The following is a 57,671-nucleotide window of genomic DNA, read 5'->3' as shown; positions in this document are numbered from 1 at the left end:
TTTTGGCCGGTCGCGTTTGCGTTTTTCGCCCCTTGCCATCTGGTCGCGGGGCGGTAAATTGCGTAAATCCAGAACCAGTGTGTAACTGAAACGTCGTTTCGTAACTGATGGCAGGAGTGCGACGCGGCGGGATAGCGGAGATCCGGGACGATGTCGATCACGAAGGAAGAGAAGTCTGGGCTTATCAGCCAGTTCCGGCGCGGCGACACCGACACCGGTTCGCCCGAAGTGCAGGTCGCGCTGCTCACCAAGCGGATCAACTCCCTGACGGAGCACATGCGGGCGCACAAGAAAGACTTCTCCAGCCGCCGCGGGCTGCTGAAGCTCGTCAGCCAACGCGCTGACCTGCTCAAGTACCTCCGGCAAACCGACCGCGATCGCTACCTCGCGGTCATTGGGAAGCTCGGGCTCCGCAAATAGCCGCTACGCTCGTCTCGAGTTGACGAATCCTGAGTCCCGTGTCGTTCGACCCGGGGCTTGTGGGCTTATTCATCTGAGACTCCGCGAACCGCTCCTGCCGGCAAAACGGAAAGGGTCACCTCCGTGCCGGTCAAGCCAGCTCGTGTCGAATGTGAATTCGGCGGTCGCACGTTAGTCCTCGAAACCGGAAAGTTCGCAAAGCAGGCCCACGGGGCCGTGCTTGTCACCTACGGCGAGACCAGCGTCCTCGTCGCCGCGGTCGAAGGGTCACCCATTCCGGGGCGTGATTTCTTCCCGCTCCAAGTGGAGTACCGCGAACGCACTTACGCCGCGGGCAAGTTCCCCGGCGGGTTCATCAAGCGTGAAACGCGCCCCAGCACCAAGGAAACGCTGACCTCGCGCCTGATCGACCGCCCCTCCCGCCCGCTCTTCCCCGCCAACTACTTCAACGAAGTCCAGATCCACTGCACGGTCATCTCCTCGGACCGGGAGAACGACGCGGACATGCTCGCCCTGATCGGGACGAGCGCGGCCCTCCACGTCTCGCACATCCCGTTCCTCAAGCCCTACGGCGGGTTGCGGTTGGGCCGCGTGAACGGCGAACTCGTCGTGCTGCCGACCGTGACCCAGATGGAAGAGAGCGACCTCGACCTCATCGTCGCGGCCACCCGCGACGCCGTCTGCATGATCGAGGGGTTCGCCCGCGAGATGCCCGAGAACGAGATGGGCGACGCGATCATGGAGGCGCACAAGCAGTGCGCCGTCCTGATCGACCTCATCGAGCGGCTGCGCACCGAAGCGGGGCTCGGAACGAAGGTGCTGCCCCCCGCGACCGCCGACAACCCGCTGCTGGAAGAGCTGCACCAGAAGTACGGCGCCCAGTACCGCGAAAAGTACCTCACGCAGGGCAAGAAGGAGCGCAACGCGGCCCTGGACGCGTTCAAGGACGAGATCAAGAAGGTGTACCTGCCCGAGGGCGAAGCGAACCCGGCGTACACCCCGTCGCAGGTGTCGGGGGCGCTGTCGGCCCTCCGCGAGCGCATCTTCCGCGAGATCACGCTCGGCGGCACCCGCATCGACGGCCGCGCCCCGAAGGAGCTCCGCGCTCTTGGCGCCGAGGTGACCGTGCTGCCGCGGACTCACGGCACGGCGCTGTTCCAGCGCGGCGAGACGCAGGCGCTGGTGGTCGCCACGCTCGGCACCGTCGCCGACGAGCAGAAGGTGGACGGCCTGCAGGACGAGTACAGCAAGAAGTTCTTCCTCGACTACAACTTCCCGCCGTACAGCGTGGGCGAGTGCAAGCCGATCCGGGCACCGGGGCGGCGCGAGATCGGCCACGGGATGCTGGCCGAGCGGTCGCTGAAGGCCGTGATCCCGCCCCCGTCGCGGTTCCCGTACACCATCCGCCTCGTGTCGGAGATCCTGGAGTCGAACGGCTCGTCGAGCATGGCGAGCGTGTGCGGCGGCACCCTGGCGCTGATGGACGCGGGCGTGCCGATCAAGCGCCCGGTCGCGGGCATCTCGGTCGGTCTGGTGATGGAGAAGGACCACTTCTCGCTGCTCACCGACATCCAGGGCGACGAGGACCACTACGGCGACATGGACTTCAAGGTGGCCGGCACGCAGAAGGGCGTCACCGGCGTCCAGCTCGACATCAAGGTGGACGGCATCAACGAGGCGATCGTCCGCGGCGCGCTGGAGCAGGCGAAGGAGGCGCGGCTGCAGATCCTCAAGACGATGCTGTCGGCGCTGTCGGCCCCGCGGAAGGAGATCAGCCGGTGGGCGCCGCGCCTGATCCAACTGAAGATCAACCCGGAGATGATCGGCAAGCTCATCGGCCCGGGCGGCAAGATGATTCGCGCCATTCAGGAAGAGACCGGCGCGAAGATCGACATTGAGGACGACGGCACGGTGTCGATCGCGTCGTCGGACGCCGAGGGCGTCGAAGCCGCGCGGCGTATGGTCGAGGGGCTGACGGCCGAGGTGAAGGTCGGCGCGGTGTACGACGGTAAAGTGGTCTCGATGAAGGACTTCGGTGCGTTCGTGGAGATCGCCCCGGGCCGCGACGGGCTGTGCCACGTGTCGGAGCTGGACAGCGGCTTCGTTCAGCGCCCGGAAGACGTGGTCGAGATCGGCCAGAAGATCCAGGTCAAGGTGATCGGCATCGACGATAACGGCCGGGTACGGCTGTCGCGCAAGGCGCTTCTGGCCCCGAGCGACGAAGCCGGCAACGGCGGGGGCGGCGGTGGCGGTTTCGGCGGCGGGGACCGCGGCGATCGCGGTGACCGTGGCGAACGCAGCGGCGGTGGCGGCGGGCGCCGCAGTGGTGGCGGTGGAGGTGGAGGGCGCGGCGGTGACCGCCGCCGCGACTGAGGCCCGAATCCGGTGATCGCGTTCATTCCTGTAATCGCAGTGCCCGGGCCGCGGCCCGGGCACTTCAGGGTTACGTTTGAACCCATGAAGTCGAGCTGATGACGAAGCCGCGGGCACTTGCTCGCGGCTTCGTCGTTGGTAGACGCCGAAAAGCAATTGGTTCGCGAGCGAACACCATTTCAGACACCCACCAAACCGAGCGTGGAAGTCACCTCGCGACAGGACCGAGCTGGAAATCCTAACCGGCACGGCTTTCGCGCACACTAGCTCGGTCGCACGATAAGGAGAGCTACCATGCACATCGAAATCAGCACCGGCACGCGCGTTTTTGTAGACGTTTCAGGTGTTACAGCGAAGCTCGAGAGCGGTCTGTCACGATACCGCAGCCGGCTCACGCGGGTGGAAGCCCACCTGAGCGATGTGAACGGTCCGAAGGGCGGCCCGGACGCGCGCTGCACGCTTGAGGTCCGGGCCGCCGGGCTCCACCCGGTGGCGGTGATGAGCGACGCCGACACCCCGGACGAAGCGGTCAAAGGGGCCGTCGAGAAGATGAACCGGCTGCTGAAATCCTCCCTCGGCCGGTTGGACGACGCGAACCGACACGCGTCGGCAAGCGGCCTGCCGACCTGACTCCGATCAGCCCAGTCGTCTCGTGCGCATCGTGGACCCTGCGCCCCAGCGCGGCGGTCCGGATCGATCCGAGCCGCCGCGAGTCGGTGCGGCCCGATTCACGGGATCACCGGAGCGATTTGCCCCACCGCTGCGTGCCCCGGAAGCTGCGTGCTCGGCGGCGCGTGAAGCGGCGGCGAATGCGGGTTCTCCAGATCCACGTTCCCGAGCCGGACCACCGCCAGTAGGGACCCGCGATCGGACGCCACGCCGGCGGGGTCACCGGTCGCGCCCGGGCGGAGCGAGGACACTTCCTCGGTCGTCGTGGCCGATTCCGCGCCGGGTGCGCTCGGCAGGTAGACCGCCTTCACCACCAACCGCCCCTCGGCCGCGGTCGCCAGTTCCGCGTCGGTGAACGAGATCGGAATCGCGTTGTGGCCCAGGAACGACTGCACCCGTGCGCTCGGCGCGCACACTTCCATCGTCGGGTAGAACTTGGCTTTCGGGTACTTCGGCAGCCCGGTGAGTCGGAGCCGGTAGACCTCCCCCTGCACGAAGTTGAACGCCGCCGGGGCGGTCAGGTCGCGGTCGTGAAACGTCTCGCCGACCAGCCACGACACCTTCATGCCCGCCGGACCGGCGAACCGCACCGCGGACCGCCCGAGCGGCTGCTTCGCGATCTCGGCCTTTGCCGGCTTCACGTCCGGCATGGTTGGAAATGGAAGCGTTGCGGCTAGACCGGGGGGAAGCGGCTCCGCTTGCGTCTTCTGAAATGCGCCCGGGCCATGCACGGAAGGAGCGGGAGGGTACACGGGTGTTGGCCCCACGGCGGGCAGAGTGTCTGCCCCGGGCAGTGTGGGCAGCGCGGTGGGGGACGCGTTGGACATTGGCACCGACGGAGTCGGGAGCGGCGACGGGCTCGGCAACGGCGCGAGCTGCGCGGCGGACTCGGCCCCGGATTGTGGGGCGACCGACAGCGCGAACATGGCCAGCCCGACGATCGCCGCCCCCGCACCCAACCCCACCACGAAACGCTTCAGCAGTTCCATGCGCCGCACCTCCGGGTGAACGGAAAACCCGCGGCACGGTACGCCGAACGAAAAGGTGGGGTCAAGCCGACCCGCGGACGCCGGTGCGGCCGGTTTCGCGGTAACCTCTCGGCCCAGCGCCCTTGCCGCGGTCCGCGGCGCGCCTTAAGCGTTTAGCTTGCCAGACCGCGCGACGCACTCGGGGAGCGACATGATCGTCGTCGAGCACCTCACCAAATACTACGGCGAGTACCACGCCGTGCGGGACGTGTCCTTCTCGGTCGAGAAGGGCCAGGTGGTCGGGTTCCTCGGCCCGAACGGCGCCGGCAAGTCGACCACCATGCGCATCCTCGCCGGGTTCCTCACGGCCAGCTCCGGCAAGGCCACCGTGGACGGCCGCGACGTGTTCTGGGACCCGATCGAGGCCCGCCGCCGCATCGGGTACATGCCCGAGAGCTGCCCGCTGTACACCGAGATGCGGGTGGACGAGTACCTGCGGTTCCGCGCCGGGCTCAAGGGGCTCGGCCGGTCGGAGCGCCGCTCACGGCTGGGCTACGTGCTGGAGCGGTGCTGGCTCACCGACGTCAGCCGGCAGATCATCGGGACGCTGTCGAAGGGGTACCGGCAGCGGGTCGGGCTGGCCGACGCGCTGATCGCCAACCCGCCGGTGCTGATCCTCGACGAGCCCACCGCCGGGCTCGACCCGACGCAGATCCGCGAGACCCGCAAGCTAATGCGCGAGCTGGGGAAGGAGCACACGATGCTCCTCTCCACGCACATCCTGAGCGAGGTAGAGGCCACCTGCGATTCGGTGATCGTGATTTACCAGGGGCAGGTGGTCGAGGACGGCGCGCTGGCGGCGGTGCGGCAGCGGCACAAGAACAAGCCGCTCGAAGACATCTTCGTGACGCTGACGAAACAGGAAGGCATTTGAGCCGGGTTCGGTGTTTGGTGTTCAGTAAGCGTGCGTTCCGAACGTGCGCGTGGGCAATGACCAAGAGCCAGACACCGAAAACCAAACACTAAACCCGACTCAGAGGGGGGCGACTTCATGCGAGCCACGTTCAGCCTGATCCGCCGCGAGTTCGCCGCGTACTTCACCGGGCCGGTGGGGTACGTGGCGCTGTTCGCGTTCCTTGTGCTGAACGGGCTCCTGTTCTGGCTGGTCGTGGGGTTGCTGACCGAGAAGGGGCCGCGCGGGGTTGAGTACCCGATGCAGGTGATGCTCGGGGGCGCCGAGAGCCCGCCCGGGGCGCTGGTAGCCGGGGTGCTGTTCTGGGGCCTGTTCCCGGCCGTCACCGGGATCATCACCTCGCGCCTGGTCGCCGAGGAGCGCGGGACCGGGACGATCGAAGCGCTGCTCACCGCGCCGATCCGCGACTGGCAGGTGATCCTCGCCAAGTTCGTCGCGTGCTTCGCGTTCTACCTCACGCTCTGGGCCACCACCCTCCTGTACGTCCCGGTCCTGGCGGACTGGACGGTCGAGTGGCAAGGCGCGGTCACCCCCTACGCCGTGGCGACGCTGGTGGGCGTGCTGCTCCTACTGGTCGCGAAGCTCGGGTTCTGGTTTGATCTGAACGGGTGGGCGGTGCTGCTGCTCGGGCTCCTGGGGTTGGTGCTGGCGGTCGGCGGGGGGTACCTGCACGCCACGCAGGACGAGCGGCACCTGGTTCACATCGCCGCGAACATCGACCCGCGGCCGGTCTTCACCTCGTACCTGGGGGTGGTGCTGGCGGGGGCGATGTTCCTGGCGCTCGGGCTGCTGGTGTCGAGCTGGGTGAAGAGCCAGCTCGTGGCGTGGATGCTGTCGCTCCTGCTGGGGCTGCTGTTCGTGCTGCCAGCGCTGGCGCGGTGGCAGTTCGAGCCGGGCACGCTCGGCTACTCGCTCGCGTACTACGTGGCCGTGCCGGAGCACTTCCGCCGCGACTTCACCCGCGGGGTGATCGACACCCGGCCGCTCGTGCTGTACGTCTCTGTGACGCTGGCGTGCCTGTACCTGACCGTGCGGTCGCTGGAAGCGCGGCGGCTGCGCTGAGCCTGGAACCCGGCCGTTGTGACAAGATCAACAGGATGGACAGGATTTAAATCGGAAGAACTCTGCTTCCTGTCGATCCTATCAGAAAATGTTCGGGACCGAGAACTGATCGTAGCTGAGGGCATCGATGGCAACCGATTCGCGTCAGCGCACGACCTGGGGCAGCCGGTTCCGGTTCGCGGTTCGCGCGCTGGGTTTGATGGGCCTGCTCGCGTGTACGGTCGGGGGCGTGCTGCTCGGCGCCGAGCAGCGCGAGCGCCTTAGCGAGTTCGCCGCGCCCGGCCGGCTCGAGGCCGTCGCCCAGGGGGCGGAGGGGGAGTTCCTCCGGGCGGCGACGCTCGCCGTGCTGGTGGGCGCCGGGCTCGCGGCCCTCACCCTAGTCCTGGAACTGCTGAGCGCGCTCCTGTTCGGCGGCTTCCGCCGCACCGCCGCCGGCACTAGCGCCACCCTGGGCACCGTCGCGGCGGTGGCGCTGCTCGCCTTCGTCAACGTCTACTCCTTCACGCACTACCGGCGGATCGACTGCACCCGCGACCAGCGGTTCACCCTGCCGGCCGAACTCCAGACCGAACTGGGCAAGCTCCGGCCGAACGCGCCGACCACGATCGTGGTGCTCCAGATGCACAACTTCGGCACCCTCGCGCCGAAGCGGGACTCGTACACGAAGGCCGCCGAGGAGAAGGTGACCGAGAAGGTGCGCGACCTCGTGGACCAGTTCCGCGAGTTCGGCCCGCAGTTCAACGTGGTGGTGCTCGACTCCGAGGCGTTCGGCTACGAGGACCAGGTCCGGCAGCTCACCAAGGACGCACCGGAGCTGAAGGGCGCCATCGACGACGCCCCCGAGAACAGCATCTTCTTCCACGCGAACGGGCGGGTGCAGCGGCTCTCGTTCAACGAGTTCATGCAGCTCGACAAGACCGCTAGCAAGGAAGCGCCGGGGGCCGAGAACCTGGTGCTGCTCCCGCAGGGTGTGGACACCTTCGCGCGGCGGGTGCTGACGGTGCAGGAGCGGCGCCCGAAGGTCGCGGTGTGCGTGGTCCACGAGTTCCTGTCCACCGCGGTGGCCGAGGGGACCGAGCAGTACACAGTCGCCGGGCTGAAGCGGGCGCTCACCGACAACGGGTTCGACGTGGTCGACGTGGTGCTGAAGAAGAACTGGGAGGACCCGACGAAAGAGATCGAGCCGGCGGCGTACACGCTCGACGAGAGCAAGCTGGAGCGGCTCGAAGCCGAGGCGGACTCGGCGCGCGACGCGGTGCAAGGCGCGAAGGACGACGTGAAGGTGCTGACCCAGCTCCGCGCCGCCCTCGACACCGTGCTCCGGCAGCCGGTCCGCGACCGGGTGGACTTCTACAACCAGCTCGGCCAGGGCGCCCGGGTGCGCGAGTGGACCGAGCTGATCGCCGCGTTCCGCCGGTGGACGGGCGGCCCGCAGATCACCGCCGAGAGCGAGGCCGAGTTGCAGGGCCTGGTGCGGTCCGGGCTGGCCGTGCAGCTCAAGCGGTCCGAGGAGCAGGTGCGCGAGGCCGAGGCCGAGCAGCGCGACGCCGAGGGCAAGGTGAAGGCGGCGCAGGCCGACGAGCGCACCGTCCAGGACCGGCGCATCGCCGACGTGAAGGCCAAGCTGACGCGGCTCGTGTCCGACGTGGACCTGCTCATCGTGCCGCGGCACACGCTGGTCAACGTGTCGATCCGCAACGGCGTGCCGCCGGCCATCCACCAGCTCGACAAGAAACAGGTCGAGGTGGTGAAGGAGTTCATGAAGGCCGGCAAGCCGGTGCTCGCGTGCATGGGGTCCCTGGCGTCCCGCACCGGCCCGCCCGCCGAGGGGGACGGGTTCGACCGGCTGCTCCGCGACCGCGGGGTCGAGCTGAAGCGCGACACGGTCCTCTTCGACGCCGAGCGGAAGGCGCTGGCGTCCGCCCGGGCCGGCGGCCAGATCGGCGGCGGCGGCCCCACCACCATCCCGCCGCTAGTGTTCGCCGAGAGCGCCCCCGCCGGATCGAGCGCCGCGCCGAACCCGATCGCCGCGGCGCTGCGGCACAGCGGGCGGACGGTGGAGCAGAAGCTGGACATCAAGCTGTTCTCCCCGCGCCCGGTGTACCTGGCCGACGGGTGGCAGGACCGGCTGAAGTTCGCCGGCGAGTTCGTGTTCACCGCGCCGGCCGGGTGGAACGAGGAGAAGCCGTTCCCGACCAGCGACCAGGCCGGGCGCGTCACCTACATCCCGCGGTACGACCCGACCCCGGCCGACGACCCGAAGCGCAACACCCGCGCCGAGGAGCGCAAGGGGTCGTTCCCGATCGGCGTAGCGGTCGAGAGCAAGATCCCCGCGGCGTGGGTGAACGAGAGCTACGAGCGCGAGCAGGGGGCCGCGGCGCTACTGACCCCGCTGGACGGCACGTTCGCCGCGGCGCTCTCGGTCGCTGCCGAGACGCTCGACCGGCCCACACAGCGGACGGTGGTGTTCGGCAGCGGGCACCTGTTCAGCGGGCCGCGCCTGGAGCCGCCGCAGGAGCGCCTGCTGCTGCACTCGGTGAACTGGCTCACCGGCCGCGAGGACCGGCTGCCGAAGGCCGACGTACCGGCGTGGAAGTACCCGCGGGTGGAGCTGTCGGAGCGCAACCGGGCGCTGTGGCGGTCCGGGGCGCTGATCGGGCTGCCGCTGATCGCCGCGTACGCGGGGCTGTTCGCGATGATGCGCCGCCGGACGCGGTAGCACGGGGTGAGCGGGGCGTAGGCCCTGCCTCACGCGGACGTTTGAACCGGGGGAACTCGGGGGGCTCACGCCCCCCGCTCGCCTTCTCGTTTTGGTGACGCGCCATGAATTGGAAGAGCACGCTCCTTCTGGTGACCCTCGCGGCCGGAGCCGGCGTGTGGCTGTTTAAGGGCGACGAGTGGTTCCCGAAGCTCGCGCCCCGGCCCGCGGCGCCCGATTCGGCCGCGCTCGCGTCGGTCGAAACCGACCTCACCCCCGAGACCATTACCCGCGTGGAAGTGCTCCCGGGGGGCGGTGAGCCGTTCGTCCTCGAAAAGGGACCGGCGGGCTGGTCCCAGCCCGGGAACTGGCCCCTGCGAGCCGCCGAAGCCAACGAGCTGGTCGCCACCCTCGCCAGCCTCCGGACCCGGTTCCGCCCCGTCCCACTCGCCGGCGACGCGGACGCGCCAGCGGCCTACGGTGTGGCCGCCGCGCAAAAGCCGGTCGTCGTGAAGGTGAAGGCGAACGGCACCGACTACACGCTCACGTTCGGCGAGCCGAAGCCCGGCGCGGGCGACACCGCGTTCACCAAACCGGCCTTCGTCCGCGTCAACGACGCCCCCGAGGTGCTCAAGCTCGGCCCGGACGTGATGCCGGTCCTGCGCCGCCCGGCCGAGGCGTACCGCCGCCGCCAACTGTTCGCGGACGTCGAGCGGGTGAAGCTCCCCGGCACGCCCCCACCCGCCGGGCCGGGTGCCCCGCCGGCCGAGAGCGCGCCGACGACCGTCTCGCTCCCGGGAGAGAGCATCGAAGAGGTCCGCGTCACCGGTAAGGGCGTCACCGCCTTCGGGCTCACGCCGTGGTTCCTCGACGGCCGGTTCGCACTGAAGCGCACCGGCCCGACCCCGCCCCCCGCCGCGGCCACGAAGGGCGCGGAGCCGGTGGTGCAGCCCGACCGCCTGGCCGACGCCTGGGAGCTGTCCGCCCCCGTCCGCGAGCGCGCGGAACCGGCGCGGCTCCAGCAGGTGCTGGCCGCGGTCCCGGAACTGTGGGTCGAGGACTTCGTGCCCACGGCGCAGGGGGCGCTGGCCGAGCACCCGTTCGCGATCGCGCAACTGCTGCCGGTGCCGGTGGAGCCGTTCCCGGGGCTCCTGGCACGGCTCCACCCGGAAACCGTGACCGACCCGCGCGAGGAGCTGAAGAAGTCGAAGGAGTCGGTCACCGTACGGCTCAAGAGCGGCACCGCCGTGACGGTGAAGTTCGGCGGCACCGCGAAGACCGTCGAGCGCGACGAGCAGATCACCATCCCGAACCCGATGGGCGGCCCGCCGCGCACCATCACGCAGAAGGTGCCGACCCCGTACCGGTACGCGCAGATCGAGGGTAATCCGCAGCTCTTCACCGTGGGCACCGATAAGCTCAACGGGTTGTTCGTGAAGGCGGGCGAGGTGGCGGACGCCCGCGTCGCGCGGTTTACCGAGAGTGACGTCCAGACGATTACCATTGCGCCCCCAGGAAAGGCCCCGCTGACGCTGATGCGCAAGAAGGGGTCACCGAAGGCGGCGAAGGACGAGGACCGCCAGGACCGCTGGCTCATCGACCAGCAGCCGAACCCGGTGCCCGCCGACCCGGCCCGCGTCGACGACCTGCTGGGCAAGCTCGCGGGGTTCCGCGGGGCCACGGACATCGATCTGTATAAGGCCGACCCGAAGGCCCGGGGGCTCGACCCGGCGTCCGCGACCCTGGTCACCGTCACCGCGCGCGAGAAGCGCCCCGAGGGCGAGCCCGAAGCGCCGGCGCGCGAGTACAAGCTGCTCATCGGCGCTCCGGATTTCGCGAAAGGCAAGTTCCCGGTACAACTCGCGGGCTGGCCGCGTGTCGCCCTGATCGACGACCGCGTGCCCGGCGCGTCGGACGCCGGCTGGCTGGTGCCGAAGCTGTTCCCGGAGCGCCTCTCCGCACAGTTCTCGCGCCCGGCGGTCGTGTACCGCGGTCGCAAGCTGCTTGACGCCACAGACGCCAAACTCGTGTCCGTGTCCACCGACGGGCCGAACGGGTTCGCCATCAAAAAGGAAAAGGCCGGCGAGCGCGACGTGTGGAAGCTCACGGCGCCGATCGCGTCCGACACCGACCCGGCGAACGTGGCCAACCTGCTGAACCAGCTCACCGGACTTCAGGCGGCGGAGTTCGTCGCGGAGAAGACCGCGAGCCCGGCCGGGTACGGGCTCGACAAGCCCAAGCTCACGGTCCAGTTCCGGTTCGACGACGAGCGGGCGTACAAGCTCGAGGTCGGCGGCCCGCGCCCGGGCAAGAAGGACGAGGTGTTCGCCCGGCTCGACGGCGGTGACGTGTTCGCGCTCGCGGTCGCGACCCGCGACGCGCTCGCGGCGGGGCCGGTCGGGCTGTTGCCGCTTCAGGTGTGGCTGGTGCCGCCCGACAAGGTGACCGCGGCCGAGATCGCCCGCCCCGACGCGCCCGCGGACTCGTTCGCGCTGACGAAGGACGGCACGAACTGGAAGCTGACCGGCCCGTTTACCGCCCCGGTGCCGTTCCTGAGCGCGCAGCCGATGCTGACCGGCGTCGGCGCACTGGCGGCGACGAAGTACGAGGCGCTGACCGCAGCGGACCCGGCGAAGTACGGGTTCGACAAGCCGCTCCTGAAGGTGAAGCTCACCTACACCGAAAAGGCGGGCGACGCGGACAAGAGCGTTACGAAGGCGGCCGTCATCGGCGGGACCGTCCCAAACGGCACGGACCGGTACGCGAAGCTCGACGAGCCGAACGCCCCGGTGTTCGTGGTCCCCGCCGCGTACCTCGCGAACGTGCAGGTTTCGCCGCTGGGCCTGCTCGACCGCAATCTACTGTTCCTCGACGCCGCGAAAATCACGAAGGTGCAGATCGACGGCGACAAGCCCGACAGCACCGTGACGCTGACGAAAGACGACAAGGGCAAATGGGCCGCCGCGGGCGCCGCGTTCACGGTGGACACGGTCGCCGCCGGGCAACTGGTGTCCCAACTGGCGCCGCTGCCGGTCGAGCGACTCGCGGGGTACGGCGACGCCGTGAAGTGGGCCGACTACGGCCTCGACAAACCTGCGGTCACGATCACCGTGACGCTCGGCACCGAGAAGCCCGAAACGCGCAAGCTCCAGATCGGCAAACCCGATCCGATCGGCGGGCGGTTCGTGCGCGTGGACGGCGGCAAGGCGGTCGGCGTGATCCCGCCCGCGGCGGTGCCGCAGCTCGTGCGCACCAAGCTCGAGTTCGCGGACCGGACGCTCCTCACGTTCGACCCCGCGACCCTGAACGGCCTCACGCGCACGAAGGGCAAAGAGCAACTCGAACTGGCCCCGGCGGCGAGCGGCACCGGGTGGGACGTGGTGAAGCCCGCGAAGCTCAAGGCGGACCAACCGCTGCTGGACGAGCTTGCCGACCAGCTCGGGCGGCTGCGGGCCGAAAAGGTCGCCGCGTTCGGCAAGAAGGCGGACGTGTTCAAGGAGTACGGGCTGGAGCCGCCGGAGGCGTCGGTCACGCTCACCGTGGGCGAGAAGGCCGAGCAGAAGGTGCTGCGCCTGGGCCGCCCGGTCGATGCGAAGAAGCCCGAACTCGGGCGCTACGCCGCGGTGGAAGGGGCCGGGGCCGACGCGACCGTCGGGGTGCTGCCCGCGGCGCTCGCGGGCAAGCTGCTGGCGCCGGCGGTGTCGTTCCGCGACCGCGCGATGGTCAAGTTCGTGGACGCGGACCTGCTCCGGCTCGAGCGCGGGCCGCGCAAGGTCACCTTCGCCAAGGTGAACGGCACCTGGAAGGTGACGGCGCCGGCGGCGGCCGACGCGGAGCAGGCGCCGCTCGACGACCTCGTCAACGAGCTGGCGAAGCTGCGGGCGGCCGACTGGGTGGCCGAGGCCGGCGCGGACCTCAAGCCCTTCGGCCTGGACAAGCCCGAGGCCACCTGGACCGTCACGAACGGGGACAAGGTCGAGGCGGTGCTGCACATCGGGACGGCCGCGCCCGACGGCCGCGTGTACGCCCGCGTCGGTAGCATGGGGCCGGTGGCGCTGCTGAGCCGGGACCAGACGGCGCGAGTGCTCGCCGAGTACCGCGTGCGGAAGCCTTGGACGCTCGACGCGTTCCAGGCGGAGAAGCTTGAGTTCACGCAGGCGGGCAAGACGTTCACCCTTCAGAAGGACGGGGCCGCGTGGACCGACCCGGCGGCGCCCAAAGACATCGTCAGCGCCCCGGCCGTTACCGAACTGCTCGGCGGGCTCACCGCGTTGCAGGTGGAACGGTACGCAGTGGACGAGAAAGCGGACCTGAAGCTGTTCGGGCTGGAGAAGCCGGAGGCGACGCTCACGGTCACCTTCAAGGACGGGAGCAAACGCGAACTAGCCGTCGGCGGCGTCGTGGGCGGGACGGGCGACAAGCAGCGCTATGCCCGCGTCGTCGACAAGGACCGAACGGACGTGTTCGTGCTGTCCGCGGCCGACACCGACCGGCTCACGCGCGCCCGGGGCGTGTACGTGCAGAAGAAGTAGCCGGGTGTAATCTGTATCCTGTAGGTGGGACGAGGACGTGCGACCGGTGGGCCGGCGCGATGCCTCGCCCCACCATACAGGAGACCGCAATGGCGCAAGTACCCCCGATGCCCGCCGTCGACGCCACCGAGTGGGTCAAGCAGGATAACGGGCTTGAGATTTGGGACGCCACGGTGGGCGAGGGCGACGAGGTGAAGCCCGGCGCCAAGGTTACGGTCCACTACACCGGGTGGCTGACCAACGGCAAGATGTTCGACAGCAGCGTGTCCCGCGGACAGACCATCTCGTTCTCGCTGAACCAAGTCATCAAGGGCTGGCAGGTGGGCATCCCCGGGATGAAGCCGGGCGGGGTGCGCCGGCTCAAGATCCCCTCGGACCTCGGCTACGGCGCGGCCGGCGCCGGGCGCGATATCCCGCCCAACGCGACGCTCATTTTCGAGGTGGAACTGATCTCGTCGAAGTGACCCGGCGGGCGTTGGTTCCCGTCCCTCGGTCACAGCCCGTTTTATGGTTCGGGTCTGGAGTGTGCCGCTCGCTCAGCGGGCGGTGCTCCGGGCCGCAAATCTGGGCCTGCCAATCGCAGCGCGCCCGCCCCACGTCATCAGCGGTGTAACCGCGTCGACTGCTGGCAACAAGGTTCGTCTCGCGGCGCCCGGCCGGGTTGGGGTACCATCCCGGCCCGAAGCGTGTTCGTGGAGTCGCGCCGATGTCGCGTATCGCTTGCGTGCTGCTCCTGGTTTTCTGCTCCGCGCCCGCTCACGGGAGCGAACGGCTCCCCGGGGCGCCCGTGCGGCTCGGCGACGATCGGTTCCGCGCGGGCGGAAGCGTCTCGCACCTCGCGCTCGCGCCCGACGGCAAGCGGTACGCCACCGCGCACACGGCAGCACCCGACCGAATTGTGGTGACGGTGTGGGACGCGGACACGGGCCGTCGGGTTCACGAGCACCTCGTGAGCGCCAAGTTGTTCAAGGGGCTTGTGTGGGGCACCCGCGGGGCGTTCGCGGTTACGGGCCGCGCCGAACCCGGGACCAGCGGCCAACCGGGCGCGGAATTTCCGGACGACTTTTGTGTGTGGGACATCACCGACCCGACCGGCGCGCCGCCGTTCGTGGAGTTGCCGCAGTTCGTTGAGCGCGTTTCCGGCGCGATTGACGGCTCGGGGCCGCCCCCACGGGCCGCGTACACCGACTTCCGACTCAGCACCGACGGCTCGCGGCTCGCGGCCCGGTGGGTGTCCGCGGACGAGAAGCACGCGGTTCGGGTGTTCGACCTGAAACCGGCGGGGACCGCCGCGAAGCTCACCCGCGTCGCGAACATCGACCTCGGTGCCGAAGGCGCCGACGGTTTCAGCTTCTCGGCCGACGGCCGAACCCTGCTCACGGTTCGCAAGCTGAACGACCCCGAGCGCGGCGCCCGAGAGGCCGTTGTGACGGCGTGGCCCGTCGATAGCGGTAAGCCGAAACGACCTGTGCGCGTGCCGGACGGCGCGCGGCTCATGTACGCGCCGGACGCCCGGTCGCTCGCCGTGTTCACCGCGGGCGACCGGGAGTGGGGCTTCGATGTGATTCCGATCGTCGAGCCGTACAAGTCTCCGCCCCGCACGCGGCAGCGGCTCCGCTGGCCGTTGCCGCACCCCGAAACCGAGGCGCACGACGGCGGCGGGTTCGCGTTCTTCCCGTCGGGCGACATTCTGGCCGTTGCGACCGGGCGCGGCACCCTGGTGCTCGACACCTCGCGCGGGAAGGAACTGGCGCGGCTCGAAGGGCACGCGGACACGTGCGGCGCGGTCGCCGTATCGGCTGACGGCACCCGCATCGCGACCGCCGACGGGTTCGGTCTCGTGCGCCTGTGGGACGCCAAAACGTTCCGCTCGCTGCACGAGGCGCCGGGACACCGCGCTCCAGTCACGCACGCCGAACTGTCGCCCGATGGCAAGCGCCTGCTGACCTGGGCCGAAGACGAAACGGTGCGGTTCTGGGACCTCGCAACCGGTCAGGAGCTGCGTGCGTTCGCAGGCGCTCCGGGATTAGGGGGGACGCGCTCCCGTGACTCACGCCCGACGTTCGCGCCCGACGGAACCGCCATTCTGTTCAGCACCAAGGACCGGCTCGTCGGGCGCGATTTACAAACCGGGCTCGAGATCCCGCTGCCGGGCGATCTGGCGAACTCGAAGCCGCGGAATGTGGTGTTCGCTCCCGACGGCAGGTCCGTGTTGACGTGGGCGGACGCGGACCCGTCGGTCGCGGTGTACGACTGGCCCGGCGGGAAAAAGCGGTTCGACGTTTCCCCCGACGGGCCGGTGCGCCCGGCACACTTTTCTCCCGACGGCGCCGCCGTGTTCGCCGACGTGCGCCGAGCCCGGCGCTGGGACGCGCGAACCGGTAAGGAACTGGCACCGGCCCGGCCCGACGACCGCTCCGATGCCTCGTATCCGCTCGTCGCACTGCGCCCGAACCCGCTGTGGCTTGTTCAAGACCTGCGTGACGAAACGCCGTGCGTCGTCGCGAGCGGGACACACACACCGGTTCCGTACATCCGACTCGGCCGGGCGCGCGGCGACACGCCCACGTTCGCAGAGTCGCGGGTTGCCGTTTCCCCGACCGGCGGCCTTCTCGCCGTCGAAAGTGACGGCCCCGCGCGCGCGGTTCTGCTCGAAGCCGCGACCCAGACGGTCCGGCGCGAGTTGCGCGGGCACCGCGGGGCGGTGCGCGTCCTGGGGTTCACGCCGGACGGTACGAAGCTACTCACCGCGGGCGGCGATCACACGGTTCTGGTGTGGGACGTGCGGCTTCAATCCGTGCCGCTTCCGGACGTGGTGAAACGGGAAACGAACGCGGCCAAGCTCTGGGAGGCGCTCGCGACCGGTCCGGCCGGGGACGCGTACCTCGCGATGTCGCGACTCAGCCGTGAGCCCGACGCGGCGGTGAAGATGGCCCGGCTGCGGCTCAAGCCGGCCGTGACGAACCGCACCGAGGCCGAAGCGAGCCGAGTCGCAGACGCGCGAGCGGTCGAACTCCTCGCGGCGCTGGGGACGAGCCCGGCCCGCGAGCTGCTGGAGGAACTGGCGGGCGGAGCGGCGACGGCGTTCCGCACCCAAGAGGCCCGCCGCGCGCTGGAACGTAACACGCGGTAACGAGCCGTTGGCCCGGTCTTCCGGAGTGGTGATGCCGCGAAGTAGAATCGCGCAAACCGCTGACCGGGAGATCGTGATGAGTTCTGCGAAGCTGGGGCTAAAGGCGGCCGCGCTTGTCGGCGCCGTGTTGTGTGTTGGTGCGTTCGTGGCGTACCGCGCTGGGGCGTTCTCCGCCGCGCCGAGTCCCCACACTACGTCACCCCACTCTCAATCGAGTGATGTGCCCGGATCCGGATCCGGATCCGGATCCGATCCGTCCGCCACGCCCCCGACCTTTTTAGGTGGCTCGAAGTCGATCGTGATCATTGATCCGCCGGGAGCGGTGTTGTCCGGAACTCCTGCCACGCCACCTGCGCCCAAGCCGTGATCGTGCCGAGCGGCCGCGTGGTTTCCACCCGAACGACTCACTTTTTGCGGGGCGGGCATGGGCCTCATCTCCCTTTTACTTGCAACCGGCGCCAGCCTGTTGGGGCTCGCTGCTGTACTGCGCCCGTTAGAGATGCTGTTCCCCGCGAAGCCGGGACAGAAGCTCTTTCGCCCCGGTTGGGCACTCGACCTGTCATTCTTTCTGGGCCAGTACCTGCTCTGGAACGGGCTGGTGTTCTGGTGCTTGTGGCACACCCGTGGTGCAATCGGCCGATTGGTCCCGCCCGAGTTTGCGCAAGCCGTGGCGGGGCAGCCGTTCGGGCTCCAAGTACTGGAGGTGGTGCTTCTGAGTGACTTTTGCGTGTACTGGGGGCACCGGTTCCAGCACCGATGGAGCTTCTTGTGGCGGTTTCATGCGGTGCATCACAGCGCCGAACACCTCGACTGGCTGGCCGCTCACCGCGAGCACCCGCTGGACACGGTGTACACGATGACGCTCATTAATCTACCCGCATTCGTACTCGGCTTCCCATTAGAGGCGCTGGCTGGGTTCATTGCGTTTCGTGGGGTGTGGGCGATCTACATCCACTCGAACGTGCGGCTCCCGCTCGGCCCGTTGCGCCCGCTGCTCGGGGCGCCGGAACTGCATCACTGGCACCACGCCCGCGATCGCGACGCCGGGAACTACGGGAACGTGTGCCCGCTCATGGACGTGCTGTTCGGCACCTACGTGTGCCCGGATCGCGAGCCAGAGGCGTTCGGTATCAATCAGCCCGTCCCATCGACGTGGCTCGGTCACATGACTCGTCCGCTGCTCCCGCGCGGTACGGGAGCGGCGGACGAAGAACAACGAGTTGTGACGAACGCTGGTGAAAAGGCCGAAGTGGCGTGACAACGCGAGAGGAACACCTTACCGCTGCAACTCGCGCTCGACGCGATCAACCAGCTCCTTCGCCGGCCAGTCGCGGTCGCCGATGGCGATGCTCTCGCCCTTGTCCAGCCAGCCCCGCACCTTCTTTTCCGCCGCGACCGCCGTGCTGTGGGTCTTCGCGCCGAAGTGCTTGCTCACCTCGCCGTAGGTGGCCGCGGTGTGTTTCCGGCTCAGGTAGATCGCGACCATACGCGGGTGGCTCACCGCCCACGTCCGGGCCTTCGACTGGAGCGTGCCCGCCGAGAGCCGGAGCGTCGCACACACGGCGGCGTCCACGTCCGCGACTGTTACCGTCCGCACCGCGTGACGCAACAGGTCGCCGAGGGCTTCACGCGCGGTCGCAAGGTCCACGGGCCGGCCGGTCACCTTCGCGTAGTGCCGGACGCTGTTGATGGCGCCTTCCAGCTCGCGGACGTTGCCGCGGAGCGTGTTGGCGAGCGTCTTCAGAACGTTCTCCGGGATCGGCGGGTTGGCCCCGCACGATTTCTTGCGGAGGATCTCCAGCCGCGTCTCCGGGTCCGGCGGCTGGAGCCCCCACACCGCGCCGCCGAGCAACCGGTCGAGCAGCTCGGGCATCAGTTCGTCGGCCAGGCGCGGGTGACAGTCAGTTGTCACCACCACCTGCCGCCCGTCCGCGATCAGCGCGTCGAACGTGTGCAGGAACTCTTCCTGCGTGGCCTTCTTGGTCGCTAGGAAGTGCAGGTCGTCCAGCAGCAGCACGCTGCACTCGCGGAACTGGCGCCGGAACTGGGACATCTTCCCCAGCCGCGACGCCTGCACGAACTTGGTCGTGAACTCCTCGGCGGTGACGTAGCACGGGCGTTGGTCGCTCTGGCGCTTCAGCCCGGCGTAGACGCCTTCGAGCAGGTGGGTCTTCCCGGTCCCGACCGGCCCGTGAATCACCAGCGGGTTCGCGCCCTGCCCGGGCTCCTCCACCGCGCTCAGCGCCGACGCGTGGGCGACGCGGTTGCACGGCCCCGAAACGAAATCCGCGAGGGACTTCCACCGCCGGCCGGTGCGCTGGGCGGCCAGCGGCCGGGCGAGCGCTTCGGCTTCCGGGTCCGCCCGCTTCACCTTCGGCTTGGGCGGCGGCACCGGGTCGCCGAACAGGTCCAGTTGCTGCCGCGGTTGCGGCGCGGCCGGCTGTTCGCCTCGCGCCGCAGCACGTTCCGAAGGAGCCGCGGTTGCAGTACGAACCGCCGGCGCGTCTTCGGTGGCGCGGGAGTTCAGCAGGTCGTCCACCACCCACTGCACCGGGACGCCGTCGCCGCACAGGTCCGTTACCGCGGCCCGCACCGCGGCGCCGAAGGTGTGTTCGAGCCACTCCTGGGTGTGGCGGTTCCGGGCCGCCACCACGACGCGCCCGCCGAGCGGGACGAACGTCGTGTGGCCCTGGAACCAGAGCGCGAACCGGGCTGCCCCGACCTTGGCGGAGACGGCGTCGGTCAGTGCGGCAGCGGACGGGACACGGGGCTCGGGCTGTTCGTGTGGCATGCGGTCGCGTGTGGCAAGTCGGGGTGGCACGGTGAACTCCCCGGTGCGGTGCGTGAGTCCTTTCAATATCTGCGCCGCGAGTGGTGCGCCTACGGGCCAGAAGGTCAGTTGTCGCGCGCGCATCGCAACGGACCTTGGCGCGGCCCGCAGAGTCACGCGCGCCGGGTGCGGGCGCCGTAACCGCGCCAGAAGGCGCAACGTAGCGCCGTTGGGCGCGCGCGCAAAAGTCGCTTGGACAGAATGGGGCTTGAGGGAAATCGGACTGAAGTTAGCCGGGCCACGTTGCCAGCCAGACGCCCCGGCGCTCGTACTCGGCGAACCCGAGCCGCGTGTAGAGGCGCACCGCGGGCGTGTTGCGCATGTCGACCGATAGGCTCAGCGCACCGCCCCCGGCGTCGGACAGCGCGCCGAGCGCGAACGCGAGCGCCGCACCACCGATCCCGTGTCCGCGGGCCTCCGGGACGATTCCGAGGTATGACAGCTCCGCGTCCGGCCCCCCGGAGCCGGTATCGAAAGTGTCGAGTAACAACACCCCGACGCACCGGCCAGCGTGGGACACGAGGTGGCACCCGCGGTTCGGGGCGACCTCGAACCCCGCGACGATCTCGTCCGCCGTGCGGGGCGCGTTGAGTTCCGGGCAGTCGAGCGTGGCTCGATGTGTCGCAAGCAGCACTTCGCGCACTTGCGCTGAGAGCGGTGAGCCGGAGAGCGGAACCGGTTCGCACGACACCTCCGGTCGGGCCTTACTCTGCATTACGCCGGCGATCTCACGGCGCAAGAACGCGAGTTGAGTGGTGTACCGGAACCCGACCCGTTCGAGTGACCCCATCAGGTGGAGTTCGTCCGCGAGCGCGAACGCCTGACACACCTTAACGCCGCAGGCTCTCAGCCACACGCACGCCGCATTCGCAACCGCGTCTTCCGCTTCGGGCGAGTCGCCGCGGGGCGGGCACGACACCCCGATCGCGCCGGGGAGCGTTTGGGCCAGCGCGGCGGCGCACACGCGGCCACCGGCCCGAGCAACGAATACGTTAGATGAAGCCCCGGCGGAAAGGAGCCGATCGCGAACGCCTTCCGAATTCGGTGAATTGAAGAGAAGCCGGCACGCCGTGAGCAGTTCGTGAGGGGCGGCCGGAGAAACGTCGAGGCGAGGCATGTTGAAAATCCGGCACGCGGCACAATCGATCTCAGTGGCCCAATCAATTCGGCCGATACAACGATGACATCGTACCCACGGACGGGCTCATCGCATGGTCGTGCCAACTCCTACGGCTGTTCCTGTGGACAACGACGTTCGCGTCATCACCGAGCCTTCGGTTTACGTCCTGGGCCGGCAAACGGTCGATCAGGCCGAACTCGATCGATTTTTGGTCGATCACGGTGTGAGCTGGGAGAGTGACAGCGAGATCGCTGGCGAGGTGCTCACGGAAACGGCGGGACGCGTCTGTTATATGTCGTTCGCGAAGCCGCGACCGGGCGGCAACAGCGCGTACCTGACCCACATCAAGGAAGTGGGGCACGGGAGCGTGCTGGAGCACGCGGTGTGGAACCTGCTCCTCACTGGGGTGTCGCGGTCCCTCACGCACGAGCTGGTGCGGCACCGCGCCGGGTTCGGCTTCAGCCAGCTCTCGCAGCGGTACGTGGACGAGTCGGTGGCCGAGTACGTGGAGCCCGACATCATCGCCCGCGACCCCGAGTTGCACGCGATCTGGCTCGAATCGGTGCAGCAGTCGCACGCGGCGTACATGAAGCTCGCCGACGCGCTCAACGCGAAGCTCGGCGACCCGGCCGCCGCTGCGGCGGCGATGCTCCCGCCGAACCCGGACCGCACCACCCGCCGCAAGGCCGCGCGTCAGGCCGCGCGGAGCGTGCTGCCGAACGCCACCGAGACCAAGATCTTCATCACCGCGAACGCCCGCGCGCTGCGGCACTTTTTGGAGATGCGCGGATCGAGCCACGCCGAGCCGGAGATCCGCAAGCTCTCGTGCGCGATCCTGGATGTGCTCCAGAAAGACGCCCCTAATCTCTTCGGCGATTACCAGAAGGTGCCCCTTCCCGACGGCACGTTCGAGTTGGCGACGCAGTTCAAGAAGGTGTGACTCGCGCCGCGCCGGAATCCGAAAACGATCAGGGATTCCGTTCGCGGCGGGGTGGCCCCTCACTTACAATCTCGCCTCGTGCCCTCCCTCCTCTGCACGAGGTTTCTGTAATGTCCCGCCTGCTCCTTTTCGCCGCGCTCGCGGCCTTTCTTGGGTTCACTCCCGACGCTCCTGTAACGCGCGCCGCCGAGCCCAAACCCGTGGCCGCTGCGGCCGACGGGAATGACTTCTTCTTCAAGCCGAACGACCGCATCGTGTTCCTCGGGGACAGCATCACCGCCCAGTACCAGTACTCGACGTACATCGAGTTGTACCTCACCACCCGGATGCCCAAGGGCAACTTCACGTTCATCAACGCGGGCATCGGCGGCGACACCGCCAACGGCGGCGCCGCGCGGTTCCAGAGCCAGGTGCTCGCCGAGAAGCCGACCGCCATCACGATCAACTTCGGGATGAACGACGGCGGGTACGGCGGGTTCAACCCGGACGCGTGCAAGCGGTTCGCCGAACGCACCTCCGCCATGCTCGACATGGCGACCAAGGCCGGGGCGCGGGTCGCGCTGCTCTCGCCCAACGCCGTGGACCGCCGCAACAAGAGCAACGGCAAGCAGTACGTCGAGACGCAGAAGCAGTTTTACGCCCCGCTCAAGGAACTCGCCGCGAAGCACAAGGTGAGCTTCGTGGACCAGTACGCGATCACCCGCGCCGCGACCGACAAGATGGAAATCGATGACCCGACGGCGAAGAAGGCGGTGCCGTACTACGACGGGTTCCACACCTCGCCCCCGGGCGGGCTGCTGATGGCCCACGCCATCCTCACCGGGCTGAACGCGCCGGCGCTCGTTAGCGATGTGGCGGTGGACGCGAGCGCCGGCAAGGCCGACGCCAAAAGCTGCAAGGTCGGCGACGTGAGCGTGCTCCCTAACACTGCCGGCGTGAGCTTCACCCGCACTGACGAAGCGCTGCCGCTGCCGATCCAGAAGGACTGGCTGCCGATGCTGCCGTACACGAACGAACTCAAGGACCTGAACTACTACGGTCTCACCGTGAAGGGCCTCAAGGACGGCAGCTACGTCGTTTCCGTCGATGGCGCCGCAGTCGGCACGTACTCGGCGAAAGATCTGGCCGCGGGTGTGAACGTCGGGAACGTGACCGCCGGCCCGGTGTGGGAGCAGGCCAACAAGGTGCTCCAGGCGATCAACGCGAAGAACCAACTCGTTGCGCAACGCTTCTTTGACGTGGTCATGTTCCAGTTCCCGAATAAAGAGTGGCTCAAGGACGTGGCCGAAACGGTTACCGCACGAAGGACCTTTGAACTCGCGAAGCGCATGGAGAAGATCGACGCCGCGCAGAAGGACATCTACAAGCTGGCGGCGCCCGTCACGCGTAAGTGGGAAGTGAAGCCGGCGCAGTGATGCCTCGGCGCGTGCCGCGCCGAACCCTACCGACACTGCGTCCCCGTTCGTGACGGGTTACAACTCAGACCCGCCGAGGCGTTTCGCGCGAACCGCGCGGCGCCGCGGCGGGTCTGTGATTTGCGCACCCACACATTGAGGACGCAATGGTGAACCGGCTCTCCGTTCGGAACGAGTACGGCTTCCAGTGGATGATCACCGGCCCGAACAAGTATCAGGTGTGCGGCCGCACCGCCGAAACGCTCCCGCCGGGCGCGTACACCGTTCACCTCGACAACTGCGGCCACCCGAACTACGTGGGCCGCGACCTGCAAGCCGACGAGTTAATCCACTTCACCGACAGCTTGCCCGCCAAGGTTCAAAACGAGATCAAGAAGTTTTGGCAGACGGGCGACCGGTTCCGGCGGTACGGCTACTTGCACCGCCGCGGGTACCTGCTGTACGGCAAACAGGGGTGCGGCAAGTCGTCGCTCGTGAACCAGATCATCGGCGACATCGTCGCGGACGGGCACCTCGCGTTCTACTGCCAAGTGCCGTACCACTTCATCCACTGCTTGCAGAAGTTCCGCGAGGTCGAGCCGGAGCGGCCCATCGTCTGCGTCTTCGAGGACATCGACGCCATCATCGCCGACCACGGCGATTCGGAGCTGCTCCAGTGGCTCGACGGCAACCATCAGGTTGATAAGGTCGTGAACATCGCGACCACGAACTACCCCGAGAAGCTCGACCGGCGCATCATCTCGCGCCCGCGGCGGTTCGACCGGGTCCTGCGCATCGAGGCGCCGGACGCCCGGATGCGGGAGGCGTACCTCGCCCGCAAGGTGCCCGAACTCACGGCCGCGGAACTGGCCCGGTGGGTGGAGGTGACGGCGGACCTGCCGTTCGCCGCGCTGGCGGAGGTGGTGATCAGCGTGTGCTGCATGGGCAACGATTTGGAGGAGAGCGCGAAGCTGCTCCGCTCGCTCGACGACCACAACCCGTCGAGCGCGGAGTTCGCGAACACCCCTCCGGCCGACGGCGCGGCGGCCTCGCTCTCGTCTTGATTCTCTGGAGCGCGGGCCTGCGGCCCGCTCTTGCGATCGTGTTCGTGTCGCTTCGAGGTGACGCGAGAGCAGAAGCGGGCCGCCGGCGTCACTTGCGAATGGCCCCGCTGGCCCACTCGATCTCGATGTGGACGTTGTTGAAGTCCGGGTCGTCGAGGCTGCCGCGGCGGTGGCACACGCCGCCCGCGGGGAGGGACGGCATCTTGACCTTCTCGCCGTCGCCGACCACCCCGCCCCACGCCTGGTAGACCGTGAACCGCTCGATCATCTCCGTGACGACTTCCATGTGCTCCGGCCCGACGTTGTGAACGCTGAGGTCCGGGCGCCCGTACTGGCGCATACCGCGCGTGTGGACCCACGTCAGGTCCGGGTCCTCCTCTTCCGAGAGCAGGATCACGGTGTGCGCCAGCGGTTGCGGCTCGGTCGGGGAGAAGACCTCGTCCCGCCACTCGTCCGCGGACCACAACCAGAGCCGCTGCGGGTCGTAAACCGCCAGCCCGCCGCAGTCGAGCAGCCACGTCAGCACGCCGATGGCGTCGCGGAAGTAGTCGAGCGAGTTCGGGTCGGTCACCTCGGCGCGGACCGCGACCGCTTGCGGCGCGTTCAGCGCCGCGGACGCCGTCACCGGCGAGTCGCGGGCGAGTTCGGCCCACAGCGTTCCGGACTGGTAGTCCGCGAACACTTCGGGCGCCTTGGTGCGCTCGAAGTGGGTCACCTCGAGCCAGTCGGCCGGCCCGCGCGAGCGGTACTTCGACACGCCGAACGGCTTGGTGAGATCGAAGTCCCCGAACACCACGAAGAACAGCAGCGCGTCCCCGCCACCGGGGACGAAATCGGGGCGCGGCCACGGGGAGAGTTGGGTCGGCATCGGTGCGGCTCCGCTATTTCAGTTCGCGTAGCTGTTGTACACCGGTTGCGGTGACGAGTCCCACGCACACCGGGACCGGACGGCCCGACGCCTTCAAAACCGGCCTGATCGCCGCCCCGGTGAGGTCGTCCGCGTCGGTGAGCCACACGACCACATCGGGGCGCAGGTCGAGGGCGGCCCGCAGGGCGATGAGGTGCTTGCTGCTTCCGCGCGGCTCGGCACGGTCGAGCCGCGCGGAAGCCGCCTGGATGTTCTCCGGGGTCGCGAGAACCGTCCCGCCTGAAACGAGTGCGCGGGGCGTGCTGTCGTATGCGATCACCTGAAACCGGACGGTCGCGGGTTGCCGCGCGAGCGTCGCCAGTAGCGCCGACCGCGCGGCGGCGGACTTCCCGGCGGCTCCCATGCTGCCGGAGCAATCGATCAGGTACACCACGGTTTGGGCGGGCTTGAACGCGCCGTGTAGCACACGGCCGGTACTAACCGGAGCGGCCGCCGCGATCGCCCCGGCGGGCTTTACATTCGGGTCGGGGACGGCACCGACGGTCGGCCCGGCTGGCGGTTTGCGGATCAGCGCAACCAGTTCCGGCGGGAGCGTGTGCGGAACCGCGGGCGTGAAGGGGCCGGCGGGACCGGCAACCGGTGGCGGTTCGGGGGCAGTTTCGGGCAGCTTGGCGGCGGGCGGCTTGGCGGCGGGCGCGGCCGGCGTGGGAGTTGGAGGGTCGGGCCGCACTTCGACCTCACCGATGGTTTCGGCGAGGTGCATTTGAACGTATGACGCGCGGGTGTCGATGGGCGGCGGCTTGGGCGGCTCGACCTCGCGCGTGCGCACCAGCACGATCAGCCCGGAAGCGGCAACCGCGTGCAGCGTGACGGACGCCCACACGGCCCGGCGAAGTGCGGTACGGGTGGTGCGTGCGGACGCTCTCATACCGCGCGACATACCCGCATGACTCTAGCCACGCAAGACCACGGCGAGAAATATGTTGAGGTGTTGGTGGCCGCGGCCTTGCAGCCTCTTCCTAAGAACCGGGGACGGGATGAGCGGCTGGTCGTGGCTTAGCTTCGGCCCACGCGGGCCTCGTGTTCACGAAGACCAATTTTGACAGGATCAACAGGATTCACCGGATGAAGACAGGTCGATTTAAAATCCTGTTTATCCTGTCGATCCTGTCAAAATGCTGCTGACCACTCTGTCGCGTTTGAGTGCCGCATTGCCTTCGCCTCGGGCTGTCGCTCCGCGAGCCGGCTACATTCAAGGCAAATACAAGCGTGCCAACGGGGCCATTATCATTCCGTGCCGCGGAGCCTCATTAGTTCGGCGTGCGCCTCGGCGAACTCCTTCGGGACGCGGGTGCGAACGGCGTCCCACTCCGGGGTGGTGAGCGCGTCCGCGTTGCGGAATCCCGCTTTCACCGCGGCCCGCAGCGACGAGACCGCGCACTTCGCGCTATAGTTCCGCGCCGACTCGGTTCCGCTGTCGGTCAGCGCGGTGCACCCGGCGTATGTCGCCGCTACCGCGAACCAGTCCTCCGCCGACTTCGCGTCCTCGGCCAGCAGGTCGGCGACGTTCGCGGCGTCGGCCGCGCGCCCGGCGCGGAGTTCGATCTTCGCGATCACCCGCAGCGCCTCGTTCCGCACGCCGTCGAACTGCTTCTGCTTCAGGTTGCGCGGGTTGTTGATCCCGCTGCGCACCGCCGCCAGAAACAGCAACTTGTCGTTCGCCAAATCGACCACCGGCCCGAGCAGCGGGTCGCCCTTCATCTGGTCCACGTCTTTCAGCGCGTCGGCGTACGCGCGGTCGGCCTGGTCGAACTGCCGCACCTCGGTGTACAGGTCGCCGACCCGGACGCGGGCGAGCGCCAGCCGCAACCGCCCGGCCTTCGTGCGCTCGGCCGGCTTGTCCCACACCTCGTCCCACAGCTTCAGTGCGGACCGCGCCGCCGCCAGCGCGCGGTCCGCGTTGCCGACCGACGTGTAGAAGCCGGCGATCCGCTCCCACGCCTCGGCCTGCTCCTCTTTTGCCTGTTTGTTGCCCGGGTCGAGCCGGGCCAGCGCCTGGAACCGCGAAAGGGAGTTCTGCCACACCAGCAGCGCCCCGGTCGGCCGGCCGGCGCCCGCGAGCACCTGCCCCCACTTCCCGTAGGCCACCGCCAGGTCGCGCGTCGTGCCGCCGCTCGCCCCGTTCGCCCGGGTCAGGTCTACCAGTAACCGGGTTGCCTCGGAGGACAGCGTGTTGGCCGTTGCAGGTTTGCCCGCCGCGCAGCACGCGTCCGCTTGCTTGTACAGCACCACCGCGAGGTCGCGCTTGGCGCTCGCCGAATCGGGGTCGCCGGTCGCGGCCGTCCGCCGCAGCGCCTCGCTCTCCTTGAGCGCCTCGAGCGCGCCGAGCGGGTTCTTGAGCGCGAGCCGGCCGTCGCCGACGCGCTCGAGGCTGCGGGCCAGTTCGGTGCCCGTGGCGGCGCTCTCGGCGTCGAGCGTTTTGAGATTGCGTAGCAGCGCCAGTCCCGCTTGGTACTCGTCCAACCCCTTCGTCACGAGGTCGGTGCCCGCGCCGCGCCGCGCGCGGGCGCCGGCCAAAAGCGCGTCCCCGTGCCGCTCGCACGCCTGTGCCAGGTCCCGCTGGGCCTTCGCCGACTTGGGGTCCATCTTCAGAAGCTGTTCGCACTCGGCCCGGGCGCTCCGCGTGTTCTCGACCGCCGCGTTCAGATCGCCGGTGCGGATCTGGACCTGTCCCAGGCGCCCGTACACGGCCGCGAGGTCGGCGCGGGCGCCGGCGTTGTCCTGGTCGTCGGTCACGAGCTTCCGGAGCACCCCGGCCGCGTCCCGGTACTTCTTCTCGGCCTCGGTCATGAGGGCGCGGTCGAACAGCACCTCGCCCAGCCGGGCGTGGCCCGCGGCCAGTTCGCGCCGGACATCCGGGTGGAGCGGGAAGTCCCGGTGGACCGACTCGCGGGCACGGAGGGCCTCTTCCGCGCTGGCCCGCGCGTCCGCAGTCTTACCGGTGCGAAGCTGCAGTTGGGCCAGCGCGTCGAGGCTGTCGCCCCACTCGCGCTCGCGGTCGCGCTTCTGAACTTGCTTTTGCTCGTCGGTCAGGGCCGGGTCGGGCGGGCTCTGCGACAGCCGCCGGCGGATCTGTTCCGCGTTTCGGCAGTCGTCGATGGCCCGGCCGGTGGCGCCGAGTTCCAGGCGGATCGCCGCGCGCCGGGCCTTCGCCGCGGCCACCTCTTGTTGGATCGCGGGGTCCCGGTCCCAGCCGGGGATCGCTTCGAGCAACTGGATCGCCCGGTCCACGGCCGCCTCGGCGGCCTTCGACTGGCCCACGGCGAGGGCGCCGGCCTGTGCGACCAGCGCGCGGGCGAGGTCGCGGTCCGCCTCGCGACGGTCCGCGGCGCGGGCCTCGGGCGTGCGTCCCGTGGCTTTCGTTGCCTGCTCTTGCACCTGTTCTGCGATCCGCACGGCCTCGGCGAACTGCTGCTTCGCGGACTCGGTCTTGCCTAGGAGCTGGTACACCTCGCCCATCTGTCTGTGCGCCGCGACGAGCGTGGCGTCGGCCCCGATGTCGCCCTCGCCCTTCTCAGCGACGAGCTTTTGTAGCCCCTCGGTCGCGTCGAGCAGCAGGCGCTCCCGGATGGCCTGCATGTTCTCGCGGTCGGCGAGCTTCTTGTCGACGTCGCGGATCAGCGTGTTGTAGGTGTCGACCGCCTTCTTGTACCGGCCGCGGGCGAGGTCGCGGGCCTTCCGCTCTTGGTCGCGGGCGACGCCCGCTTCGTCGCGCTGCCGCGCGGCCTCGTCGCGCTGCCGGAGCGTTTCTTGCTGCTGGACGCCCAGCGCGTCCAGCGCCTCGGCGGTCTCCTTGCGGGCCGCCTCGGTGCGGCGCTGCTCCTCGATCGCCCTCTGCTCGCCGAGGTACACGGCCCACGCGATGCCGCCGGCCGCGAGCAGCCCCGCGAGCAGCAGCGACACGCCCGCCGCGATCCGACTCGGGTGCCGGCGCGCCCACCGGGCGAGCCGGGCCAGCGGCGGGTCCCGGTACGCGGTGACGGGCTCGTCCGAGAGCCACCGCTCGACGTCCGCGGCCAGCTCCTGCGCGGTGGCGTACCGCTCCTCCTGCCGCAGCGCCATCGCCTTTTCGCAGACCGCCGAGAGCGGCTTCGGGCAGTCGGCGCGGACCCGCGCCGGCGGCTCGAACGCGCCGCGCCGCACCAGCTCCAGCGTTTCGTTGGGGCTCCGCCCGACGAACGGGGCGCGGCCGGTGAGGATCGCGAACAGCGTCGCCCCGAGCGAGTACACGTCGGCCCGCGGGCCGACCTTGTCGACCTCGCCGGCGGCCTGCTCCGGCGGCATGTACGACGGCGTGCCGACGGCGGTGCCCGCCAGCGTCATGTGCGACGGCAGGTCCGTGGCCTCCGGGTCGTGCCGGAACCCGCTCTCGGCCTGCGCCTTCATGACGCGCTCGAAGTCGGGGCCGTCGGCGAGCGACTTCGCCAGCCCCCAGTCCACGACGAGCACCTCGCCGAACTTGCCGACCATCACGTTGGCGGGCTTGATGTCGCGGTGGATGATGCCCTTCTCGTGCGCGTAGGCGATCGCCTGGCACACGGCCACGAACCGCGACAGCAGCTTCCGGAACGCGACCGTGCGCGGCACCGCCTTCTCGGCCGCGGCGGCCGCCGCGGGCGGCCGGGGCTCGCCAACCTTTGCTTCCCCACCGTCCGTTTTTTCCGTCTTCTCGGACCCGGCGGCGCCGCCCGCCGTTCCCGGGCTGTGGTACCGGTCGATCTCGTCCTTGAGGGTCTCGCCGCGGATGAACCGCATCGCGTAGACCGGGCGCCCGCGGGCGTCGTTGACCAGCCCGAACACCGGCACCACGCCGGGGTGGTCGAGCCGGGCGGTCAGCTCGGCCTCGGTGAGGAACCGGCGCCGGCTGCCGGGGTCGTCGGCGTACCGCGACTTGATCCGCTTGACCGCCACCTCGCGGTTCAGCTCGGTGTCGCGGGCGGTGAACACCTCGCCCAGGCCGCCCGAGGCGTGCAGCCCGCGGAGGGCGAACCGGCCGACCATCGTGCCGGTCTCGTTGGGCGCGCGGCGCCCGGCCCCGGGCGCCGCGGTCGGAACGGTGTCGTGGGACAGCGGGTCCGCGCTTCCGGCTTCGGCGAACCCGCTCGCGGGGCTCGGCAGCGTCGCGTTCGGGTCGGCGTCGGCTTGCGTGCTGTGGGTCCGGGGCGCGGCCTGCGTGACATCGGCGTTAGAGCGCTCGGTGTCGAGCGGCCGCGCGCCCGATGCGAAGGTCGCGCTGTCGTCGGCCGCGGGTGCGGGTGCGGGCGACTGAACGAGTGTGGCGTCGGCCCCAATCGGGTGGGTAGGTGCGGGGACACGGGCCGGAAACGACGCCCCGCCGAACCCGCGCGGGCGCTGGGGGGCGGTGGGCAAGGTCGGGGCCGCCGGGACCTTCGGGGGCGGCGGGGGCGGGAACAGCGGCGGGAGCGTTTCGGCCGCGGAGGGGATCGGCTCGATCGGGATGCCGGCGCCGTCGAACAGTACCGGTTCTGCGGCCACTTCCGCCTGCACCGGGAAACCGGGAGCGGAAACGAACGTACCGCTCGCGGCCCGCGAACCGTTTGAGCTTGGGGGGGCCGGGGCCACGGACGGGAGCGTCTCGTCGGCCGAAACGGGCGCCGCGGCGGAGCCCGGAGTGCCGAACCGGACCGGGGTCGAAAGCTTGCTTTCGTGTCCGCGGGTCGTCCGAACCACGTTCGAGCCGTTCAGGGGCGCGGGCGGGGACGTGTCGCCGACCGGAGCGGGGTTCACCGTCACGTCCGAGGGGAGCGGCTGTGCGGGCGTGTCCCCGGCCCCGGCTTGGGGGGACTCGGGTGCGGGCGGTGCCCCGGGCACGAGCGTTGGCTCGACCTCGTTCGTATCGCGCGGTGAGGCCATGACCGACGGTCCTCCGGATGGAGGGGTTAGGAGACTGATAACGTAACCGTTCGCGCGACGTTCGGGAACAGCAGCGGGGGGAGAAAGGTCGGGGAAATGTGCGGGCTGGGGAGGATAAACGGGCGGGCCGCGGTCGCCCGCCTGGCGCCACGGACGAGGCCGGTAAAACCGAATCCGGTAAAAGAGTAACGGCCCGGCAGGGCATGCACCCGCCTGCGTCAGCAGGCGGGTGCAACCTTTAGCGCCCGAGCTTGCTGAGGTTGACGAGGAACTCGGTATTCGATTTCGTCTTCGTCAGTTTGTTAACGAGCCCCTCCATCGCCTCGACCGGGCGCATCTGCAACATGCTGCGGCGCAGGAGGGTGATCTGCTCCAGCGCCTCGGGCGGGAGCAACCGCTCCTCCTTGCGCGTGCCCGAGGCGCCGAGGTCGATGGCGGGGTACACCCGCCGCTCGGCGAGCGCGCGGTTGAGCACGAGTTCCATGTTCCCGGTGCCCTTGAACTCCTGAAAAATCACGTCGTCCATCCGCGAGCCGGTCTCGATCAGCGCGGTCCCCAGGATGGTCAGCGACCCGCCCTCCTCGAACGCGCGGGCGGCGCCGAACAGCCGCTTCGGCACGTCCAGCGCCTTCGAATCGACCCCGCCGGACATCGTGCGGCCGCTCCCGGAGGTCTTGTTGTACGCCCGGGCCAGCCGGGTCAGGCTGTCGAGCAGCACCACCACGTCGCGCCCCTGCTCGGTGAGCCGCCGCCCCCGTTCGACGACCAGCTCCGCGAGCCGGGTGTGGTTCGCGGTGTCGCGGTCCGAACTGGACGCGATCACCTCGACCGGCGCGGCCGCTAGCGGCGCCCCCGGGACGGCCTCCGCGGGCGGCTTGCGGATGATGTTCCGCTTGATGTCGGTGACCTCTTCGGGCCGCTCGTCCACCAGCAGGATCATGAGGTGGACGTTCGGGTGGTTCGTGAGGACCGCCTGCGCGATGTGCGTGAGCAGGACGGTTTTGCCGCTCCGCGGCGGGGCGACGATCAGGCCCCGCTGGCCCAGCCCGATGGGCGTGAACAGGTCCATGACGCGGGTGGTGAGCGGCTCGGGGCCGGTCTCGAGCCGCAGCCACCGGGTGGGGTCGACCGGGGTGAGTTCGTCCCACACGCGGCGCCGGAACGTCTTGGGGTCGGCGCCCTCGACCTCGGTCACCGCCGCGAGGCGCGGCCCCTGCCCGCGGCGCGGCGGCTCGAGCGACCCGCCGAGCTGCACCCCCTCGGCCAGGTTGAGTCTGCTGATGAGCTGGCCCGGGACGTAAGGGTCGGTGGGGGTCGGCGCGTAGTTCCGGGCCGGGTTGCGGAGGAACCCGTGCCCTCGTTGGTGCATCTCCAGCACGCCTTGCGCGCTGCTGCGGGGGTCGGACATCTGGGACTCTACTCTCGTACCAGTAGTCGCGGCGACCGAGCGGCGGTCGCGGCGGAGCAAGAACAGGGGAACGGCGGTCGCCTGACGCGGGACGGGTTTTGAGCGTCATCGCTGGCAAGTCGAGTAGGATTCTATCCACTCCCGGCGGGTTACGCGAGAGAGAAGTTGCCGCGAGTTTCGCCCGGCGGTTTCGGAAGGGGAGGTCCGGTACACCCGGTGGTGCCGGGGCTGGCCTGTTTGATGCCTTTGCCGGCCGCTCAGCGGGACGTATGCGGGACGGCACGGAGATGCCGTGCGCCGGCTCAACTTGGGGCCGGGAGTGTTGCACGGCGCCGCGACCTCATCGCCGGCCCGCGGCGAGTGGTCCCGTAACGCTTGCAGCAAGTAGTTCGGCACCCCAATCTCATGTACCCCACGGCCACATCGGGGCAACCTTTTCGGGCCACCCCCTGGCGTTCCTGGCCTGGGAGTCGGTAATCATGCCAATTTCAGTCGTTTCAAGTTCCAGGTTCCAAGTTCCAAGTCGGAACCCAGTTGGTCAAAAGCGGCGGCGATTCGTGTCGCTCATGACTCCACTTGGAACCTGGAACTACTGGACTTGGTAACAGTGGTGCCGTGGCAACGCCTTTCCATGCGGAGGTTGGTGGCTCAGGTGATTGGTAAATGCGCGGCCGATGGATAATCAATTTTAAATGCGTGCGATATTCTATCGGATCGAGCCAGCGACGGTGCCGCAGCTGTCAGGGTTTTACTGACGCGATGTGTATTAATTGAATGTTCGCGCAGTGTGACCTATGGATTCGGAAGGTGTGCCATTGCCGCTCACTGGTGCGTCGGCGGTGGCACTTGTCTCCACGTGAGTTCCGCCGGTTTTTCCGGCCTTCATGGTTGCGCCCCATTCGCAAGCAGGGGCGAACAGGGCCCATTGCAGCCCCACCCCGACGCCACCTGACGTTCCGAACGCGTTTTGATCTGTCAAAGCGCAGGGGCTTTTGTGCGGGGGGACGCCGGGCGGTTCGCCGGCCACCCGCACGGATCGGTCGACGGGACGTGAGTTTATTCGTTTAGTGGTGATCCCGAATAGTGGATTGGAAAACTGACGACTCGGCCGGGCCGCTCGGAGCGGGAACCAAGCGGCTCGTCTCGACTCCTGCTACTTGAATTTGAGCCACCAATATGACGCTCGCGCACCGGTTCCGAAACGTGAGCCTGAAGTGGAAACTGTCGGCCGCCTTCGTGACGCTCGGCCTGCTCCCGATGGCGGCGGTGATTTACGTCGCGGACGCGAGCGCCCGCGAGGAGCAACAGGCCCGGTGCGGGAGGTTGTTGGGGCTGCGGGCGACGATCACGATGGAGATGCTCGAGCGCGACTGCGCGGAACGGTGCACGGACGTGCAATCGTTTGCCTTCAGCCCGATGGCACGCGGCACCCCCCAGCAGACGACCGCCGCCGCCGATTACTACATGCGCGCGTTCAAATCGTACGACCTGATGGTGGTGGCCGACCGCGACGGCAATGTGATCGCCGTTAACACAGTCGACGGCCAGGGCCAGCCGGTCGAAACGGCCGCCCTGCTCGGCCGCAGCGTGAGGGACGAGGACTGGTTTCAGGCGTGCGTCCAGGAGCGGGTGCCCCAGGGCGAGTGCTTCGCGCGGGACCTGTACGAGGACAAGTGGGTGGCCGAAGTGTACCGCTCACGCGGCCTGGCGCTCAACTTCGCCGCACCCGTGCGGGACGAGAAGGGGAAGGTGGTGCGCGTGTGGTCCAACCGCGTCTCCTGGGCGCGCACCGTGGAACCGATCTTCAAGACGATCGCCGACGAGGGCACGGAGGGTCAACTGCTCTCCCGCTCCGGGGTGTTGCTGAGCGATTACGACCCCAAGGCGGTTCTCTCGTTCAACCTGCGCGACGCCGGGCTGATCGCCGCGGCGCGCGTCGCCGAGGGCAAGAGCGGGTTCGTTGTGGAGCGGCACAAGCGGCGGAAGGTGATCCAGGTCAACGCGTACGCCGCGTCGAAGGGGTTCGGCAACTACAAAGGGTTCGGCTGGGGGGTCCTGGTCCGACAGGACCAGGACGAGTTGCTGGCCGCGTCCATCGCCACCCGGCGGCAAATGCTGCTCGTCGCGGCCCTCGGCGGCGGGCTCCTTTTCGGGGCCGCCCTCTGGCTGGGGGGCTCCATCGCGCGGCCGCTCCGGAGGCTCATGACCGCGTTCAGCGAGGTGGCGAAGGGCGACCTGACCCCGCGGGCCGAAGTGACCGGGGGCGACGAGGTCGGGCAGATGGCGGCGGCGTTCAACACCACCGTAACCGGCATCCGCACCGCCATCAAGCAGGACCACGTGGACTGGGAGGCGCTGGGCCAGCAGCAGGAGCAGAACGCGGACCTCATCAGCCAACTGGTCTCGGTGAGCAGGGTCCAGGCGGTGATCGAGTTGAAACTCGACGGGACGATCGTGACGGCCAACGAGAACTTCTTGGCCACGATGGGGTACCGGTTGGACGAGATCCGCGGGCGGCACCACCGGATGTTCGTCGACCACGACCAGGCGGCGGGTCCCGAATACCGGGCGTTTTGGGCCAAGCTGAACCGCGGCGAGTTCGTCTCCAGCGACTTCAAGCGGCTCCGCAAGGACGGCACGGAGGTGTGGCTCCGGGCGTCGTACAACCCGATCCTTACCCCCGGTACCAACACCCCGTATAAGGTGGTGAAGTTCGCGACCGACATCACCGCCCAGAAGCTGATCGAGGAGCGCGCCAAGGCCGACGCCGTCGCGCTCCAGAACAAGGTGGATATGATCGTGGCCGCCGCGCACGCTCTGGCGGGCGGTGATTTTACCGTGGCGATTCCGGACCTGGGCACCGACGCCGTGGGCCAGATGGCGCGGTCCCTGAACGAAGCCGTGGCCAGCGTGCGGGCCGCGCTGGAGGGGGTGCAGGAGGTGTCCGCGCAACTCGCCGACGCGTCCGTACAGTTGTCCAGCGCCAGCACCGAGATCTCGTCGGGCGCGCAGGAGCAGGCCAGCAGTCTCGAAGAAACGGCCGGCACGCTACAAGAAATTACGACCACCATCCGGCGGAGCGCGGAGAACGTGCAGCAGGCCCGGCAACTCGCCAGCGGGTCCAAGGAGGTGGCCGAGAAGGGCGGTCAGGTGGTGAGCGGCGCGGTGGATGCCATGGGCGAGATCAACGCGTCGAGCAAGAAGATCGCGGAGATCATCACGACCATCGACGAGATCGCGTTCCAGACCAACCTGCTGGCGCTGAACGCGGCGGTCGAGGCGGCCCGGGCCGGGGAGCAGGGGCGCGGGTTCGCGGTGGTCGCGGCCGAGGTCCGCAACCTGGCCCAGCGAAGTGCCACCGCGGCCAAGGAGATCAAGGCCCTGATCCAGGACAGCGTGAAGAAGGTGGATGCGGGCACCGAGCTGGTGAACAAGTCCGGGACGGCCCTGGCCGAGATCGTCACCAGCGTGAAGCGGGTGACCGACATCGTCACCGAGATCGCCGCCGCCAGCAAGGAGCAGTCCGCCGGCATCGAGCAGGTGAACAACGCGGTGTTGCAGATGGACACCTCCACCCAGCGCAAGGCCGCGCAGACCGAGGAACTGTCTGCCACCGCCCAGGCCCTCACCGAGCAGGCAACCCAGCTCCGTGATCTGGCGGCCCGCTTCAAACTCAACGATTCCGGGCCGGCACGCGCAGCGGTGCCGCCCGCACCCAAGTCTGCCAAGAAAGCAGCCCACCAGTTCCGGTCGGCGGGGAACGGGAACGGGGGCGGGCGCCGGCCGGCCCACCAACTCGATGCTTCTGGCGCTGGCGGAGGGTTCACCGACTTTTGATACACGTATCCGGTAATATTGCTGCGTCCTTGACGAGCCGCGACCGCCAGGGAGCGGGGTACGTGGCACCGCCACGGCGTTCAGTTGTTGGAGAACGAACAGGCCCGGTGCGAGCCCTTCCTGACCGCTCCAAGGGTCATGGCTTCCATGACCTGGGGCCGTAAATCGGCCGGGATCATCGCTTCGACCAACCGGTCCGGAACGGTTCGGATTATGTCCTCGGAAAGGTCGAGCAGCCGCAGGGACAGGCCCGCGGAACGGGTCTGGTTACAAAACCACCCGAGCAGCAGCAGCGCCTTGCCGGTGAACGACGTGACTCCGGCACAGTCCAGCGTGAGCTTACAGGAATGGTTAGCCTGAAGCGCGGCACACGCGTCGCGCACGACTTGGAGCAACTCGGGTTCGTCCACCTGACCGCGGAGCACGAACAACTGGGTCACTGGTCCGGGCATAACTGGTTCACTCCTGTTACCGGTGCGTAGTCGATTAATCGCGGCGGGCGCTGCCGAAGCAGGAATCGGAAGCGCTCCAGGCCCCGTCGGCCGTTGCGTTCCCATGCACCACCAGCGCCGCTCGGCAAGCGGCCGGGGATGTGTGTAACGTTTGGGAACGAGCCGCGCAGCCACGGCTCGCTCCTTGTCCAAGTGCCCGGGGTAGTGTCGCTTGTGTTGACGAGCCGCGACCGCCGGGGAGCGGTGCCACGTACCCCGCTCCCCGGCGGTCGCGGCTCGTCAACACAAGCGACACCCGTTGCAGGCACATGTATTAGAACTCGCTGAACCCTTCACCGCCGAGCGCTTCCAGCTCGTGACTGCCGGCGTGACCGTTGCCGTTGTGTTTGCGCTGCGCGAGGGCTTTGGTGACCGCGGGGCGGGGCCGCGGGGCCGCCGGTGCCTTCGCCTGCCGGGTCATCAGTGCGGGCCGGGCGTGCCCGAGTTTAAACCGTGCGACGAGGTCGCGGAGCTGGGCCGCCTGCTCGGTCAGGGTCTGTGCGGTGGCGCTCATTTCTTCAGTCTGGGAGGCGTTCCGCTGGGTCACGGTGTCCATCTGGCTGACCGCCGTGTTCACCTGCTCGATGCCGGCGGACTGCTCCTTGCTGGCGGCGGCCATCTCGGTGACGATGTCGGTCACCCGCTTCACGCTGGTGACGATCTCGGCCAGGGTCGTCCCGGACTTGTTCACCAGCTCGGTGCCCGCATCCACCTTCTTCACGCTGTCCTGGATCAGGGCCTTGATCTCCTTGGCCGCGGTGGCACTTCGCTGGGCCAGGTTGCGGACCTCGGTGGCGACCACCGCGAACCCGCGCCCCTGTTCGCCCGCCCGGGCCGCCTCCACCGCCGCGTTCAGGGCCAGCAGGTTGGTCTGGAACGCGATCTCGTCGATGGTCGTGATGATCTCCGCGATCTTCTTGCTCGACTCGTTGATCTCGCCCATGGCGCCAACCGCGCCGCTCACCACCTGACCGCCCTTCTCGGCCACCTCGCGCGAGCCCCCGGCCAGTTGCCGGGCCTGCTGGGCGTTGTCCGCGCTCTGCTTGACCGTGGCCGTGATCTCCTGAAGGGCGCTGGCCGTCTCTTCCAAACTGCTGGCCTGCTCCTGGGCGCCGGACGAGATCTCCTCGCTGGCGCTGGACAGTTGGCCGCTCGCGTCGGCCAGTTGTTCGGACACCTCTCGTACCCCCTCCAGGGCCGTCCGCACGCTGAGCACCGCCTCGTTCAGGGAGCGGCCCATCTGGCCCATGTCGTCGTCGCCCAGGTCCGGCACGGTGGCGGTGAAGTCGCCGGCGGCTAGCGCCTGAATGGTGCCCTGGATGGTGCTGGCCTTGCGCCGCAGTTCCGCGGCCGCGGCGGCGGCGCGGTCCTGCCGCTCGCGCTCGGCGGCGGCCTCCCGCTCCATCCGCTCGCGCTCGGCGGCGGCCTCCCGCTCGGCCCGCTCCTTGTCCCGCGCGACGGTGGCCCGCTCGGCCTCTTTGGCCGCGGCCAGGCCGTCGATCGCCACGTTCAGCGCGGCCCCCAATTGCCCCACCTCGTCCTCCGACTTCACCTCCACCTTGCGGCTCAGGTCCCCCTTCGTCACGCCCTCGAGCACGGACACGGTCGCGGTCAGCGGGCGCACGACCGACGCGGTCAGCAGCAGCCCGAGCCCGACCGCGGCCAGTACCGCCCCGATGCTCACCGTCCATAGGGTCCGCCGGCCGTGATCGAACACCTCGTTGGCCTTGGCGTTCTCCTCCTTGCTGATCGCCTGCTGCCCGTCCAGCACCGCCATCAGCGCGGCGTTCATATCGCGCATGACCGGGGTCTCGCGGTCCAGCGCCTCCTCGGCCTTATTGAACTCGCGGCGGTCGATCAGCGCCCAGATCTCGTCGCTGAGCCGCTTCCACTCGGCGAACTTGGCCTCGAAGGCCTTCCACAGGACCGCCTCCTTGTCCGTCATCGGCATGGACGCGTACGCCTTGGCCCCGTCGTCGGCCTCCCGCCGCCCCTGCTCGCACGCCGCCTTGGCCGTGCCCAGGGTCGCCTCGTCGCCGCGCTTGCCGAAGATGACCGCGGTGCGCTCGGTGCGCTGGATCGCCACGATGTTGGTGCCCATTTTGCCCAGGGCCAGGGCCGAGGGGAACAGGTTGGTGTTGGCGTTGACCTGGCACTCGCGGAGCCCGTTGAGCGCGTCCATCGACTGGTACGCGAGGAACGCGCACGCCCCGGCGATGATCAAGAACCCGCCCACCAGGCGCGGCCCCAGCCGCAACTTCGACAGCGCCGCAAGGATGGAATCAATCACGAGTCGTGTCTCCTTCTGTGCGGTCGCGGGCCGCCCGGCGGCCGCGTGGAGCGCCCGGGACCGGCACGGCGCAGGGCCGACCGCCTAACCGAATTCTGAGCTAACACGCACAAGTACGATAGCGCGTATACAAGCCCGTCTCAGATAGGTTGATCGTTGTTGACTGAATAAATTTGACTAATTCGGAAAATATATCAATTTAAGAAATAGAATAATGTGATATTGATTGCAATTGACGGGGCGTTGCGCTTTTACGTGAGCTTGAAGGCGTGTAGATGCTGCGGCATGCGATATCAAATGGGAAATGGGTGTGAAGTAAACCTAGTAGTTACCCCAAGTCGCCAGGCACTTACACAGGCGCGGGATTTAATAATTGCGATTGTGCCAATTCGGTCATGGTTAATACCTGGCAAACTGGCGGTCTAGTGCTGGCGCACTCTATCTTGCTTGCTTGAGTGAAAGCACCGGTTCAGGTGACGCGAGCCGCGGCCCGGCTCGGTCATCCCGGTTCCTGCCCTCGCCGCCATGCACCTGCGACGCGCCGAGTAACTCGTCGAGCCGTTACCGGTGCCGGCGTATCGCCTCACGATCCACTCCTTCCTCCGCCAGGCGTGTCGCGCCCCGCGACGAGATGACAGCTTGCGCGCCGAGACAGGGGTTCCGTCCCGACCTCTTTCGGCCCAACGCGGCTCCGCAACAGGTCGGCACCGACGGCGTTGTGAAAGCGATCGCCACCCAGGTCCGTGCCGCGACGAGCCGAGATTACGGCTTCTGAAGCGGCACCGTCAGCATGGACGGGTGGTGTGTGCCGGCCGATCGGCGCGGCCGAGAGATGTGACGCGGTGCGTGTTTGGGTTCCGGCGGCTGGTGGGGGCCGGCTTGCCATCTGTAACAGTAGACGCCCACCGATGGGAGGCTGGAGTTTCAACAGTGGGATCAGCCCTCCGTACCCGGTCCGCCATCGGACGGCTCCACTCCGATCGGGAAGGTGGTGTGACGTTCGGGCCGTAATTCCGCCGGGCGCATCGACAGAACGGGATGGCTGCGGGCGATGGGGGGCCGACTGGACATTGGCTACCGTCCGACTACCGGCAAACTACCTGTTCGCTGGGCGGTTGCTACCACCAAAATCGTGTCGGCGTGGACCGACCCGCGGCCCGGCAGACGCGAGAATCGGTCCCGTCGCAACAGGATATCGTATCGATAAGGCGTTACCAGGACGTTATTTACGAGCGGTTATCGGCGTGTGCTGTGTCGCTGTGGTGCGTGAAGTCGGTCGCCGTGCGACGTGCGTGCGCGGGCCGCTCAAACTTCCGGAAGTCCGAAACAGCCAAAATCGGGTATGGTAAGTCCTGATTTACCGACGGCGCGCCTCGCCACACCTGGGACTGACGCTCAGGTAGCGGTCGCCTTCCGCGCCACGCTCACGGGCGTGGCATCCGTTACTCCTCTCCGGGGCGGTTCGATGCGTGCTCTCTCCGCCTGTGTTCTCGCGCTTGTGGTTACAACCGCGGTTCATGCCGACGAACCCCGTTCGCTCCCGAAGCTCAAGGTGAGCGACAACAAGCGGTTTCTCGTCACCGCCGAAGGGAAGCCGTTCTTCTACCTCGCTGACACGGCCTGGGAACTGTTCCACCGGCTCGACCGCGAGCAGGCCGGCAAGTACCTCAAGACCCGCGCCGCGCAAGGGTACAACGTCGTTCAGGCCGTCGCGCTCGCCGAGTTCGACGGGCTTAACGAACCTAACGTCTACGGCCACAAGCCGCTGATCGACAACAGCCCCGCCAAGCCGAACGAGAAGTATTTCGAGCACGTGGACTGGGTGGTGAACCGGGCCGCGGAGCACGGCATTTACACCGCCCTGCTGCCGACTTGGGGCGACAAGTGGAACAAGAAGTGGGGACAAGGGCCGGAGGTCTTCACGCCGGAGAATGCCGAAGCCTACGGCGCGTGGCTCGGGAAGCGGTACAAGGACAGGCCGATCATCTGGGTCCTCGGCGGCGACCGGCCGGTCGAAACGGACGCGCACAAGCGGATCACCCGCGCGATGGCCAAGGGGCTCCGGGCGGGCGACGGCGGCGCGCACCTCATCACCTTCCACCCGACCGGCGGGAGCGGGTCGTCAACGCCCTTCCACAACGACGACTGGCTCGACTTCAACATGCGGCAGAACGGTCACCAGGCCGAGTTCACCGGGCGCTACGACAAGACGCTCGCCGATTACAACCTGCGCCCTGCCAAACCGGTCCTCGACGGCGAGCCGATCTACGAAGGGCACCCGGTGTCGTTCAAGGCGAAGGAGTTCGGCCACTCCACCGCGGCCGACGTGCGGCGGCCCTTCTACTGGGATGTGTTTTCCGGGGCGTGCGGTCATACTTACGGGCACCACTCGGTCTGGCAGTTTTACGCGAAGGGCCGTAAGCCGGTGAACAGCCCGCTCGTCACCTGGGAAGAGGCGATCGAACAGCCCGGCGGCAAGCAGATGCAGCACGGCCGCCGGCTCATCGAGTCGCGCCCGTACCTCACCCGCGTCCCCGACGATTCGGTGATCGTGGCCGACGAGGTCGGCACTTCCGTGCCCGGCGCCGGCACGCGGCGGTTCGCTGCCACCCGCGATGAAAAGGGGACGTTCGCGATGGTGTACGTCCCGATCGGCCGCCCATTTACCGTTGCGATGGGCAAGGTGACCGGGCCGAAGGTGAAGGCGTGGTGGTTCAACCCGCGGGACGGCAAGGCGACCGCGGTCGGCACCTTCCCGAACACCGGCACCCGGACGTTCACCCCGCCCGCCGACGGCGAGTTGCTCGACTGGGTGCTCGTACTCGACGACGAGTCGAAGAACTTCCCGGAACCGGGCGCTACACCGCGGTAGCCGATCCGCTTAACGCCGACCATCACGCGCTCGCCCGCTGGCGGGCGCTCACCCCGGGAGCCCATCGTGCCGCACACGCGACGCACTTTTCTGACATCGGCGGCTCTTGGTGCTATGGGGCTGCAAGCCTTCGCCGAACCGCCGCCGGTGCCCACGACCGGCGCCGAGAACGCGAACCTGGAGCCGTTCGACCAGCTCTTTCAGTCGTTCCTGGCCCGTCACAAGTTGCCCGGCGCGGCGGTCGCGGTCGCGCGCGGCGGGAAACTCGTGTACGCCCGCGGGTTCGGGTTCGCCGACGCCGAACAAAAGGTGCCCGTTGCACCGGACGCGCGGTTCCGCATCGCCAGCGTGTCCAAACCGATCACCGCGGTTGCGGTCCTGATGCTCGCCGAGCAGGGGAAGCTCAAGCTCGACGACGCGGTACTGAAGTACATCAAACTGAAACCGGCACCCGCGAGCGGCGTCGAACTTGATGAGCGGTGGCAGAAGGTGACCGTCCGCCAGTGCCTCCGGCACACCGGCGGTTGGGACCGGGACCGTGAGGGCGGGTTCGACCCCATCGCGGTCCCGGGGCGCGTCCGGCGCGCGCTGAAGCTCGACGGCCCGCCAACGCCCGACGACATCGTTCGTTACATGATGGGACAGCCGCTGGATTTCGGCCCCGGAGCGCGGTTCGCGTATTCGAACTTGGGTTACTTGGTTCTCAGCCGGGTCCTTGAGGCCGTGACCGGGCAGCGGTACGAGTCGTGGGTGAAAAAGCACGTGTTCGGGCCGCTGGGGGCGACCACACCGGCACTGGCCCGGGGGCTGCCCGAGAACCGTTCAAAGGCCGAAGTGTCGTACCACGACGCGAAGGGGCGCAAAGGCGCCTGTCTGTACCCGCCGCGCGCCGGACGCCAGGTGCCACTGCCGGACGGGGCGATGAACGTCGAGGCGTTCGAGGCGCATGGGGGGTGGGTCGCTTCGGCCGTCGATCTGGTCCGGTTCGCGTCCGCGTTCGACGGGGCGCGAACGTCTCCGCTCCTTTCGGGCGCCAGCATCCGAGACATGTGGGCGCGGCCGGACGGGGCCGCCGGGTTCGGACCCGACAAGAAGCCGCGCGAGGTGTACTACGGTTGCGGGTGGAACGTGCGCCCCGTCGGCGACGGCAAGCTGAACGCGTGGCACGACGGGTGGATCCCCGGCACCAACACGCTCCTGGTTCGGCGGTGGGACGGCTTAAGCTGGGCGGTGCTGTTCAACACCGACTCGACCCCGGAGGGCGACGCCCCGTCCGGGTTGATCGACGCCCCGGTTCACCGCGCGGCCGGCAAGGTGCAGAAATGGCCGGACGGCGATTTGTTTGAGAAATTTATGTGAGTCCAATGACGGCTGGACAGCACCGCGAATTGTCGTTACGTTTTCCGAACTTTGAACTGGCGAGCGGGGCAAGAGCCGGCGCGATTTTTCTCCCACAATCGCGCCGAATTTTTTCAATCAAAACCGCTCGTCGGGGCAAGTATAGGGCAAGCGGAGCGTAAAATCGCGGTCCGCAGGATAATGCCGAATCGGTCCGGGCGAACAGGTGAGTGTTAGCCAGCTCGGTACCGATCGTCTCTGGTTTGGGTGCGTCGCCCGCGTACCCGCTCTCCGAGGTTCCCATGCGCCGCCCTTCTCGGTTCTTGCGCCGTCACCCACTTCTGGTACTCACTGCGCTCGGCATCACGTTCGCGGCCTGGATCTGCTGGGACGCGTTGAGCCCTGCCGAACCGGAAGCCGCGCCTGAGATTACGCTCCACCCGCGGCTCGCTCCGACCGCTATCAGCGAGGAGGCGGTTTTTCCAGTGATCACGCCGGAAGGAACAGCCCAGGCGCTACCGAGGCTGAAGACCGGTATGTCGCGGACCGAAGTGGAGGGGTTGGTCGGTGCGCCCACCTCGGGTAACATTTCCCCGGCTACCGTTGCCGATGGGCGGGTGGTGTATCGTACCCAGTACGAAACTGACCTCACGCCGCTCGCCACCGTGCGCCCGATCCAGCGTTCCCTTCCCCGGCGCCCGAGCCCGTCTTCGACGCTCGTGACGCTGGAGTTCGATGCGACCAAGCCCGGGCACCCGCTCGTCGGCATCTACTACCCTGATCCGCTCTTCTGATCGGCATGTTGTTTCCGCTGTCGCGTTCGCCCGCTCGGGCGATCCGCCTTGACCCGTTCTTTCGTGCCGCGGTATGGATCACACCTCCGGGTCGGTCGGTTCGCCGCCACGGCCCGTCCGCCGCGACCACGCGAAAGGACCGGCACAGCCATGTTCGGGCGCTCGTCCCTGGTTCCCCCGCAACTGACGCCCGCGATCCCGACCCTGCGCCCGATCGCAGTAACCGAGCCGCCGCGGCTGCGCCCGAGCCGGAACCGCACCCGGGGTGCAAAGGCCCGGCTCACGCTGGCGTCGTTCGCCGCGATTCTGGTGGCCGCCAATGCGGCGTTCGCGGTCGCGCTCGACGCGCGACTGCCGCTCGTCCGGTTCCCCGAGTACGGGCACAGGCTTGCATCCGTTCAGCGGCTCCGGGCCGAACACCCCGACCGGCCGCTGGTGCTGGCCGTGGGCAGTTCGCGCACACAGATGGCACTGAACCCGGCCGCGACGGGGCTTCCGGAGGGACCGCGGGACCCGCTGGTGTTCAACTTCGGGCTGGCCGGCGCGCTTCCGGTCCATCACCCGCTCGGGTACCGCCGGCTCCGCGCCGACGGGGTTAAGCCGGACGCCGTCATCGTCGAGATCTTCCCGGCGCTGCTCTGCGTTCCGGACGCCGCCCACACTGTCTATGCAGAGAACGGGGCGGGGCTGACCGCTGCCGAGCTGGCGACCCTGGCCCCGAACACGCACGACCCGGAGCCGGTCCGGCGCTGGATTCAGTCCCGGGCGTTCGGACCGGCCGCGCACCTCCAAAGTATTCAGCACCAAGCCGTACCGGACCTGTTCCCGGACCCCTACTGGGTGCCGCTGAGCGCTCGGTTCCCGAGCGGAACCGGGTTCCACGCGTTCCCGGCGAAAGAGATTCCCGACGCAGACCGGCAGCGGGCGACTGATAAGGCGGTCGGTGCGTACCGACAGATGTGCCGCGAGATGCCGTTGCACCCGATGGCGGAGCGGGCGTACCGGGAGGTGGTCGCGGCGTGCCGGGCCGACGGGGTGCCGGTCGCTCTGTACCTCACCGCCGAAGCGCCGCTGTTCCGTGAACTGTACACGCCCGAGTCCCGCGCGGCCCTTGCCGCGTTCGTTCGAGTGTTCACCAGTGAGCTCGGCGTCCCCGTGTTCGACCTGTCCGACGGATGGGAGACCGGCGACTTCTGGGACGGGCACCATATGCTTCCGGGCGGTGCCGAGAAGTTCAGCCGCCGGCTCGCGGACCGGCACTTGCGGCCGTGGCTCGCCACGGTACTGCCGGGGCGGTGATGGCGCTGCGGCGCCGAACAGCGAGTTCGGCCCTTTTCGGCGTCCCGTTAGCATGGCGCCGCCTGTGCGGACGGTACGGGCCCGCGCGACCGGTCTGTATTGACCGGTTTTTCTATGCTCCTTAGATTGGGAATCTGGCGCGGTCGGTGCGCCCCGGCATGACTCCGGGCGGGCGCAGCGACTTTCGCGCACGAGGATTAACGCAATGGCGACGGCACAGACCGGGATGGAACCGACGTTCTTCGAGAAGCTGGGCGACAAGTTCAACGCCTTCGTCGAAGCGTGCGTGGGCGTCATCTCCCGGCTGGCGGGCGGGTCCGCCGACGAGCGCCGCATTCGGGGCATCGGGTACGTGCGCCCGCGCGGCGCCGCGGTCCACACCGTGGTGCCCGGCTCGGCGCTCGCGAAGGTGAACGAACTCGAACCGAAGATGCAGGCGCTCACCGACGAGCAACTCAAGGGGCTCACCGCCGAGTTCCGCGAGCGGCTCAAGGGGGGGGCCACCCTCGACCAGTTGTTGCCCGAGGCGTTCGCCGCGGTCCGAGAGGCCGGCCGGCGCACGAAGGGCATGCGCCACTACGACGTGCAGGTGGTCGGCGGCGCGGTGCTGCACGGGTACGGCACCGGGCTGGGCAGCATCGCCGAGATGAAGACCGGTGAAGGCAAGACCCTCGTCGCGACGCTCGCCGCGTACCTCAACTCACTTGAGGGGCAGGGCGTCCACGTGGTCACCGTGAACGACTATCTGGCGCGTCGCGACTGCGAGTGGATGCTGCCCATCTACTACGCGCTGGGTGTGAACGCGGCGTACATCCAGAGCGACATGGACCCGGAGGCCCGGCGCCGCGCCTACGAGTGCGACCTCACCTACGGCACCGCCTCCGAGTTCGGGTTCGACTACCTGCGCGACAACATGAAGATCGCGCGGCACGACGACGAGAACTACCACCCGTACTACCGGCAGGTGCAGCGGGCGCACCACTACGCCATCATCGACGAGGTGGACAACATCCTCGTCGACGAGGCCCGCACCCCGCTCATCATCAGCGGCCCGGCCTTCTCCGACGCCAAGCGGTTCGCCGAGGCCGACAAGGTGGCCCGCGCGCTGACGGAACTGGAGCGCAAGGCGCGGCGCGACATCGTCGCGGCCGGCACCATGAAGGCCGGCGGCACCGAAGGGGACGGGCTGACGCTGCTCGCCCCGCTCGACCCCGCCAAGGTGGACCCGCAGAACCCGCCCCCGAAGGGCGTGTACTTCGAGATCAAGGAGAAGGAGCGCACCTGCCATCTGACGGATGCGGGCGTGCGCAAGGCCGAAGAGCTGGCGGGGGTCGAGAGCTTCTACACCGCCGGCAACATGGAATGGCCGCACCTGATGGACAACGCGCTGAAGGCGCACCACCTGTACCAGATCGACCGCCACTACATGATCGACCGCGACGCGCGGGAGAACAACGAGCTGTCGATCGTCATCATCGACGAGCACACCGGCCGCGCGATGTACGGCCGCCAGTGGTCCGACGGGCTGCACCAGGCCGTCGAGGCGAAGCACACCAAAGACGGGGTGCAGATCAAGCAAGAAACGCAGACGATGGCCACGGTCACGCTGCAGAACTTCTTCAAGCTGTACAAGAAGCTCGCGGGCATGACCGGCACCGCGAAGACCGAAGAGAACGAGTTCTGGAAGATCTACAAGCTTGACGTGGTGGCGATCCCCACCAACAAGCCGATGCTCCGCATCGAGCACAAGGACCTGGTGTACCGGACCGACAAGGAGAAGTGGGACGCGGTCGTTAACGAGGTCGTGGAGATCAGCAAGAGCGGGCGCCCGATCCTGATCGGCACCAAGGACGTGGACAAGAGCGAGAAGCTCTCGCAACTGCTGAAGCGCCGGGGGGTCAAGCACGAGCTGCTTAACGCGAAGCCGGAACACGTGGGCCGCGAGGCCGAGATCGTGGCCCAGGCGGGGCGCATCGGAGCGGTCACCATCTCCACGAACATGGCCGGCCGCGGGACCGACATCATCCTCGGCGGCAACGCCGAAACGCTCGCGTGGGCACGCCTCAAGCAAGCCAAGGACGCCGACGGACGGCCCCTATACCCCACGCGCCTGGAGGTGCCGAACGACGTGTGGGCCGCGACGATCGGCGAGATCGAAGCGAAGGAGAGGATGAAGGAAGAGGGCCGTAAGGTCGCCGAGATGGGCGGGCTGCACATCCTCGGAACCGAGCGGCACGACTCCCGCCGCATCGACAACCAGCTCCGCGGCCGCGCCGGCCGCCAGGGCGACCCGGGGTCGAGCCGGTTCTACCTGTCGCTCCAGGACGAACTGATGCGCCTGTTCGCGGGCGAGTGGGTCGGGAACGTGCTCACCCGGCTGGGGATGCAGGAGGGCGAGGCGATCGAGTCCGGCATGGTGAGCCGGCGCATCGAGAAGGCCCAGAAGAAGGTCGAAGAGTACCACTTCGACCAGCGCAAGAACCTGCTCGAGTACGACGAGGTGATGGACCTCCAGCGCAAGCGCGTGTACGGCGCGCGCCAGGAGATCCTGGACGGCATGAACCCGCGGGCCATGATCCTGGACATGATCCGCACGCAGATCGCCGACGCGAGCGCGCGGTTCCTGAACGACAGCTACGGCGCCGCCAGCTTCGCCGAGTTCGCCAGCAACCGGCTAGGCATGGAGTTCGCCGCGGGCGATTTCCGCACCTCCTCCTACGAGGACGCGGCGCGCCTAGCGATCGAACAGGCGCTGGCCAACGTCGAGACGTTCATGCAGGAGCGGCTCGAAGAGAACCTCGGGGCGGACGAGGACCCGAAGGACTGGAAGTGGTCGGAACTGACCCGGGCGGTTAACGCCCGGTACGACCTCAAGCTGACCGAAAAGGAGCTGCGCAAGATCGCGCCCGACAAGCTCGCGGAACACCTGGGCGCCCAAGCCGAGGCCGCGGTGAACGCGGTGAACCTGGACGAAGGCGCGCGGTACCTCACGCGCACCTACGGCGCCGAGGCACTCGCCGAGTGGCTCCGCCAGCGGTTCGGCGTGAAGATCACCGCCGAGGAGATCGTCGCCCGGGGCGACGGGAGCGAGCTGAACGGGTACCTGTACCAGAAGGTGCGGGCCGCGTACCGCGAGAAGGACGTGGAGTTCCCGGTGCGCGTGGCGATGCAGAACTTCATGTCCGACAAGCCGGCGGCCGGGCAGCAGCGGTACGACCGCGACGGGCTGTACCGCTGGAGCGCCCAGCGGCTCGGGACGGTGCTGGCGGCGCGGAAGCACGGGCCGCAGGTGCTCGCGGACTCGAACGGGTTCTTCGCGGTCGCGTTCCAGGCGCTGGAGGAAGAGGGCTGGACCGAAGAGGTGATCCGCACGGAGCCGCGGTCGAAGCTGCGCGAGCGGCTCACCGCTCTGGCACCCAAGGCGATGCCGGCTGCGGACATCGACGAGATCGACGCCCAGGTGACCACAACCTTCAGCGGCGCCAAAGTCGCCGACCCGGAAGACGCCAAGGAGCTGACCGATTGGGCGCAGCGCGAGCTGGGGCTGACGCTCGACGCCGCGAAGCTCACCGGGCGGAGCGCGGTCGAGGCGCGGCACATGGTCCTCAACGCCTACGACGAAAAGTACCGGCCGGAGATGCACTCGGTCGAGCGGCAGCTCGTGCTGGAGCAGATCGACAGCGCGTGGAAGACGCACCTGCTGGTGATGGACAACCTCCGCAGCGGGGTGGGGCTGGCGGGCTACGCGCAAGAAGACCCGAAGATCGTGTACAAGCGAGAGGGGATGCAGGAGTTCGACAAGATGTGGGCGGGCATCCGCGACCGCATCACCGAAGCCGTCTTCCGGATGGAGGAGATGGGCGACGAGGAGGCGCAAGCGGCGCTGTGGGCCGGCGCCCGCGCGACGCACGCCGCGGCCATCAGCGCGACCCAGGCACGTCAGGCCCAGCTCGATGCATCACAGCAGCAGACCAACACGTCGGGCGGGGGGGAGGCGAAGAAGACCGACCCGATCCGCAACGAGGGCAAGAAGGTGGGCCGCAACGACCCGTGCCCGTGCGGGAGCGGCAAGAAGTACAAGAACTGTCACATGAAGATGGAAGCTGGTAAACGCTGATGAGCAGACGATACGAGTGCTCCGTCCACGCTAAATTTTCGGGTCGAAGCGTCCCACTTTGCCCGAACTATCTGTGAGTGCCGCATCAGTGACCCGAAAATTTAGCGTGGACGGAGCACTAGGCCGTGTGGACAGTCACGATTAGCTTTCGACGTAAGTCTTGAATTATCTTGGTGTAATATCACAACTGTCGCCAGGGGCTCGGCCATCGCAACCGATTACCAGGCATCGACTTGCGAATCGACTGTCCACACGGCCTAGAATGCCGGTGGCGGATTGCATTTTTGTGCTTGACACCTCCCGTGTTAATCTCACTCCAGTCACTATCAACTGGAGTTCCTCGCCATGCTCCGCACTGGATTGGTAGGATTTGTTGGCTCTTGCTATTGGATTGAGTGTTTGCGTTGCTTCTCAAGATGCTCAGGCCGCAGCCCCTTCTTTTTCTTGGGGCAGTTACAAGGGCGATGACGGTAATCAACACACCTATCCGCACTGTGTTGCTATCGCCAGTCAGAACGGGAAAGTTAATTTCGACATCGTAAGCGTTCACCGGTGATGCAGGTGCATATCAACAGTTGGCGAGGAGTGGGCTCACGATCGGTGACTGTTGGGCCTGGCCCGGGATGAGCGTCGGTGCTTTGGCTCCGGTGCGATAGGCGGTGACGGCATCGGTGAGGAACGCCAGGACATTACGCTCCTGTCGGCGGCACGAGGCGATGACCGTGAGGATCCGTTCCACGAACTAGCTCCCCTGCTCGCTCTCGGTCCCGAAGCTCGCTTTCCGCCAGCACACCGCGTGACGCACCTCGCGCTCGGCCGCGTTGTTGGTCGGGTCCACACCGAGGACCCGGGGGAACGTCCACATGAAGTTCCCCACGAATGGTAGGCAGCGGGAAAGCGGTGTAAACTCTGATCACGAGGAGACACACCGATGGCTGGCAAGCGGAAGACGTACACGCCGGAGTTCAAGCTCGCGGCGGTGAAGATGATCACCGAGCAGAAGCTGTCGGTGGCCGAGGTGGCTCGGCGGGTGGGCATCACCGAGAACCGGCTCCACGACGGGCAGAAGGCCCTCGCCACCAAGGGCGTCGATGCGTTCCCCGGCTCCGGTCACCTCACGCCCCAGGAGGAGGAGATCCGCACGCTCCGGGCCGACGTCAAGCGGCTCGACGCGGAGCGCGACATCCTCAAAAAAGCGACGGCGTTCTTCGCCGCCCAGACGAGCGGACCTTCGCCTGGATCGAGGAACGCGAGGCCGAGTGGCCCATCGCGTTGATGTGCCGCGTGCTGGAGGTGTCGCGGTCCGGATTGTACGCGTGGCGGTCACGCGATGTCAGTGCGGCGGAACAGCGGCGCGAGGAACGGACCGAAGAGGTGAAGGCGATCCACGCCGAAGTGAAAGCTCGCTACGGGAGCCCACGCCTCCACGCCGAACGGGTCAGCCGAGGGCACGCGTGCAGCGTGAACTTCGTGGCCCAGGTCATGCGGGAGGCCGGGATCGCCGCGAGGACGAAGCGGACGTTCAGGCAGACGACGGACTCCAACCACGGGTTGCCGGTGGCACCGCACGTGTTGGCTCGGGCGTCCGACCCGGGCGAGCCGAACACGCGCTGGTGTGCGGGCCTCACGCACATCCCGACCCGTGAGGGGTGGCTGTACCTGGCGGTCGTGGAAGACCTGTGCCGCCGCCGAATCGTGGGCGGGTCGATGTCGGAGACGATGACCCGTCGATTGGTGGTGGATGCCCTGGAGATGGCATTGGCCGCTCGTCTCCAGGGGTCTTCGGGTGCGGGCCTGGTGGCGCACTCGGATCGCGGGTCCCAGTACGCCCGCGCGCACGACCAGCGGCGACTGAAGGAGGAGGGGATCACGTGCCGCATGAGCCGCCGGGGCAATTGCTGGGATCACGCGGCGATGGAGAGCTTCTTCGCCAGCTTGAAAAAGGAGCTGGTTCACGACCAGGACTACGTCACCCGCGCGGAGGCCAAGGCGAGCATCGTCGAGTACATCGAGACGTTCTACAACCGGGTCCGAAGGCACTCCGCGCTGGGCGACGTTGCCCCAGGTGAGTACGAGCGAACGTATAACCAAACCCACCGCTAGAAACTGTCCACTTTTCGTGGGGAACTCCAGTTCGCCGACACCAAGTACCACAACCACGCCCTGTACGCGTGGGTCCAGACCATGCGCCCTGGGAACTGGAGATCGTGCGCCGCCCGGAGGGCTCAACGGGGTGGGTGAAGCTGCCGATCCGGTGGACCGTGGAGCGCACGTTCGCGTGGCTCGGCCGGTGCCGCCGCCTCACCAAGGACCGCGAGAAGACGGTGCGGTCCTCGGAGGCGTTCGTTCAACTGGCCATGATCCAGCTCATGCTGAACCGACTTCAACCCAAATACGCGGATCCCGAGTTCCGCTACCATCTGGTGGCTTAATTACCACATATGGGACAGACTCTGAATGCGGCGGCGAAAACCGCAAACGCGAAGACGGACCGATGCTGACTGGCAGGCCGGCCAGCATCGGTCATCACACGTTAGCCGGCCCTGGGGCCGAGTAACGTGTGGCTCGTAACGCGTCCGACAGGTGCCGCGACACCATCGGAGAAGCCGCGACCTGATGACCCAGTGCGATCAGTTCGTCCGGATCGGCTGGCGCAGGGGAGAGCTTGCCCGTGTCGTCGGTGGCCGGGTCGAGGTCCGGGCCGATCACCTGGCAGGTGGCCAGGTCGAACACGGCGAACATCGTCCGGGTGCCCGACTCCTCGGACGTGCGCACCTCCTCGCGCAACTGGTACGCGGTCATGGCGGCGTTCAGGTACACGCTGATCTCGATCAGCGCGTCGCGGTACCCCGGCTCGGACTGCACCCCGGCGCCCCAGCACTCTTCCAGCGACAGCGCCCCGCTGCGGACCGCCACCAGAACGTGATTGACGACCGCGCGGAGGGACCGGGTGAAGGCGGTGCTGTTGCGCCCGGTCGGGTTCAGGTACGCGTCCACGGCCGCCGTCACCGCCCCGCACCCGGTGTGCCCCAGCACCAGCAGCAGCCGGAGCGAGTCGCGGAAGTTGTGCAGCGCGTATTCGAGGCTCCCGAGGCACTCGTCCCCGAGCACGTTCCCGGCCACCCGGACCACGAACAGCTCGTTCGGGCCGGCCTCGAACACGAGTTCGGACGGGACCCGCGCGTCCGAGCACCCGAGGACGGCGCAGAACGGGGCCTGCTTCGGGACCGGCGCCGCCGGAGCGGGTGCGGCGGCCGCCGTCGGAGGGACGGTGCTGCCGGCGGGCACGTGCGGGGCCGCAACGCAAACGAACCGGGCGTTGCCCGCGAGCAGCCGGAGGACGACCTCCTCCGGGGTGCGGGGGGCCTCGAGCGGTTCATCGGACGTGCGACGAAAGCGGCTGACCCAGTCCATACGCCCTCCTTGAAAACGCGCACGAGGCGCAAATCTCTTATATCAGGCAACGCCGGCGGTGAGCACCCTCGACCGGGCCATGAGCGCCGATTTCCGAACGGTGGTAATCCGGTCGCGGCGCAGTGACTTCGGATGCGCCGTCTGGCGGTACGAGCCGGGCGGTTCGTCGCGGGTTCCGATGCCGAACACGACCGCGTCCGAAGCCGCAAGTGAGCTGTGCCAAACCGCTTCTTCCCACAAATCACGGTTGGGGGGAACCTGCGGGCGCCCGCCCTCTATAATTGAGAACGTTTGTGCGTCTCGCAGAGGGAACGGATGGCCACTTCAACGGCAACGGTTGCGGAACACGGAATCACCGGCTGGCGGTTCGATAACACCTACGCGCGGTTACCTGAAGACCTCTTCACGCCGACCCAGCCGGCAAAAGTGCGGGCGCCGCGGATCGCGCTCCTGAACCACGAGTTGGCCGACGAACTGGGGCTCGATTTGCGCGCCATCTCACCAGACGCGGCCGCGGCCCTGTTCGCGGGCCAAGAGCTGCCCCCCGGGGCCGGGCCGATCGCGCAGGCGTACGCGGGGCACCAGTACGGCGGGTTCACCATGCTCGGGGACGGCCGTGCCATCCTGCTCGGCGAGCACCGGACGCCGGCCGGCCGGCTCGTGGACATCCAGTTCAAGGGATCGGGGCGGACGCGCTTCTCCCGCGGCGGCGACGGGCGGGCGGCGCTGGGGCCGATGCTCCGCGAGTACGTCATCAGCGAGGCGATGAGCGCGCTGGGCGTCCCCACAACGCGGAGCCTGGCGGTCGTGACCACCGGCGAGCCCGTCTACCGGTCGGGGGCACAAAAGGGTGCGGTCCTCACGCGCGTGGCGGCCAGCCACATCCGGGTCGGCACCTTCGAGTACGCGGCGCGGCGCGACCCGGCGACCTTACGGGCGCTGGCCGATTACACGATCGCCCGGCACTACCCGGAACTGGTCGAGGCGCCTCAGAAGTATCTGGCGTTCTTCCGCGCCGTGTCCGATCGCCAAGCCGCGCTCGTGGCGCGGTGGCAGCACGTGGGGTTCGTCCACGGGGTGATGAACACCGACAACATGGCGGTGTCCGGGGAGACGATCGACTACGGCCCGTGCGCGTTCATGAACGCGTACGACCCGGCCACCGTGTTCAGCTCGATCGACAGCGAGGGGCGGTACGCCTACGGCAACCAGCCCAACATCGCGCAATGGAATTTGGCCCGGTTCGCCGAGACGCTCCTGACCCTCATCGGCCCCGACCCAGAGGCCGCCGTTGCGGCCGCAATGGGGGTGCTGAACGAGTTTCCGGCCCGGTTCGAGGGGTACTGGCTCGCCGGAATGCGTAAGAAGCTCGGGCTGCAAACCGACGAGGGCGGTGACGCCGAACTGGTTCAGGGACTGCTCGACTGGATGCAGAAATCCCGGGCGGACTTCACCAACACGTTCCGCGACCTGTCCGCGGACGGGCCGCCGACCGGCGAGAGGTATCAGGACGCGGACTTCCGGGCCTGGTACACCCGCTGGCAGGACCGGGTCGGCCCGTCCGCAGCGCCGGCTCGTGAGCTGATGCGGAGCGTCAACCCGGCGGTCATCCCGCGGAACCATCGAGTGGAAGAGGCGCTGGCCGCAGCGGAGCAGAGAGACGACCTGACGGTGCTGAACCACCTGTTGAGCGCGCTGAAGTTACCGTTTGAGGAGCGGGACGAGTTCGCCGCGTATCGGACGCCCCCCGTTGACGAATGCGGTTACCGCACGTTCTGCGGGACGTGAGGCCATCACGCGTCGCGCCGCCTTATCACGTTCGCCCGGCGCGCTCACTCTGGCACCGACCGCGGCGCCCGTGCCACGACCGCCCCGCAACCGCCCTGCAACACGAGGAAAATACGGCCGACTCATCAACGCCGCTCGCGCCCCGCCGAGAACGGGACGCCCGCGGTGATCGAAACCCACCCGCCCCCCGACCGAATCAGCCGTTCAGCTCGACGGCCTCTTCCCAGTGCTGGTACAGCAGCGCGAGCGCGCCCTTCGTCTTTTCCAGATCGGACATCGTTTCGCGCAGCCGGTTCGCGTCCTTGTACACGTCGGGCGTTTGCAGCGCGGCTTCGAGGTCCGCGACCTTCTGCTCGGTCTTCGCAATGTCCGCCTCAATGTCCGGAACCTTGCGGTACGGGAACTTGCGCTTCGGCTTCGCGGCCTTCGTATCGCCCGCGGGAGCCCCTCCGGTCCGGCGCGCGGACGCGTCGTCGCCCCCGGACTTGCGCCCGGGGCTCGCCTTTTCCGCCTGCTCGCGCGCCTGGCGCAGCAGCTCGTAGGTGTCGTAGTTCCCGTACACCACCTCCGTGGTGCCGTTGTCGAACACGATCAGCAGGTCCGCGACCCGGTTCAGGAAGTAACGGTCGTGGCTCACCACGATGCACGTGCCCTCGAACGCCTTCAGCGCCTGCTCGAGCGAGTCGCACGCCCAGATGTCGAGGTGGTTCGTCGGCTCGTCGAGGATGAGCAGGTTCGCCCCGTTCACGGTGAGCTTCGCGAGCGCGGCGCGGGACCGCTCGCCGCCGGACAGCGACTTGATCGGGTGCTCGACGATCTCGCCGTGCAGCCCGAAGCTCCCGAGCAGGTCCCGCATCTTCTGCTCGGTCTGCTGCGGGTCGTCGTCCGGCCACACCGCGCGGAGCACGCTCTTGTCGGGGTCGAGGATCGCGAGGTGCTGGTCGAGGTAGCCCGGGAACACCAGGTGCCCGCGCTGCACCAGCCCGCTCGTGGCCGGCTCGTCGCCCAGCAGGATGCGCAACAGGGTCGTTTTGCCGCACCCGTTCTCGCCCACGATCCCGAGCCGCTTGCCGCGCGGCAGGTCGAAGTTCAGGTTCTCGAACAGGGTCCGGGCGCCGAACCGCTTGGTCAGGTCCTCGGTGTGGAACACCACGTCGCCAGACCGCGTCACCTCGCTGAACGCGATGTCGGGGCCGCTCACCTTCGTGGGCTTCTCGAGCCGGTCGAGCTTGTCGAGCGTCTTGGCGCGCGACTGCGCTTGCTTCGCGAGCTGGCCGTAGTGCGCCCGGCGGATGTACTCCTCCTGCTTCTCGATGTACTCCCGCTGCGCCTCGAACTCCTTCAGCTCGCGCTCGAACTTCTCGTCGCGGAGCCGGACGTACTGCTTGAAGCTCCCCGGGAAGCTCGTGATCTTGCGGTCGTGCAGCTCGAACGTCTTGTTCGTCACCTTGTCGAGGAAGTACCGGTCGTGGCTCACCACCAGCATCCCCTCGGGCTGCTGCGCGAGGTAGTTCTCGAGCCACCGGGTGGTGGCGATGTCGAGGTGGTTGCTCGGCTCGTCGAGCAGCATCACGTCCGGGGCCGAGAGCAGCAGCTTCGCGAGCAGGAGCCGGCGCTGCTGGCCGCCGGAGAACGTGTTGGCGTCGCGCGGGAAGTCCGACGCCTTGAACCCCAGCCCCGCGAGCACCCCTTCGACCTTGTGGTCGAGTTCGAACGCGTCGTGGTGGCGGAGCAGTTCGGAGAGCCGGTCGAACTTCGCGCTGAGCTGGCGGTGCTGGGCCTCGTCGGTGGCCGCGGCGAGTTCTTCGGCCACGCGCTCGAACTCCCGCTGGGTGGCGAGCAGCTCGTCGAACGCGCTCTTGGCCTCGGCGAAGAGGGTGCGGCCGGTCGGGAACTCGGCCACCTGGAGCAGCAGCCCGAGGCGCGCGCCGGCGTGGAGCGTGACCTTGCCGGAGTCGGCCTCGTCGAGGCCCGCGAGGATGCGCATGAGCGTCGTCTTGCCGGCCCCGTTGGGGCCGACGAACCCGACGCGCTCGCCGGCGTGCAGCTCGAACTCGACGCCGTCGAACAGCGGCGTGGCGCCGTACCCGCGAGAGAGATTCGTGCAGGACAGGAGGAGCATAAGGAACTCTCAATGCCACACAGGGCTTCCGCCCTGTGCTACGCCCGGCGACCCCTCCGGGGTGCAAAACCGTCCGCACCGCGCGCGTCATATCCGGTCCGCCGCCGGAGGGGCCGGCGGGCGTAGCACAGGGCGGAAGCCCTGTGCGACCGGCGCTCAGCTTAACAGAATCCGCAGCAGCTCGGGGTGGACCCCCGGCGTGCCCGCGACCAGGTCCGGGCGGTACGGGTCGAACGGCGTGCCGTCCGTGGCGCTCAGCACCCCGCCCGCCTCGGCGATCAGCGCCGCCCCGGCCATCACGTCCCACGGGTAGTTGTCGTAGGCCCAGTACCCGTCGAACCGGCCCACCGCGACGTAGGCCAAGCTCAGGGCGGTCGAGCCGTTGCGCCGCAGCGACTGCGCGTGCGCGGTGATCTTCTTCCAGGCCTCGAGGTTGCGAATCTGCTTCTCGTAGTTCGCCGGGAACCCGGTGCTCAGCATCCCGTCCGCGACGCCCGACACCGCGCTCACGCGGATGGGCCGGTCGTTCAGGAACGCCCCCAGGCCGTGCGCCGCGGTGAACATCTCGTTCTGCCGCGGGTCGAAAATCACCCCGACGATGGCCCGCCCCTGGTGCCACAGCCCGATCGAGACGCAGTAGGCCGGGACGTCGTGGACGTAGTTGGCGGTGCCGTCGAGCGGGTCCACGACCCACGCGGGCGGCGCGTCGGCGGGCGGGCGCACGTCCCCGGGCGACTTCCCGACCGATTCTTCTTCGCCGATGAAGACGTGGTCGGGGAAGCGGCCGAGCAGGATGTCCTTAACGATCTGCTGTGAGGCGTGATCCGCGTCGGTCACGAGGTCCGCGCGCCCCTTCTCCCTCACGGAGAACTTGGCGCGCCAGCGCTCCAGCTCCGCGCCACCCTTGCGGGCGGCCTCGGTCG

The 57,671-nt window shown here is 68.3% G+C and carries 33 protein-coding genes and 2 pseudogenes (1 of these 35 only partly in view); 22 read left to right on the top strand and 13 right to left on the bottom strand.

Annotated features, from left to right (window positions below):
* The first annotated feature begins 150 nt into the window (after positions 1–150).
* From rpsO to GobsT_RS36205, 3 genes are all read left to right on the top strand, one after another.
* The gene (gene rpsO, locus GobsT_RS36215; protein WP_010035463.1) at positions 151–420 is read left to right on the top strand and encodes a 30S ribosomal protein S15; all 270 of its coding nucleotides are present in this window, start codon (positions 151–153) and stop codon (positions 418–420) included.
* A 123-nt stretch (positions 421–543) separates the two neighbouring features.
* The gene (pnp, locus tag GobsT_RS36210; RefSeq protein WP_010035466.1) at positions 544–2,793 is read left to right on the top strand and encodes a polyribonucleotide nucleotidyltransferase; all 2,250 of its coding nucleotides are present in this window, start codon (positions 544–546) and stop codon (positions 2,791–2,793) included.
* A gap of 294 nt (positions 2,794–3,087) precedes the next feature.
* Positions 3,088–3,423, top strand: a complete 336-nt coding sequence (locus tag GobsT_RS36205; protein ID WP_010035473.1) for an HPF/RaiA family ribosome-associated protein — start codon at positions 3,088–3,090, stop codon at positions 3,421–3,423.
* A gap of 98 nt (positions 3,424–3,521) precedes the next feature.
* On the opposite strand, the gene GobsT_RS36200 is transcribed toward GobsT_RS36205, so the two are convergent.
* Positions 3,522–4,451, bottom strand: a complete 930-nt coding sequence (locus tag GobsT_RS36200; protein WP_148087995.1) for a hypothetical protein — start codon at positions 4,449–4,451, stop codon at positions 3,522–3,524.
* Positions 4,452–4,641: 190 nt separating this feature from the next.
* Between GobsT_RS36200 and GobsT_RS36195 the strand changes: the two genes are divergently transcribed.
* The 7 genes from GobsT_RS36195 (at position 4,642) to GobsT_RS36165 (ending at position 18,086) form a co-directional block, all read left to right on the top strand.
* Positions 4,642–5,364, top strand: a complete 723-nt coding sequence (locus GobsT_RS36195; protein ID WP_010035481.1) for an ABC transporter ATP-binding protein — start codon at positions 4,642–4,644, stop codon at positions 5,362–5,364.
* A gap of 117 nt (positions 5,365–5,481) precedes the next feature.
* Entirely contained in the window at positions 5,482–6,465 is a 984-nt protein-coding gene (locus tag GobsT_RS36190; protein WP_010035483.1) for an ABC transporter permease, read from the top strand.
* A 127-nt stretch (positions 6,466–6,592) separates the two neighbouring features.
* Positions 6,593–9,184, top strand: a complete 2,592-nt coding sequence (locus tag GobsT_RS36185; protein ID WP_010035493.1) for a type 1 glutamine amidotransferase family protein — start codon at positions 6,593–6,595, stop codon at positions 9,182–9,184.
* Between the two features lie 104 nt (positions 9,185–9,288).
* Positions 9,289–13,695: a DUF4340 domain-containing protein gene (locus GobsT_RS36180; RefSeq protein WP_010035593.1), complete on the top strand. Its 4,407-nt coding sequence runs from the start codon at positions 9,289–9,291 to the stop codon at positions 13,693–13,695.
* 89 nt (positions 13,696–13,784) lie between these two features.
* Positions 13,785–14,159, top strand: a complete 375-nt coding sequence (locus GobsT_RS36175; protein ID WP_010035596.1) for an FKBP-type peptidyl-prolyl cis-trans isomerase — start codon at positions 13,785–13,787, stop codon at positions 14,157–14,159.
* Between the two features lie 242 nt (positions 14,160–14,401).
* Positions 14,402–16,828 (top strand): WD40 repeat domain-containing protein, encoded by a 2,427-nt coding sequence (locus GobsT_RS36170; protein WP_010035599.1) that lies wholly within the window; start codon positions 14,402–14,404, stop codon positions 16,826–16,828.
* A gap of 424 nt (positions 16,829–17,252) precedes the next feature.
* On the top strand, positions 17,253–18,086 hold the full coding sequence (locus GobsT_RS36165) for a sterol desaturase family protein (RefSeq protein ID WP_029600697.1): 834 nt from the start codon (positions 17,253–17,255) through the stop codon (positions 18,084–18,086).
* An 18-nt stretch (positions 18,087–18,104) separates the two neighbouring features.
* Here the strand turns inward: GobsT_RS36165 and GobsT_RS36160 are convergent, their stop codons facing one another.
* Both GobsT_RS36160 and GobsT_RS36155 read right to left on the bottom strand, forming a co-directional pair.
* Positions 18,105–19,649 carry a chromosomal replication initiator protein DnaA gene (locus tag GobsT_RS36160; RefSeq protein ID WP_162097344.1) on the bottom strand — a complete coding sequence of 515 codons (1,545 nt, stop codon included), beginning with the start codon at positions 19,647–19,649 and terminating at the stop codon, positions 18,105–18,107.
* Positions 19,650–19,887: 238 nt separating this feature from the next.
* The gene (locus GobsT_RS36155; protein ID WP_010035614.1) at positions 19,888–20,622 is read right to left on the bottom strand and encodes a GNAT family N-acetyltransferase; all 735 of its coding nucleotides are present in this window, start codon (positions 20,620–20,622) and stop codon (positions 19,888–19,890) included.
* Between the two features lie 247 nt (positions 20,623–20,869).
* On the opposite strand from GobsT_RS36155, the gene thyX reads away from it, so the two are divergent.
* The 3 genes from thyX (at position 20,870) to GobsT_RS36140 (ending at position 24,176) form a co-directional block, all read left to right on the top strand.
* Positions 20,870–21,718 carry an FAD-dependent thymidylate synthase gene (gene thyX, locus GobsT_RS36150; protein WP_174263820.1) on the top strand — a complete coding sequence of 283 codons (849 nt, stop codon included), beginning with the start codon at positions 20,870–20,872 and terminating at the stop codon, positions 21,716–21,718.
* Positions 21,719–21,828: 110 nt separating this feature from the next.
* On the top strand, positions 21,829–23,133 hold the full coding sequence (locus GobsT_RS36145) for an SGNH/GDSL hydrolase family protein (RefSeq protein WP_010035617.1): 1,305 nt from the start codon (positions 21,829–21,831) through the stop codon (positions 23,131–23,133).
* Between the two features lie 146 nt (positions 23,134–23,279).
* Positions 23,280–24,176, top strand: coding sequence for an AAA family ATPase (locus GobsT_RS36140; protein WP_010035618.1), 897 nt, complete (start codon positions 23,280–23,282; stop codon positions 24,174–24,176).
* Between the two features lie 88 nt (positions 24,177–24,264).
* Here the strand turns inward: GobsT_RS36140 and GobsT_RS36135 are convergent, their stop codons facing one another.
* The 4 genes from GobsT_RS36135 to rho all read right to left on the bottom strand — a co-directional run bounded on the left by GobsT_RS36135 (position 24,265) and on the right by rho (position 32,386).
* Positions 24,265–25,044 (bottom strand): hypothetical protein, encoded by a 780-nt coding sequence (locus GobsT_RS36135; protein WP_010035619.1) that lies wholly within the window; start codon positions 25,042–25,044, stop codon positions 24,265–24,267.
* Positions 25,045–25,057: 13 nt separating this feature from the next.
* A complete protein-coding gene (locus tag GobsT_RS36130) occupies positions 25,058–25,972 on the bottom strand; it encodes a VWA domain-containing protein (RefSeq protein WP_157506560.1) in 915 nt (304 codons plus the stop codon).
* A gap of 359 nt (positions 25,973–26,331) precedes the next feature.
* Positions 26,332–30,978, bottom strand: coding sequence for a serine/threonine protein kinase (locus GobsT_RS38555; protein WP_010035625.1), 4,647 nt, complete (start codon positions 30,976–30,978; stop codon positions 26,332–26,334).
* 238 nt (positions 30,979–31,216) lie between these two features.
* Positions 31,217–32,386, bottom strand: a complete 1,170-nt coding sequence (gene rho / locus GobsT_RS36120) for a transcription termination factor Rho (protein WP_010035630.1) — start codon at positions 32,384–32,386, stop codon at positions 31,217–31,219.
* A gap of 1,176 nt (positions 32,387–33,562) precedes the next feature.
* Here rho and GobsT_RS40310 point away from each other — a divergent pair.
* Positions 33,563–36,223, top strand: coding sequence for a methyl-accepting chemotaxis protein (locus GobsT_RS40310; RefSeq protein ID WP_010035632.1), 2,661 nt, complete (start codon positions 33,563–33,565; stop codon positions 36,221–36,223).
* Positions 36,224–36,303: 80 nt separating this feature from the next.
* On the opposite strand, the gene GobsT_RS36110 is transcribed toward GobsT_RS40310, so the two are convergent.
* Positions 36,304–36,675: an STAS domain-containing protein gene (locus GobsT_RS36110; protein ID WP_148087994.1), complete on the bottom strand. Its 372-nt coding sequence runs from the start codon at positions 36,673–36,675 to the stop codon at positions 36,304–36,306.
* Positions 36,676–36,988: 313 nt separating this feature from the next.
* On the bottom strand, positions 36,989–39,004 hold the full coding sequence (locus tag GobsT_RS36105; RefSeq protein WP_010035636.1) for a methyl-accepting chemotaxis protein: 2,016 nt from the start codon (positions 39,002–39,004) through the stop codon (positions 36,989–36,991).
* Between the two features lie 1,465 nt (positions 39,005–40,469).
* Here GobsT_RS36105 and GobsT_RS36100 point away from each other — a divergent pair.
* The 5 genes from GobsT_RS36100 (at position 40,470) to secA (ending at position 49,424) form a co-directional block, all read left to right on the top strand.
* Positions 40,470–41,876 carry a glycoside hydrolase family 140 protein gene (locus GobsT_RS36100; RefSeq protein WP_010035642.1) on the top strand — a complete coding sequence of 469 codons (1,407 nt, stop codon included), beginning with the start codon at positions 40,470–40,472 and terminating at the stop codon, positions 41,874–41,876.
* A gap of 114 nt (positions 41,877–41,990) precedes the next feature.
* A complete protein-coding gene (locus GobsT_RS36095; RefSeq protein ID WP_010035646.1) occupies positions 41,991–43,235 on the top strand; it encodes a serine hydrolase domain-containing protein in 1,245 nt (414 codons plus the stop codon).
* Positions 43,236–43,516: 281 nt separating this feature from the next.
* Positions 43,517–44,008 (top strand): hypothetical protein, encoded by a 492-nt coding sequence (locus GobsT_RS36090; protein WP_010035649.1) that lies wholly within the window; start codon positions 43,517–43,519, stop codon positions 44,006–44,008.
* Between the two features lie 150 nt (positions 44,009–44,158).
* Positions 44,159–45,307, top strand: a complete 1,149-nt coding sequence (locus tag GobsT_RS36085; protein WP_010035652.1) for a hypothetical protein — start codon at positions 44,159–44,161, stop codon at positions 45,305–45,307.
* Positions 45,308–45,512: 205 nt separating this feature from the next.
* Positions 45,513–49,424 carry a preprotein translocase subunit SecA gene (secA, locus tag GobsT_RS36080; RefSeq protein ID WP_010035653.1) on the top strand — a complete coding sequence of 1,304 codons (3,912 nt, stop codon included), beginning with the start codon at positions 45,513–45,515 and terminating at the stop codon, positions 49,422–49,424.
* Positions 49,425–49,992: 568 nt separating this feature from the next.
* On the opposite strand, the pseudogene GobsT_RS36075 reads toward secA, so the two are convergent.
* A pseudogene (locus tag GobsT_RS36075) lies at positions 49,993–50,289 on the bottom strand (IS66 family transposase); the annotation flags it as partial.
* Positions 50,290–50,355: 66 nt separating this feature from the next.
* Here GobsT_RS36075 and GobsT_RS36065 point away from each other — a divergent pair.
* Both GobsT_RS36065 and GobsT_RS36060 read left to right on the top strand, forming a co-directional pair.
* A pseudogene (locus GobsT_RS36065) lies at positions 50,356–51,527 on the top strand (IS3 family transposase).
* Between the two features lie 104 nt (positions 51,528–51,631).
* Complete coding sequence (locus GobsT_RS36060) at positions 51,632–51,856, top strand: IS5/IS1182 family transposase (protein WP_010035661.1); 225 nt, start codon at positions 51,632–51,634, stop codon at positions 51,854–51,856.
* 94 nt (positions 51,857–51,950) lie between these two features.
* Here the strand turns inward: GobsT_RS36060 and GobsT_RS36055 are convergent, their stop codons facing one another.
* Positions 51,951–52,838, bottom strand: a complete 888-nt coding sequence (locus GobsT_RS36055) for a carbonic anhydrase (protein WP_010035663.1) — start codon at positions 52,836–52,838, stop codon at positions 51,951–51,953.
* Positions 52,839–53,153: 315 nt separating this feature from the next.
* On the opposite strand from GobsT_RS36055, the gene GobsT_RS36050 reads away from it, so the two are divergent.
* The gene (locus GobsT_RS36050; protein ID WP_010035666.1) at positions 53,154–54,626 is read left to right on the top strand and encodes a protein adenylyltransferase SelO; all 1,473 of its coding nucleotides are present in this window, start codon (positions 53,154–53,156) and stop codon (positions 54,624–54,626) included.
* A gap of 196 nt (positions 54,627–54,822) precedes the next feature.
* On the opposite strand, the gene GobsT_RS36045 is transcribed toward GobsT_RS36050, so the two are convergent.
* Together GobsT_RS36045 and GobsT_RS36040 are read right to left on the bottom strand one after the other, a co-directional pair.
* Positions 54,823–56,748, bottom strand: coding sequence for an ABC-F family ATP-binding cassette domain-containing protein (locus GobsT_RS36045; RefSeq protein WP_010035669.1), 1,926 nt, complete (start codon positions 56,746–56,748; stop codon positions 54,823–54,825).
* Positions 56,749–56,904: 156 nt separating this feature from the next.
* A protein-coding gene (locus GobsT_RS36040; protein ID WP_010037203.1) for an inositol monophosphatase family protein crosses the window boundary here: on the bottom strand, positions 56,905–57,671 show its 3' portion. Its footprint extends 43 nt past the window's final position; only the last 767 of its 810 coding nucleotides appear in the window; the start codon falls outside the window, past its right edge; it ends in the stop codon at positions 56,905–56,907.

Source organism: Gemmata obscuriglobus, from assembly GCF_008065095.1.
GTDB lineage: Bacteria > Planctomycetota > Planctomycetia > Gemmatales > Gemmataceae > Gemmata > Gemmata obscuriglobus.
The sequence above is the reverse complement of the archived record's forward strand: the minus strand, read 5'-3'. Positions and strand labels throughout refer to the sequence as shown.

Coding starts and splice junctions, on each gene's coding strand:
- secA (WP_010035653.1), top strand. CDS start 45,513: ATGGCGACGGCACAGACCGGGATGGAACCGACGTTCTTCGAGAAGCTG.
- GobsT_RS36175 (WP_010035596.1), top strand. CDS start 13,785: ATGGCGCAAGTACCCCCGATGCCCGCCGTCGACGCCACCGAGTGGGTC.
- rho (WP_010035630.1), bottom strand. CDS start 32,386: ATGTCCGACCCCCGCAGCAGCGCGCAAGGCGTGCTGGAGATGCACCAA.
- GobsT_RS36195 (WP_010035481.1), top strand. CDS start 4,642: ATGATCGTCGTCGAGCACCTCACCAAATACTACGGCGAGTACCACGCC.
- GobsT_RS36140 (WP_010035618.1), top strand. CDS start 23,280: ATGGTGAACCGGCTCTCCGTTCGGAACGAGTACGGCTTCCAGTGGATG.
- GobsT_RS40310 (WP_010035632.1), top strand. CDS start 33,563: ATGACGCTCGCGCACCGGTTCCGAAACGTGAGCCTGAAGTGGAAACTG.
- GobsT_RS36095 (WP_010035646.1), top strand. CDS start 41,991: ATGGGGCTGCAAGCCTTCGCCGAACCGCCGCCGGTGCCCACGACCGGC.
- rpsO (WP_010035463.1), top strand. CDS start 151: ATGTCGATCACGAAGGAAGAGAAGTCTGGGCTTATCAGCCAGTTCCGG.
- GobsT_RS36165 (WP_029600697.1), top strand. CDS start 17,253: ATGGGCCTCATCTCCCTTTTACTTGCAACCGGCGCCAGCCTGTTGGGG.
- GobsT_RS36130 (WP_157506560.1), bottom strand. CDS start 25,972: ATGAGAGCGTCCGCACGCACCACCCGTACCGCACTTCGCCGGGCCGTG.
- GobsT_RS36045 (WP_010035669.1), bottom strand. CDS start 56,748: ATGCTCCTCCTGTCCTGCACGAATCTCTCTCGCGGGTACGGCGCCACG.
- GobsT_RS36145 (WP_010035617.1), top strand. CDS start 21,829: ATGTCCCGCCTGCTCCTTTTCGCCGCGCTCGCGGCCTTTCTTGGGTTC.
- GobsT_RS36110 (WP_148087994.1), bottom strand. CDS start 36,675: ATGCCCGGACCAGTGACCCAGTTGTTCGTGCTCCGCGGTCAGGTGGAC.
- GobsT_RS36055 (WP_010035663.1), bottom strand. CDS start 52,838: ATGGACTGGGTCAGCCGCTTTCGTCGCACGTCCGATGAACCGCTCGAG.
- GobsT_RS36100 (WP_010035642.1), top strand. CDS start 40,470: ATGCGTGCTCTCTCCGCCTGTGTTCTCGCGCTTGTGGTTACAACCGCG.
- GobsT_RS36200 (WP_148087995.1), bottom strand. CDS start 4,451: ATGGAACTGCTGAAGCGTTTCGTGGTGGGGTTGGGTGCGGGGGCGGCG.
- GobsT_RS36185 (WP_010035493.1), top strand. CDS start 6,593: ATGGCAACCGATTCGCGTCAGCGCACGACCTGGGGCAGCCGGTTCCGG.
- GobsT_RS38555 (WP_010035625.1), bottom strand. CDS start 30,978: ATGGCCTCACCGCGCGATACGAACGAGGTCGAGCCAACGCTCGTGCCC.
- GobsT_RS36205 (WP_010035473.1), top strand. CDS start 3,088: ATGCACATCGAAATCAGCACCGGCACGCGCGTTTTTGTAGACGTTTCA.
- GobsT_RS36085 (WP_010035652.1), top strand. CDS start 44,159: ATGTTCGGGCGCTCGTCCCTGGTTCCCCCGCAACTGACGCCCGCGATC.
- GobsT_RS36050 (WP_010035666.1), top strand. CDS start 53,154: ATGGCCACTTCAACGGCAACGGTTGCGGAACACGGAATCACCGGCTGG.
- thyX (WP_174263820.1), top strand. CDS start 20,870: ATGGTCGTGCCAACTCCTACGGCTGTTCCTGTGGACAACGACGTTCGC.
- GobsT_RS36170 (WP_010035599.1), top strand. CDS start 14,402: ATGTCGCGTATCGCTTGCGTGCTGCTCCTGGTTTTCTGCTCCGCGCCC.
- GobsT_RS36180 (WP_010035593.1), top strand. CDS start 9,289: ATGAATTGGAAGAGCACGCTCCTTCTGGTGACCCTCGCGGCCGGAGCC.
- GobsT_RS36190 (WP_010035483.1), top strand. CDS start 5,482: ATGCGAGCCACGTTCAGCCTGATCCGCCGCGAGTTCGCCGCGTACTTC.
- GobsT_RS36135 (WP_010035619.1), bottom strand. CDS start 25,044: ATGCCGACCCAACTCTCCCCGTGGCCGCGCCCCGATTTCGTCCCCGGT.
- GobsT_RS36090 (WP_010035649.1), top strand. CDS start 43,517: ATGCGCCGCCCTTCTCGGTTCTTGCGCCGTCACCCACTTCTGGTACTC.